At 58.9% G+C, this 57,671-nt stretch carries 45 protein-coding genes and 2 pseudogenes (1 of these 47 running past the window's edge); 13 read left to right on the top strand and 34 right to left on the bottom strand.

Annotation, left to right across the window (positions count from 1 at the left end):
• Together KHO23_RS09995 and KHO23_RS09990 are read right to left on the bottom strand one after the other, a co-directional pair.
• On the bottom strand, positions 1-571 hold the beginning of the coding sequence (locus KHO23_RS09995) for a CaiB/BaiF CoA transferase family protein (RefSeq protein WP_211610861.1). 638 nt of this gene lie to the left of the window's left edge; only the first 571 of its 1,209 coding nucleotides appear in the window; its start codon is at positions 569-571; its stop codon lies off the left edge, out of view.
• Between the two features lie 133 nt (positions 572-704).
• Positions 705-1,994 carry an MFS transporter gene (locus KHO23_RS09990; protein ID WP_211610860.1) on the bottom strand — a complete coding sequence of 430 codons (1,290 nt, stop codon included), beginning with the start codon at positions 1,992-1,994 and terminating at the stop codon, positions 705-707.
• Between the two features lie 382 nt (positions 1,995-2,376).
• Between KHO23_RS09990 and KHO23_RS35740 the strand changes: the two are divergent.
• Positions 2,377-2,589: pseudogene (locus KHO23_RS35740) on the top strand (IS701 family transposase); the annotation flags it as partial.
• 234 nt (positions 2,590-2,823) lie between these two features.
• Here the strand turns inward: KHO23_RS35740 and KHO23_RS09985 are convergent.
• From KHO23_RS09985 to KHO23_RS09960, 6 genes are all read right to left on the bottom strand, one after another.
• On the bottom strand, positions 2,824-3,684 hold the full coding sequence (locus KHO23_RS09985; protein ID WP_211610859.1) for a GntR family transcriptional regulator: 861 nt from the start codon (positions 3,682-3,684) through the stop codon (positions 2,824-2,826).
• Positions 3,685-3,820: 136 nt separating this feature from the next.
• A complete protein-coding gene (locus KHO23_RS09980) occupies positions 3,821-4,666 on the bottom strand; it encodes a TauD/TfdA dioxygenase family protein (RefSeq protein WP_407946048.1) in 846 nt (281 codons plus the stop codon).
• 349 nt (positions 4,667-5,015) lie between these two features.
• On the bottom strand, positions 5,016-5,381 hold the full coding sequence (locus KHO23_RS09975) for a hypothetical protein (RefSeq protein WP_211610858.1): 366 nt from the start codon (positions 5,379-5,381) through the stop codon (positions 5,016-5,018).
• Entirely contained in the window at positions 5,311-5,832 is a 522-nt protein-coding gene (locus KHO23_RS09970; protein WP_211610857.1) for a hypothetical protein, read from the bottom strand. The genes KHO23_RS09975 and KHO23_RS09970 overlap by 71 nt, the downstream gene beginning before the upstream one ends.
• A gap of 42 nt (positions 5,833-5,874) precedes the next feature.
• Entirely contained in the window at positions 5,875-6,258 is a 384-nt protein-coding gene (locus KHO23_RS09965) for a BON domain-containing protein (RefSeq protein ID WP_211610856.1), read from the bottom strand.
• 28 nt (positions 6,259-6,286) lie between these two features.
• Positions 6,287-7,408, bottom strand: coding sequence for a porin (locus KHO23_RS09960; protein WP_211610855.1), 1,122 nt, complete (start codon positions 7,406-7,408; stop codon positions 6,287-6,289).
• Positions 7,409-8,687: 1,279 nt separating this feature from the next.
• Between KHO23_RS09960 and KHO23_RS09950 the strand changes: the two genes are divergently transcribed.
• From KHO23_RS09950 to KHO23_RS09935, 4 genes and pseudogenes are all read left to right on the top strand, one after another.
• Positions 8,688-9,746, top strand: coding sequence for a BKACE family enzyme (locus KHO23_RS09950; RefSeq protein WP_211610853.1), 1,059 nt, complete (start codon positions 8,688-8,690; stop codon positions 9,744-9,746).
• Positions 9,747-9,837: 91 nt separating this feature from the next.
• On the top strand, positions 9,838-10,818 hold the full coding sequence (locus KHO23_RS09945) for a quinone oxidoreductase family protein (RefSeq protein ID WP_211610852.1): 981 nt from the start codon (positions 9,838-9,840) through the stop codon (positions 10,816-10,818).
• 188 nt (positions 10,819-11,006) lie between these two features.
• A complete protein-coding gene (locus KHO23_RS09940) occupies positions 11,007-11,567 on the top strand; it encodes an RBBP9/YdeN family alpha/beta hydrolase (protein ID WP_211610851.1) in 561 nt (186 codons plus the stop codon).
• 90 nt (positions 11,568-11,657) lie between these two features.
• Positions 11,658-12,026: pseudogene (locus KHO23_RS09935) on the top strand (IS6 family transposase); the annotation flags it as partial.
• A gap of 158 nt (positions 12,027-12,184) precedes the next feature.
• Here KHO23_RS09935 and KHO23_RS09930 read toward each other — a convergent pair.
• Positions 12,185-13,090, bottom strand: a complete 906-nt coding sequence (locus KHO23_RS09930; protein ID WP_211610850.1) for a LysR family transcriptional regulator — start codon at positions 13,088-13,090, stop codon at positions 12,185-12,187.
• Positions 13,091-13,187: 97 nt separating this feature from the next.
• Between KHO23_RS09930 and KHO23_RS09925 the strand changes: the two genes are divergently transcribed.
• The gene (locus KHO23_RS09925) at positions 13,188-16,823 is read left to right on the top strand and encodes an indolepyruvate ferredoxin oxidoreductase family protein (protein ID WP_236066775.1); all 3,636 of its coding nucleotides are present in this window, start codon (positions 13,188-13,190) and stop codon (positions 16,821-16,823) included.
• Positions 16,824-16,883: 60 nt separating this feature from the next.
• Here the strand turns inward: KHO23_RS09925 and KHO23_RS09920 are convergent, their stop codons facing one another.
• From KHO23_RS09920 to KHO23_RS09910, 3 genes are read right to left on the bottom strand one after another with little or no spacing between them, the layout of a single operon-like run.
• Entirely contained in the window at positions 16,884-18,011 is a 1,128-nt protein-coding gene (locus tag KHO23_RS09920) for a serine hydrolase domain-containing protein (RefSeq protein WP_211610849.1), read from the bottom strand.
• A gap of 54 nt (positions 18,012-18,065) precedes the next feature.
• Positions 18,066-19,157 carry a M14 family metallopeptidase gene (locus KHO23_RS09915; RefSeq protein ID WP_211610848.1) on the bottom strand — a complete coding sequence of 364 codons (1,092 nt, stop codon included), beginning with the start codon at positions 19,155-19,157 and terminating at the stop codon, positions 18,066-18,068.
• Positions 19,158-19,207: 50 nt separating this feature from the next.
• Positions 19,208-20,680: a M81 family metallopeptidase gene (locus tag KHO23_RS09910; protein ID WP_211610847.1), complete on the bottom strand. Its 1,473-nt coding sequence runs from the start codon at positions 20,678-20,680 to the stop codon at positions 19,208-19,210.
• 595 nt (positions 20,681-21,275) lie between these two features.
• Between KHO23_RS09910 and KHO23_RS09905 the strand changes: the two genes are divergently transcribed.
• Positions 21,276-23,633, top strand: a complete 2,358-nt coding sequence (locus KHO23_RS09905) for a TonB-dependent receptor (RefSeq protein WP_236066774.1) — start codon at positions 21,276-21,278, stop codon at positions 23,631-23,633.
• Positions 23,634-23,781: 148 nt separating this feature from the next.
• Positions 23,782-25,092 (top strand): D-serine ammonia-lyase, encoded by a 1,311-nt coding sequence (locus KHO23_RS09900; RefSeq protein ID WP_211610846.1) that lies wholly within the window; start codon positions 23,782-23,784, stop codon positions 25,090-25,092.
• Between the two features lie 130 nt (positions 25,093-25,222).
• On the opposite strand, the gene KHO23_RS09895 is transcribed toward KHO23_RS09900, so the two are convergent.
• From KHO23_RS09895 to KHO23_RS09845, 11 genes are all read right to left on the bottom strand, one after another.
• On the bottom strand, positions 25,223-26,068 hold the full coding sequence (locus tag KHO23_RS09895) for an alpha/beta hydrolase (RefSeq protein ID WP_211610845.1): 846 nt from the start codon (positions 26,066-26,068) through the stop codon (positions 25,223-25,225).
• Positions 26,069-26,257: 189 nt separating this feature from the next.
• Entirely contained in the window at positions 26,258-27,199 is a 942-nt protein-coding gene (locus KHO23_RS09890; protein ID WP_211610844.1) for an alpha/beta hydrolase, read from the bottom strand.
• A 136-nt stretch (positions 27,200-27,335) separates the two neighbouring features.
• Complete coding sequence (locus tag KHO23_RS09885) at positions 27,336-29,159, bottom strand: serine hydrolase domain-containing protein (RefSeq protein WP_211610843.1); 1,824 nt, start codon at positions 29,157-29,159, stop codon at positions 27,336-27,338.
• Complete coding sequence (locus KHO23_RS09880) at positions 29,095-30,729, bottom strand: serine hydrolase domain-containing protein (protein ID WP_211610842.1); 1,635 nt, start codon at positions 30,727-30,729, stop codon at positions 29,095-29,097. Before KHO23_RS09880 ends, KHO23_RS09885 begins: the two co-directional genes overlap by 65 nt.
• 129 nt (positions 30,730-30,858) lie before the next feature.
• Positions 30,859-32,016: a DSD1 family PLP-dependent enzyme gene (locus KHO23_RS09875; RefSeq protein WP_211610841.1), complete on the bottom strand. Its 1,158-nt coding sequence runs from the start codon at positions 32,014-32,016 to the stop codon at positions 30,859-30,861.
• A 131-nt stretch (positions 32,017-32,147) separates the two neighbouring features.
• Positions 32,148-33,689 (bottom strand): M81 family metallopeptidase, encoded by a 1,542-nt coding sequence (locus KHO23_RS09870; RefSeq protein WP_211610840.1) that lies wholly within the window; start codon positions 33,687-33,689, stop codon positions 32,148-32,150.
• A gap of 140 nt (positions 33,690-33,829) precedes the next feature.
• On the bottom strand, positions 33,830-35,056 hold the full coding sequence (locus KHO23_RS09865; protein WP_211610839.1) for a tetratricopeptide repeat protein: 1,227 nt from the start codon (positions 35,054-35,056) through the stop codon (positions 33,830-33,832).
• A gap of 23 nt (positions 35,057-35,079) precedes the next feature.
• The gene (locus tag KHO23_RS09860; RefSeq protein WP_211610838.1) at positions 35,080-35,505 is read right to left on the bottom strand and encodes an ExbD/TolR family protein; all 426 of its coding nucleotides are present in this window, start codon (positions 35,503-35,505) and stop codon (positions 35,080-35,082) included.
• A gap of 10 nt (positions 35,506-35,515) precedes the next feature.
• On the bottom strand, positions 35,516-35,944 hold the full coding sequence (locus tag KHO23_RS09855; RefSeq protein ID WP_211610837.1) for an ExbD/TolR family protein: 429 nt from the start codon (positions 35,942-35,944) through the stop codon (positions 35,516-35,518).
• Positions 35,945-35,956: 12 nt separating this feature from the next.
• The gene (locus KHO23_RS09850) at positions 35,957-36,904 is read right to left on the bottom strand and encodes a MotA/TolQ/ExbB proton channel family protein (RefSeq protein WP_211610836.1); all 948 of its coding nucleotides are present in this window, start codon (positions 36,902-36,904) and stop codon (positions 35,957-35,959) included.
• A 69-nt stretch (positions 36,905-36,973) separates the two neighbouring features.
• On the bottom strand, positions 36,974-37,609 hold the full coding sequence (locus KHO23_RS09845) for an energy transducer TonB (RefSeq protein WP_211610835.1): 636 nt from the start codon (positions 37,607-37,609) through the stop codon (positions 36,974-36,976).
• A 188-nt stretch (positions 37,610-37,797) separates the two neighbouring features.
• On the opposite strand from KHO23_RS09845, the gene KHO23_RS09840 reads away from it, so the two are divergent.
• Complete coding sequence (locus KHO23_RS09840) at positions 37,798-38,457, top strand: helix-turn-helix domain-containing protein (protein WP_211610834.1); 660 nt, start codon at positions 37,798-37,800, stop codon at positions 38,455-38,457.
• 158 nt (positions 38,458-38,615) lie between these two features.
• Here the strand turns inward: KHO23_RS09840 and KHO23_RS09835 are convergent, their stop codons facing one another.
• Complete coding sequence (locus KHO23_RS09835; RefSeq protein WP_211610833.1) at positions 38,616-40,109, bottom strand: M81 family metallopeptidase; 1,494 nt, start codon at positions 40,107-40,109, stop codon at positions 38,616-38,618.
• Between the two features lie 494 nt (positions 40,110-40,603).
• Here KHO23_RS09835 and KHO23_RS09830 point away from each other — a divergent pair, with 494 nt between their 5' ends.
• The 3 genes from KHO23_RS09830 to KHO23_RS09820 all read left to right on the top strand — a co-directional run bounded on the left by KHO23_RS09830 (position 40,604) and on the right by KHO23_RS09820 (position 44,390).
• Positions 40,604-41,974 carry an MFS transporter gene (locus KHO23_RS09830; RefSeq protein ID WP_211610832.1) on the top strand — a complete coding sequence of 457 codons (1,371 nt, stop codon included), beginning with the start codon at positions 40,604-40,606 and terminating at the stop codon, positions 41,972-41,974.
• A gap of 180 nt (positions 41,975-42,154) precedes the next feature.
• Positions 42,155-43,393, top strand: coding sequence for an NAD(P)/FAD-dependent oxidoreductase (locus tag KHO23_RS09825; RefSeq protein WP_211610831.1), 1,239 nt, complete (start codon positions 42,155-42,157; stop codon positions 43,391-43,393).
• 163 nt (positions 43,394-43,556) lie between these two features.
• Positions 43,557-44,390 (top strand): M55 family metallopeptidase, encoded by an 834-nt coding sequence (locus KHO23_RS09820; protein ID WP_211610830.1) that lies wholly within the window; start codon positions 43,557-43,559, stop codon positions 44,388-44,390.
• Positions 44,391-45,339: 949 nt separating this feature from the next.
• Here KHO23_RS09820 and KHO23_RS09815 read toward each other — a convergent pair.
• The 9 genes from KHO23_RS09815 to KHO23_RS09775 all read right to left on the bottom strand — a co-directional run bounded on the left by KHO23_RS09815 (position 45,340) and on the right by KHO23_RS09775 (position 55,834).
• Positions 45,340-46,305, bottom strand: a complete 966-nt coding sequence (locus KHO23_RS09815) for a PDR/VanB family oxidoreductase (RefSeq protein WP_211610829.1) — start codon at positions 46,303-46,305, stop codon at positions 45,340-45,342.
• A gap of 78 nt (positions 46,306-46,383) precedes the next feature.
• Positions 46,384-47,469, bottom strand: coding sequence for an aromatic ring-hydroxylating dioxygenase subunit alpha (locus KHO23_RS09810; RefSeq protein WP_211610828.1), 1,086 nt, complete (start codon positions 47,467-47,469; stop codon positions 46,384-46,386).
• A gap of 436 nt (positions 47,470-47,905) precedes the next feature.
• Complete coding sequence (locus tag KHO23_RS09805; protein ID WP_211610827.1) at positions 47,906-48,838, bottom strand: LysR family transcriptional regulator; 933 nt, start codon at positions 48,836-48,838, stop codon at positions 47,906-47,908.
• 150 nt (positions 48,839-48,988) lie between these two features.
• On the bottom strand, positions 48,989-49,558 hold the full coding sequence (locus KHO23_RS09800) for an NADPH-dependent FMN reductase (RefSeq protein WP_211610826.1): 570 nt from the start codon (positions 49,556-49,558) through the stop codon (positions 48,989-48,991).
• Positions 49,559-49,677: 119 nt separating this feature from the next.
• Complete coding sequence (gor, locus tag KHO23_RS09795) at positions 49,678-51,027, bottom strand: glutathione-disulfide reductase (protein ID WP_211610825.1); 1,350 nt, start codon at positions 51,025-51,027, stop codon at positions 49,678-49,680.
• Positions 51,028-51,306: 279 nt separating this feature from the next.
• Positions 51,307-52,299, bottom strand: a complete 993-nt coding sequence (locus KHO23_RS09790; protein ID WP_236066773.1) for a SphA family protein — start codon at positions 52,297-52,299, stop codon at positions 51,307-51,309.
• A gap of 577 nt (positions 52,300-52,876) precedes the next feature.
• Positions 52,877-53,653, bottom strand: a complete 777-nt coding sequence (locus tag KHO23_RS09785; RefSeq protein ID WP_211610824.1) for a cyclase family protein — start codon at positions 53,651-53,653, stop codon at positions 52,877-52,879.
• A complete protein-coding gene (locus KHO23_RS09780) occupies positions 53,650-54,825 on the bottom strand; it encodes an alpha/beta hydrolase family protein (RefSeq protein WP_211610823.1) in 1,176 nt (391 codons plus the stop codon). The genes KHO23_RS09785 and KHO23_RS09780 overlap by 4 nt, the downstream gene beginning before the upstream one ends.
• A 79-nt stretch (positions 54,826-54,904) precedes the next feature.
• Positions 54,905-55,834: a BKACE family enzyme gene (locus KHO23_RS09775; protein WP_211610822.1), complete on the bottom strand. Its 930-nt coding sequence runs from the start codon at positions 55,832-55,834 to the stop codon at positions 54,905-54,907.
• A gap of 1,181 nt (positions 55,835-57,015) precedes the next feature.
• Between KHO23_RS09775 and KHO23_RS09770 the strand changes: the two genes are divergently transcribed.
• The gene (locus KHO23_RS09770; protein ID WP_211610821.1) at positions 57,016-57,264 is read left to right on the top strand and encodes a hypothetical protein; all 249 of its coding nucleotides are present in this window, start codon (positions 57,016-57,018) and stop codon (positions 57,262-57,264) included.
• Here KHO23_RS09770 and KHO23_RS09765 read toward each other — a convergent pair.
• Positions 57,250-57,671 (bottom strand): IS66 family transposase (locus tag KHO23_RS09765; RefSeq protein ID WP_236066771.1); only part of this gene is annotated, 422 nt, incomplete at its 5' end. The genes KHO23_RS09770 and KHO23_RS09765 overlap by 15 nt on opposite strands.

Raw genomic sequence — 57,671 nt, 5'->3', positions numbered from 1 at the left:
CGAAAAGCGCTGCGAGTACGGCCTGGGCCGAGTACATCCCGGTGAACATGTCGACTGCGGCAATCCCGAACTTTAACGGGGGCTGGCTGGCCTCGCCATTGAGCGCCATCAGCCCGGCCTCGCCCTGAACCACCAGATCGTAGCCGGGACGTGCGGCTTCCGGTCCTGTGCGGTCGTAGCCGGAAATCGAGCAGTAGATCAGGCCCTCGTGGCTCTGCTTCAGTTGCTCATAGCCGAGACCCAGCTTCTCCATGCCACCGAACTTGAAGTTCTGGATCACGACGTCGCTCTTCTGGGCCAGATCCCGCGCGATCTGCTGGCCCTCGGCGGTTTGCAGATCGAGGCTCACGGAGCGCTTGTTGCGGTTGACGCTATTGAAATAGGCCGTCTCGGTCGATCCGACGCGCAGGCCCCAATCGCGCGTGTCGTCGCCACGTTTCGGGTGCTCGACCTTGATAACTTCGGCGCCAAGGTCGCCCAGCACCATGGCGCACCACGGGCCCGCCAGCACGCGGGAAAGATCGAGCACGCGCACGCCCGCAAGCGGCAGCGAGGGATTCAGGTTTGACATGGAAAGTCCTTATTTGCGGGAGTTTCTGGCTCGCCCGGCGTAAGCGGTGTAGCTGGCCCTTCAAGGCGGACCACCCGGAACATGGACTTCAGAAAACGCCCAGTCGGTGAGGTTCGCCACGTCGGCAGCACGCTCAGCCGCGTCGCGCTTCCGCGATATAAAACCACCGGCCAATGAGGTACACCGTGAGGGGCAGAACTGCCGCGAGCGGAAGCAAGCGCAACGCGCCTTGAAGACCCACCGCGTCCGCTATCACACCAGTAAAAAAGGGACCCGCTGCAAGGCCCAATATATTGTTGAACAGCGTCAGTGTGGCAAATGCCGAGCCATGGATAGCTGGCGGTGTGGCCCCAGCAATAATCGCGCTACATGTGCCGAACGAACTGGCAAGGAAAAACACCGCGGGTGCAAGGAGCGCGAGTTGCAGATTGCCCGGTGGCAGGCGGAACGCGACCGCCAGCAGGATGCCTAGCACGAGGCAATAACCAATGGCCATGTTCCACCGCTTAAGCGACGAGTCCCGGCTGATCCGGTCGGTGATCACGCCGCACAGGAGTTGGCCCATGCCGCTGACAAGGACAAGGCCGGCCGCCACTACCGCAGCCTTGCTGACAGGCATGTCCCAGTAGCGATTCAGGTAGCTGGGCAGCCACACAAAAAGCGTGCCCTGAATGAAGATCTGCAGGGCGCTGCCGAGGTACGCACAAAAGACGGAACGGGACGGGAACAGGCCAGAGAAAAGCGCTCGGGGCGTCAGTTTCAGACGCTCGGACACCGGCGTTCCGCTCGCATTGTCCGCATGCGCACGCGCGAGCCTTTTTTCCGAGACGACGAAGAAGTAAATGATCACCAGCACGAAACCAAAGATCGCCATCAGACCCATCGACCAGCGCCAGCCAAAGTGAGTCGCAACGACGCCGGAAAGCGAAACACCGAGCACGGACCCAAAGGCAGCAGCAGACGTAAAGCCGCCGGCAATGGTAGAGCGCAGACGCTTTGGAAAGATGCTCATGAGCATTGCGAGTCCAACACTTCCGTAGGCAGCCTCGCCGACACCAACGAAGATGCGCGCGATGAACATCTCGTTGTAGCTGCTGGCAATTGCGCACCCGAGCGTGGCAACGCTCCACAGCGCAGCCATCAGTGCAATGCTTTTGACACGTCCCCAACGGTCCGCGATTATCGAAAATGGGAGGGTCAGCACGCCGACCGCCAACGGCACCACGCCGCTAATCGAACCGAGCTTTGTATCGGTCAGTTGCCACTGCACTTTCAAGATCGGAAACAAGGCATTGAGCGCCTGCCGCGACATGTAGTCGGACAGCAAGAGGCAAAACATCAATCCAAATACCACCCACGCGTAGGTTCGGGCACCACTAGTAGCCGCCGCCGAACCGACCGGCATTGCGTTACTCGTATTCATGTTCAATTCTGTCTCCTCTAATGATTCACGAAATCATGTTGAATCGTGCCGCGCGGTGTCGTCTGCCCCTTGTGACGCAGGGCCTTTACACCAAGGCGAGCAGTAGTTCCCGCTCGCCCTCAGCATCGCCGGACGCTTTCTTTGTGTCGCCGTGCGCGCTTTGGATTTCGACGCTTATTTCAAGCATCTTGATGATAAGTGTCGCGTCAAAGCCTCCCTTGCGCCGCAAAGCTCCAGACGGTGGACACTTATTTCAGGATAGCACGATAATTATTTTTGGCGACATTAATTATTATACGCACGCGAAACGTCACGCCTGAGCGCAGAGACGAATTGTTGCGAAGCGGCGTAAACCGGAAGCGAAGCTAAGGTTCGCAATACTGAGGGCACGACGAAACGGGATCACGTGCGCGACATGCTGACCAACCTGGTTCATTGTCAACGCTGGCCGTTTCGTCGGGTTTCGATGGACGTCTGGTATGTCACGTGCGATCTGATGCTGTTCATCGAATCGCTGAAGAAGAACGACTATTGTCCGCTACGCGCCAACCAGCAGGTGGACGACTCGGGCGCGAGATCCCCGCACCGGTGCGTAGCAAACAGCCGGAGGTGCAGGCATGCGGTGTCTGCTCCTGGGTGAGCGTACCCAGCGTCGAGGAGAGGATGGATGAGCGGGAAACGAAGTCGATTCCGACGACATGACATCACAACTCGTCCCTACTATGTAGGGAACGTGCCAATCAATTCGTGCGACATCGCGGCCACGATAGATGGGCCGCCGTCAGTGGAAAACTCGACGCGGCGTTCCAAAAGATGGACCGCCGGGCAATCAGGATTCAACCGTCCTAAGCACGCGGGGAGCGACTCGCTTTTTGGAGGCCACCGCTACTTCGGGCTGCGCCGCCTTTGGGGCACGTGCACGCCGACTGTCTGCCGGTTTTTCAGCGATTGCGCGAACGGCAGCATCTCTCGCATCGTCCAGGCGCGAGGCCGCAAGTGAAAGCAGTAGTTCGTTGTCCTGCTTGATCGCAGCCTTGTGCAACGCGTGCCAGAATTTTAAAGATGTGCGAACCGATTGAGGCTTAGCCACAAATCCTAGCCGGACATACCGCAGGGTTCGCAATGAGATGGAGTGCAGGACATCGACCAGAAGCCGGTTGCGGCACAGATCGACCGTATTGAAATTCAGGAGGAAGCTTTCCACGGCATAGGCGTCTACCGACTCCTCGGCCGCCTTGGTTAGCTTAGGCATATGCGCGGTCAGTAATGCCTCGAACTCAGCCGGGCTTTCACGCACCACCTGCTCCAACATCGTGACGTAAAGCACGCTGCGCACGCGAAAAATGTCCCGAAGCTCATTCTCGTCGGGCGCCGTAACGATCGCCCCGCGCCTTGCCTGAAACTCAACCAGGCGGTCCCGCTCCAGTATACGCATTGCTTCGCGCACCGGAGCGCGGCTGACGTGCAGCACCTCGCTGATATCTTTCTCCAGCAAGCGTTGCCCCGACTTCATCAGGTCAAGCGTAATGACCCCCGCCAGCCGGGCAGCGATCTGCTCGGCAATCGGCACCGAGGCATACGCCCAGTCCTGCCCGCGCAGCACCGCCCGCTCGACGGCCAGCATCAGTGAATTCTTGGGCGTAAGGAGCGCGGAAAGATCGGGGAGGTTTTGCGTTTTATTTCGGGCCATGGCGTATAGCGGAATCCATTTTCGTCGAATTTAATCTTTTGATCATTATAGTCTCCAGCATTCTAATGTCGACAAAAACTCCCCGGCCGCCGTCCGGAGCCCGAACACCTCAAACCTCGCGAGGACAAGCAAACTGTCAGTATGGTTTATCGCCTTCGATTCCGGCTCGCTCCATCTTGCGCGGAGCAGGCCAATAATCCATTACCGCGTAGTGCTGCGTTGGCCGGTTGTCCCAGATTGCAATGCTGTTCGGTTTCCACCGGAAGCGAACCTGATACTCAGGGATCGATGCCTGGCTCTGCAGATAACTCAGCAGAAGGCTCGCACCTGGCGTCTTGTCCAAACCGTAACGCACATTCTCAGCTGTGTGGTAGTTGGCGAAATGCGTCGTGAAGCTGCTGACGTAGAGAATCTTTTCGCCCGTCTCTGGGTGCGTCCGCACGACGGGGTGTTCCACCTCCGGATTCTGCGCCGCCAGTTTTCTTCGGGCCTCCGGATCCATTGCCGCACCGAACGAGTGCTCAATGCTGCTTTTTGCTCTCAATCCCTCGATGCGCTTCTTGATGTCTTCTGGTAGTTGCTTATAGGCCTCTACCATGTTGACCCAGATGGTGTCACCCCCAACCTCTGGGCACTCGACGCAGCGCAGCACGGCGCCCATCGATGGGTTCGTCCGCCAAAGTCCGTCACTGTGATAGTTGTTTTCGTAAGGATTCTTTTGTTCCGATCGATAGATCTGCACAAGGCCCGGGTTTTCCGGATCGCTCTCCGCAACCGGATGTTCTTCCAATTTCCCAAAACGGCTCGCAAAGGCGACATGCTCTTTCCGAGAGATATCTTGATCTCGAAAAAAGAGGACTCGGTGCTTAAGCAACAGAGCCTTGATTTCTGCGAACAGCGATGCATCTCGGGACGCATCCCCCAGGCTCACACCGGACACCTCGGCACCAATGCAAGCGGTCAGTCGCTCTACTTTAATCATGAGTGATATCTCCTTGTATCTGGCAGGCGTGTCACCAACTCCCCCACCGTCGCCGCGTGGCGCCGCAGCTTTACGAAACCGTGAAATATGGTCTCCCCTGCATCTGTCAAACAAGATAGCAGATCACCGTATTTATGTCGACATTAATCTTTCTTTCTCCAATCCTGGTTGGCCGCGAAATACGATGGCAGGTATGACTAGCCGTGTGCCGCGCCCGCCGCAGGCCTTCTTGATCGCAAATTATCGATGCCGCCGCTCGGGCTTTCGGTAGCGCGCGAGCACTAATTTGATCGCGTAGCTGAAGCTTGAATAGTCGGATGAATCATCGCGACGCTTCCCGCTGACGTGGTCATGGCGCGCGCCTGGCGAGCGCGCTGATCAACCGAAGCAATTCCAGCGCCCGCGCTGCGGCGCGAGAGCCGTCTGGCAAGTCTCCCCGAACATAAAGAGGGCGAAGCTCCTCGATTTCGGTCAGCGCACCAAGCAGTTCGCCTTCCGCAAGGGAATACTTACGCAGCATGCAAACGACCAGCATCGAGTTGTGGAGGATGTCCTCACTGTCTGAAGTGACGCCGCGGCGATGCAGCGCGTAGTTCGCCCAGTGTGTGCCGGCCAGCATCGCTGCCTCAATTTTCATTTCCCAGTCATCTTCGCCGAGGAACCTCAGCGACGTCTCGATGTTCTCGGCTTTGAGCCGATGATTCTCGGTTTTCATACTCGGCACTCTTCAACGCCTGGTCGAATGTGTACATGACTTGTGAAAACGCTTGCTCACATTCGTCGACGATGACCTGGTTTGGAACGCGATCTCCGCGAATGCATGGATCCCGATGATGCTCGATGGTATGCAACGCGTATTCGAGCTGCCGAATGGTCTGAGGTACGTCTCCCTCGATTTCCGGCCAACCGACATGGCTCACATCGCCGAGCCCACGCAACTTGCGCGCGTAGCTGCCATCTGGTTGCTTCACAACGTGCACGCCGGGAATAGTCGAGAACACCGGATCGTCACGCGTCAGACCTGCGAGATGAAGCGCCGCGTTGAACACGTTGATACTGGCGGTCAGCGTGGTCCAGAACCACAATTCGAAGTCGGCTAACGGGTCGAGGTGCTCTCGAAGCACCGCCAGGCGTCGCACCTTGTCGAGGTGAGAGATGACCTTCATGACAGGATCCTCCTTACCCGAACGGCTGGCCGTCGCGCCGCACTACTGGCCGAACGGCCGCTGCAACGTGAGCTTGCTGGTCACAGACGTCACTCCCGCGACGCCTTTCACAATCTCGGTGACGGTATTGATCTGCGACGCGTCAGGGACCGTGCCGGTGATCAGCACCGCGCCGCCTTTCGCCGTGATGCTGATGTCGCCAGCGTCAATCTCCTTGTGCTTCGCGAGCGCCGCGTACACCTTGCGCCGCAGCGCGCGATTCGCTTGCCGCGCGGCTTTTGCCGTCATGCCGCCTGACGCGGTGACCGCCGCGCTAGCCGTACCAGCCGAAGCCCCCGCCGACGCTCCGTCTTGCGCCCATGCACTGATCGACACCGCCGCGATCACAACGCCGAGCGCCACCCTGATTCCATTCATCGTTTTCATCGTTGTTCTCCGTTTCGATTTCAATTCATCAGAAGCTGTGCCGCAGGCCGATCATCGCGGCCGTGGTCGATACGCCCGGCGCGACGATCTGGCCGTACATGATCGTCTGGTTCATCGTCCCGTGGTTCGCAACGTACCCGACCTGCGCAGAGACGATTGTGCGCTTCGACAGACTGTATTCCGCGCCCACCGCGTATTCACTCGAATGGTTCGCCGAGTGGTTGCGGTCCTTCAGGTAGTAGAAGCCGGACGTGACTTTGAAGAACGGTGTGAACTGATAGCCGAGGCCACCTGAAATCATTTCGTAGTCGGCGAGGTTCGGTTTCGACGGATTCTTGCCGATCCCGTAAGACGCCGACACCGATGCGCCGCGGAACGTGTACTTCGCACCGAAATAGTAGAAGCGGTTGTTGTCGAGTCCGGTCGGCGCGGCCGCCGCGAGGTTCGTGTCGTGGGCGTTGTAGTAGACGGCGGAGAGATTGAGGCCGTAGTTCGAATACCTGAGCACCGCCGATTCGCGCGTGCCGCCCTGAATCTGGCCCGGCACGCCGCCCGGCGCGTACTCCAGCGCGGCCGAAGCGCCGTAGAACTTCGGCGTCTGGTAGACGAGCGCGTTGCTGTCGTACAGCGCGCCGATCGGCACGTTCGTGTTCGTCCCGGGCCAGCCGGCGGCCTGGTTCAGCCCGAGCCATGCGCCGAGGATACTGCCGAAGTACTGCGCCGCGCGGACGTCGGTATCGGCCATCGCGTAGATCATCGGCGTGTACTGCCGTCCGGCGTCGAACGTGCCGAACGGTCCGGAGAGGCCGACCGTCGCCTGCTGGTTGAACACCGCGGTACCGCCCGTCGTGTCGGCCAGCCCGAGCTTGCCGTTACTGCTGTTGAACACCCCCTGCAGCCTGAAGTTGACCTTGTAGCCGCCGCCGATGTCCTCGGCCCCCTTGATGCCCCAGAAACTCCCATAGAGGCTACCGTCCTTGATGCCATACACGTGCCCGTTGTTGCGGGCGGTCGGCGCGAACGACGAAGCCGCCGTGCTCTGATAGAAAACGCCCGAATCGATTGCGCCGTACAACGTGACCGACGACTGCGCATGCGACGCGCTGGCGAATACCGCGAGTACCGCTACTCCGCTCCACTTCAGTTTCATTGACGTCTCCTCTGCTTTTTATGATGACCGGGCGAGCCCGGCCGAATACCTGACTGTTACCGAATGGCGCGGGGTCGTCGATCCCCACTGCCGTCGCAATCGGCGCACGCACACGTTCTTGTCGCGAAAGATCCTCCCGGTATTCGGACCGTGGAACTCAACGATGTCGCCGACGACTTCTCATATGGAAGGTTGGCGGCGATCGCCCCATCCAGGGTGGCCGACAACTCGGCATACGCACCGCCGTTCAATAAAGACGGCGCCTCGATATCGACGATGTTCCGCTTCATGGTGCCCTCTTTTCATGCCCGTCAACTGATTTGGACGGGATGCGTAACTTGACGATCGCCCGACGACTCCGGCCTTCCTGCAACGCCCCGGTTTGCCGACTGAGCACTGACAATGCCGATCATCCTCTAAAATTGTTGATGTCGACATTAATACTTATACTGAGTCGATCTGGCAGGCAGAACGGTTTGCGTCTTCGCAACAAGTGCTCACGTTCGGAACCCCAGATTCGCGCTGGCAGAGTCAATAGGCGTCTGCCACATCCGTCGCCGAATTTCGCACCTCTATTTTTGTCGACATTATTAATTTATGGGGATACACTACGAATCTCGGTCGTCTGGCAATGCCGCGGCCGATGCGAAGTCAATGAACAGAGGGATTCCGATGCCGTCGACACAGCCATTTACGAAGATATTGGCGAACAAAACTCATGCCGCTCGACGGATTGCGGCGCGGATTGCTTCGGGGCTTATCCCGAGGGGGAATCTCACTCCAATGACTCACGAAGCGCTTTGCTACGCGTGCATGGTCGGCATTGCGATGCCGCCTCACCATGACATCACGCCCACGCATCCGTCTCATTGTCGAAACCGCTGGGAAGCACGTTGAAGAACGAACGATCCATCGCACGGCACATTGCTAACGACAGAAGCGCACGCGGCATGCCACGGGTTCATCAGGATCCCGATGAAAGTCAGGCGCAGACAATGAACCAGACTGGTCAGCATGATGTGCACTTGATCCCGTTTTGTCCTGCCGTCGCGGTCGGGACCGCGGATGCGGCAGTCGACACCCGGCGCTCTTGCGTCAGCGGACTACTGTCATGAAAAGTCAAGTGCAAGGCATGCAATGTAAAGCGGAAAGTGGCGACCAGCCAGATGATTCATCTGGTCGCATCAGGCACTCGGTGGTGCTGCAAATGAGGTTCTAAAGCTTTCTCATCTGGTTCGACATTCTCAATATTCACATTTCAACTTGGATATCCATCATCATGAACTTCCTTGACGGCCACCTGTATCCCGAGAACCAGCAGCCTCTGATCATCACAGCTGCTCCCTATGCGCCGGGTTGGATTCCCTCGGACTTCCCGGAAGATATTCCTGTCACGATGGAGGAGCAGATCCAGAAGGCGGCGGATTGCTACGAAGCCGGCGCTACCGTGCTGCATCTGCATGTGCGCGAACCCGATGGCAAGGGCAGCAAGCGCCTGTCCATGTTCAATGAGCTGATCGCCGGGGTGCGCGCCCGCGTGCCGGAAATGGTCATCCAGGTGGGCGGCTCCATCAGCTTCGCGCCTGAATCCGAGGGCCAGGCCGCACAATGGCTTAGCGATGACACGCGGCATATGCTGGCCGAACTCGATCCGAAGCCCGACCAGGTGACTGTCACCGTCAACACGACGCAGATGAATGTGACCGAGCATGCCGGTATAGATGACTTCAAGGGAGTTTCGCGGGGGTTCCCGAACCTCTATGCAACCTACAAAGACATGATCGTGCCTTCGAATCCCAGCTGGGCCGAAGAGCACATCCGACGTCTGACGGCCGCCGGAATTCAAAGTGAGTTTCAGTGCTACAACATCAACAGCTTTGAAACGATTGAGCGGATGATTCGCCGCGGCGTCTACAAGGGGCCACTGGTGATGAACTGGGTGGCTATCAGCGGCGGCATGGATCAAGCGAACATCTACAACCTGGCCAACTTTCTGCGTGCTGCGCCCGACGGCGCGGTGATCACGGTGGAGAGTTCGGTGCTAAATGTGCTGCCCGTGAATATGATAGGCATTGCCTTGGGCCTGCATGTGCGGTGCGGCATCGAAGATGTGCTCTGGAACCAGACCCGCACAGGCAAGATGAGCTCCGTCGAGCAAATTAAGCAGTTGGTGCGTATCTCCGGCGAATTTGGCCGCCCCATCGCGACAGCGAAACAGGCACGAGAGATCATGAAGATCGGGGTCTTCTACGACACGGCGGAAGAGACGCTTCAGGCCAATGGATTTGCGCCCAATCGTAACGGTGGCAACCAGGGATTCCTGCGCAAGCCGACCTGAAGCCTCTGGGCGAAATTGACATATCAAGGGTGAAATAAGGGCTAGCGAGCCGCAGGCGAACTGCGGCAGTCAAGACATAACAGGAGACAACATGGCGAAAGTCGTTAAATTCTACGAAACCGGCGGTCCCGAAGTCCTTCGTTTTGAGGACGCCGAAGTTGGAGAGCCGGGACCTGGAGAGGTGCGCGTCCGCCACGTGGCGGTGGGCCTTAACTTTGCCGACACCTACTTCCGCGGAGGTACCTACGAGGTTCCGCTCCCCAGCGGCCTCGGCAACGAGGCAGCAGGCGTGGTCGACGCCATCGGTGCCGACGTCACCGATCTGGCGGTCGGCGACCGTGTGACCTACACGGGCTTCATCAACACACTGGGCGCCTACAGCACTGAGCGGCTGATTTCTGCCGCGCTGCTGATCAAGCTGCCGGAGGCCATCAGTTGCGAGGCTGCGGCGGCCATGACCATGCGGGGCTTGTCCGCCGCCTACCTGGTGCGCCGAATCTACCCCTTCAAGGCGGGCGAGGCCGTGCTGCTGCATGCCGCAGCAGGCGGTGTCGGCCTGATCGTTTCGCAGTGGGCCAAATTGCTCGGGCTGACGGTGATCGGTACGGTTTCGACTGACGCGAAAGCCGAGGTAGCCCGCGCCCACGGCTGTGATCACACGATCAACTACAGTCATGAGGATGTGGCCAGACGCGTGCGGGAACTCACCAACGGAGTAGGCGTGTCCGTGGTCTTCGACAGTGTGGGCAAGGCCACCTTCATGTCCTCGCTAGACTCCCTCAAACGCCGCGGCCTGATGGTCTGCGTCGGCACCGCTTCCGGCAAAATCCCGCCGTTCGATCCGCAAATTCTGGCCCGCAAGGGCTCGCTGTACCTGACCCGCCCGGGACTCGCCGACTACATCGCCGATCCGGCCGAAAAGGCGGAACTGGTCGATGAGCTATTCGGCCATGTTGCAGCAGGCCGCATCCGCATCGGGATCAATCAGCGGTATGCCTTGCAGGACGCGGTGCAGGCCCATCAGGACCTGGAGGCTCGAAAAACCACGGGTTCCTCCATTTTCGTGATTTGAGTGTGCCAGGCTGTTTGGCCTGCAAAACGTAGCGCAGTGATTCGGCGTGTCTTTGACGACAGGATCTTGCCGCCAGAGATTCTTGTTTCCCGGAGCCAGACACAGCCACGATGTAAAAGAGCTGCGCCGCCTCGACGAAGTGCGCGACCAGCCCATACCCAATTGATATTTTTCACGGGTCCTAGCTAATGCCATCTTCTTCGCCGCCAACCATATTGATCGTTCCCGGCCTGCGGGACCACGTTGAGGATCACTGGCAGACGATACTCGCACGCAAGCTGCCCAACGTGCGCGTAGTACCGCCGCTGGAGCACGACAAGCTCAGCTGCGCGGCCCGGATCGACGCGCTCGACCAGGCACTCGCGAGCATCACCGACCCCGTGGTGCTCGTGTCGCACAGTGCCGGGGTGATGATCACTGTGCACTGGGCGCAACATCACCGGCGCAAAATCAAGGGCGCGCTGCTCGCGGCGCCGCCGGATTTCGAAACGCCACTGCCGGACGGCTATCCGACGATGGATGTGTTGCGTCAGAACGGTTGGCTGCCCACGCCACGAACTCGGCTACCGTTTCCGAGCATTGTGGCGGCCAGTACGAATGACCCTCTCGCGAGGATCGAAGAGGTTACGCAACTGGCGAACGCCTGGGGCAGCCGATTGGTTGATGTCGGCGCTGTCGGTCACCTCAACCCCGCCTCGGGGTTCGGTGAGTGGCCACGTGCTGTGGAATTCGTGAACGAACTCAGTTGAGGAGCTAACGTGGCCAGCCAAAACGGTTCTGGTGCAAATAGGCTCGTTGGACCGGTTAAAGTAGCGATCCAATCAATCTGGTGGGCGGTGATGAGCAAGGGGAAGCGTCTGGAGGGGTTGTTCGATGGTCGGCATTTTGATCGGGAGATCATTATTCTGTGTGTGCGCTGGTACCTTCGCTACAAGCTCAGCCTGCGCGATCTGGTCGAGATGATGGCTGAGCAGGGATTGTCGCTGGCACACACCACGATCATGCGTTGGGTAAAGCGCTTTACGCCGGAGTTCATCAAGCGCTGGAACCGGATTGGCATACCCACAGGCCGGTCATGGCGCGTTGACGAGACCTATCTGAAGATTCGTGGCAAGTGGGTCTATCTCTACCGGGCGGTAGATCGGGTCGGCCAGACAGTGGACTTCATGCTCAGCGCAAAGCGCGATGTGAGCGCGGCCAAAGCCTTTTTCAGCAAGGGTCAGTTCAATCTCCGCACTCCCGGACTCTAGGATACTGCTGCACCGGCCGCCTGGAATGCTGCCCTGTTCAATAAATAAGGCATCCTTATATATTGGAGCCGTCTCGGCTTCGCTGACTGTTTGCACCAGAACCATCGTTCTTGCCCTCAACTCCCACAGGCATGTATCAGGAACTGTTGGAACGCCAAAGCCGGCGTATCGAGCCTCGCGCCTTTGCGCCACAGCATGCCGGCGTCCATTTGCGGGACTGCATCCAGAATAGGTCGCGCCTCAATCCGCTTGCCCTCCAGCGACCAGGGCCGGAACACCATATCAGACAGAATGGTCACGCCGAAACCATGCGCGACCAGACCGCGTAGTGCTTCCATCGAACTCGTGCGAAACGCCACGTTCGGCTCAACTCCGTTCTGTTTCCAGTAGCGCAGTGTCGACTGCTCGCCTTCGTCCACCGTAATCAGGATGTACGGATAACCGGCGACATCCTGGAGCGACGGCGCATTGAGTTGCGCGAGCGGATGCGTTGGCGAGGTCCAAAGCTGCCTGCGCGAGCGGATCAGCACATGGTGGCCGAAACGCCTGACATTCTCCACGTTCGACAGTAGCACCACACCGAGATCGACGTCCCCATCGAGCACTGCCTGCTCAATCGACATTCGATCCGTATCGTGCAGATCGATCACGACATCAGGATACGTTGCGCGAAATCGCGCCAGCAGTTCGGGCAGGAAATAACCGAGCAACGTATACGACGCGGCAATGCGCACGGTCCCCTTCAGATCATGTGAGCGGAACGGCGCCTTATAAACGGCGTCGCGCACGGAATCGAGTATGTGACGCGCGTGGTTCAGAAAATCCTGACCCTCAGGGGTTAGCGCGACACCCTGCGGCAGCCGATCGAACAGCCGCGTTCCAAGCGTGTCCTCCAACGCGAGCACCGCGTTCGTGATGGCCGATTGCGACACATGTTCGGTAGTCGCCGCCATCGAAAACTGCCCGCTTTGCGCGGCTGCCACGAAGTAACGCATCTGCCGCAAGGTGATGTCTTTTGACATGTGTTTTTCGAATAACAGGGTTCGGTATTTGTGATTTTACGATGGAAATTCCGCTTCCTATACTCCGCATCAAATAACGCCCCGGAGACTCCCAACCATGAATGCCCCGCTATCGGCTCCACTGCGTGACGCGCTTGCAACGGTCTCGCTCGACGATAAATACACGCTCGAAAAAGGCCGCGTTTATATGAGCGGCACGCAGGCGCTGGTCCGTCTGCCCATGCTGCAGAAGGCACGCGACCGGCTCGCCGGCCTGAATACGGCGGGTTACGTGTCGGGCTATCGCGGCTCGCCGCTCGGGGCGCTCGACCAGGGTTTATGGAAAGCGAAGAAGCACCTTAAGCAACACGACGTTGTGTTCCAGCCTGGGGTTAACGAGGATCTTGCCGCCACTGCCGTGTGGGGTACGCAGCAGGTCAACCTGTGGCCGGGCGCGAAGGTCGATGGCGTGTTCGGGATGTGGTATGGCAAGGGTCCGGGGGTCGACCGCACGGGTGACGTCTTCAAGCACGCCAACGCGGCGGGTACCGATCCGAACGGTGGTGTTCTGGTGCTCGCGGGCGACGATCACGCGGCGAAATCGTCGTCGGTCGCGCATCAGTCCGAGCATATGTTTGTCGCAAGCGGCATTCCGGTGCTCTATCCGGCGAGTGTCCAGGAGTATCTCGACTTCGGCCTGCACGGATGGGCGATGAGCCGCTATTCGGGCCTTTGGGTCGCGATGAAATGTGTGACGGATGTGGTCGAATCGAGCGCATCAATCGATATCGATGCAGATCGTTTGCAGATCGTCTTGCCGGACGACTTCGAGATGCCCGAAGGCGGGCTTAACATCCGCTGGCCCGATCCGCCACTCGCGCAGGAAGCGCGACTGCTCAACCACAAGTGGTACGCGGCGCTAGCGTATGTTCGCGCAAACGGGCTGAACCGCATTGTCATCGACAGTCCCACGCCGCGGCTTGGCATCATGACCGCGGGAAAAGCGTATCTGGACACGCGCCAGGCGCTCGCCGATCTGTCGCTCGATGACGAAGCCTGCGCACGCATCGGTATTCGAGTGCTGAAGGTGGGCTGCGTGTGGCCGCTCGACGCGCAAAATGCTCGCGATTTCGCGACCGGTCTCGACGAAATTTTGGTCGTCGAAGAGAAGCGCCAGATTCTCGAGTACGCGCTGAAGGAAGAACTGTACAACTGGCGCGACGACGTTCGCCCGAAGGTATTCGGCAAGTTCGACCAACGCGATGACGAAGGCGGCGAGTGGTCGGTGCCGCGCGGCCAGGCTTTGCTACCGGCGCATTACGAACTCTCCCCCGCACTGATCGCGAAGGCGATTGCGCGCCGTCTGGCGAGGGCCGATTTGCCAGACGATCTGCGGGCGCGGATTGAAGCGCGCGTTGCCGTCATCGAAGCCAAGGAACGCGAAGCTGCCAAGCCGCGCACGGTTGCGGAACGCCAGCCGTGGTTCTGCTCCGGCTGTCCGCACAACACATCGACGCGCGTACCCGAAGGCTCGCGTGCGCTTGCCGGTATCGGTTGCCATTACATGACGATGTGGATGGACCGCAATACGGAGACATTCAGCCAGATGGGTGGCGAAGGTGTCGCGTGGACCGGCCAGATGCATTTCACGAACGAGCGTCACGTGTTCGCCAATCTCGGCGACGGCACCTATTTTCATTCGGGTCTTCTGGCGATTCGCGCATCGATCGCGGCGAGCGCCAACGTCACTTACAAGGTGTTGTACAACGATGCTGTCGCGATGACAGGTGGCCAACCGGTAGACGGTGTACTGACGGTCCCGCAGATCGCATTCCAGGTGGTCGCCGAAGGCGCAAAGCGGGTACTGATCGTCACCGACGAGCCCGAAAAATACGATGCGAGCGTGCGTCTGCCTGAAGGCGTCAACGTGTATCACCGCGATGAACTCGACCGTCTGCAGCGCGAGTTGCGCGAAGTCGAGGGTACCAGCATTCTGATCTACGATCAGACCTGCGCGACCGAAAAGCGCCGGCGTCGCAAGCGGGGCACTTATCCCGATCCCGCCAGGCGCGCTTTTATTAACGACGCGGTATGTGAAGGGTGCGGCGATTGTTCGGTGCAATCCAACTGTCTTTCCGTCGAACCGCTGCATACGCCACTCGGCACCAAACGCAGGATCAACCAGTCGTCATGCAACAAGGATTTTTCATGCGTGAGCGGCTTTTGTCCGAGCTTCGTCACGGCTGAAGGCGCACAGGTAAAGAAGGCCGTCAAGGATGCTTCAGGCGCGGCATTACCGGACTTTTCAGTGCTTCCTCGACCCGCTATTGCTTCTTTGTCGAAGCCTTACGGCGTGCTGGTGACGGGCGTGGGCGGTACCGGCGTGGTAACGATCGGCGGCTTGCTCGGGATGGCGGCCCACCTCGAAAGCAAAGGCGTGACCGTACTCGATATGGCAGGCCTCGCGCAGAAAGGCGGCGCCGTACTGAGTCACGTGCAGATCGCCGCCACGCCGGATCAATTGCACGCGACGCGGGTTGCAACTGGCGAGGCGCGCCTGATTCTCGGCTGCGATGCCATTGTCTCGGCTTCCGCCGAAGTGCTCGCTCGCACGCAACGCGGCATGACGAAGGCCGTGATCAATAGCGGCGCGACGCCGACCGCACAGTTCGTCCGCGATCCTCATTGGACCTTTCCCGCCGATCAAACGCAGTACGACTTACGCGACAGCATCGGCGAGGACTGTGCTTTCCTGGACGCAAACCGGCTTGCGCTGGCGCTGCTTGGCGACACGCTTTACGCCAATCCATTGTTGCTGGGTTTTGCCTGGCAACGCGGTTGGCTGCCGGTCAGCTATGAGAGCCTTGATCGGTCAATTGAACTGAACGGCGTGGCGGTTGAAAAGAACCGGCTGGCATTCGAATGGGGCCGTTACGTCGCGCACCACGGCGAGGCTGCGACCGATACTTTTGCACCGCGTACCGACCGGCAGCAGGCGATCGTCGTACAGATTCCAGAGCCGCTGGAGCGGCTCATCGAGCGTCACGTCAAGCAGCTAACGCTTTACCAGAACGAGCGCTACGCAGCACGATATGTCGAGGTCGTCGAGCGCGTGCGAGCAGCGGAAGCCGCGTTTGCCGCAGGCGCGAAAAACCGTCTCACACCAGTTGTTGCGCGCAATCTTGCAAAACTGATGGCCTATAAGGACGAGTATGAAGTTGCGCGTCTCTACGCGGATCCGGCTTACATGGACAAACTGCGCGCGCAGTTCGAAGGCGAACCCGGGCGCGACTACAAACTGGTATTCCATCTTGCTCCGCCGTTGCTGGCGAAACGCGACGAAGATGGACATCTGAAGAAGCAGCGGTTCGGCCAATGGACGCTCGCGATGTTCCGTATGCTGGCAAAGCTCAAGTTCCTGCGCGGCACGGCGTTTGACGTATTCGGCAAGACGGCCGAACGCCGCAATGAGCGTGAGCTGATTGAGCAGTACATCGCGCTGATGGACGAACTATGCCTGTCGCTCGACAGCGCGAACTTCGATCTCGCGATGAAACTCGCCAACCTGCCGGACGAGATTCGCGGCTTCGGTCACGTCAAGGAGCGCAATGTCATCGCCGCCGCAGCGAAGCGCGAAAAATGGCTGACCGAATTTCGCAGCGCAATCGCGGCCGGCGCTAATTCTGCAGCATCGCCACGGCACCGCTTGAATGGTGCGGCGGCGTTATCTCCGAAGCAACCCGTGAAAGGGTGATCGAGCGCCGGTTCAGGCCGTGTGACACGGTCTGGACCATCCGTTGCCAGCGCTACGTTGTCATGCAAGCTCGGCGGCATACGCCATGGCGAGCGCAGTGAAATCGCCATGAAGCGCGACATCGGCTGCGCTGGCCGGAACGACTCCAGCGTGCATCGAACCGACATTGGCCAATACCGCTACGACGCAATCGCCTTTCTCTGCCCACCAGAAGCACCCTGTGGAACCAAGGACGCCGCCGGTATGGCCGTTAAGAAAACCGCTCTTCGTCTCGAAGCGGAACAAACCGTGCCCCGCATCTGCTTTCAATCGGGCGCTCACCCAGCGCCTCATCAGGTCGAATGTGTCAGGCCGAAGCAGTTCGCCGTCGCGCAACGCGGACCCGAAGCGGACGAGGTCGCGAGGAGATGAAACCATGCCACCGGCGGCCCATTCGACGGACAGATTGGAACCGCTGACATCGATCAAGCCACGAGGCAACTCGGGAAAGGACTGTGCGATGCCCGCGGTCTGGCGGAAGGTCTCCGTTGCGTAGTGGTAACGACGCGGCTGCGACACGCCGTTCCGCTCTTCAAAGCCTTCGAGGTAGGTCTGCGTCAGCTCGAGCGGATCGATGATCCGGCGATGCAATTCTGCTTGCAGTGAAGAACAGGCAACATGCTCGATCACGAGACCCAGCAAGGTGAAGTTGGTATTCGAATAGGAAAACTGCTGCGCCGCCGGAAAGAGCGCAGGATGGCTGTCGCCTCGAATATAGTCGAGCGTATCGCCCTTGCCCCAACGCCGGGACGGCTCGATCGTTTCGCCGCGCCCGTCACGGATCCACGCTGGATCGTCTTCCCAGCTCGGTATGCCGGCCGTGTGATTCATGAGTTGGGCGATCGTCGCCGTATCGGCGTTGGCGATTCCCCGAACGATACCGGGACCAAGAATAGACAAAGGCGTAGCGTCGAGTGAGAGAAGGCCTTCCTGCGCAAGCTGGAAGGCGAGAACACTAATGAACGTCTTGGTGATGCTGCCGACGCCGAAAACATAGTCCCGCGTCATCGGCACTCGAGCTGTGATATCGGCAAAACCAGCCGTGTGTGACCAGATTACGCCCGTTCGATTTGCAATCGCGGCGGAGATGCCAGGAATCCCGATGTCGATGAATCTTTCAAGTTCAGCGTTCAACATGGCATGAGACATTTGAACCTCAGTAATATTTCCAGTGATGCTTGATCAGTCAGCCAGGATTCAGGCTCAGTCACCCTTCCCAGAAAGACCAAAAATCGCCTGCAGTGCGATGACGCGTGTCTGCGCAAACACCATCCCTTTCCATGTGTCGTCATCGCAATAGAAGGCGTCTTTCAGGTCCCGGCCGATCTGCTCCGACTGTTCAGCGGATACGTCAGGATGCCGATGCAGCCAATGATCCGCGCGTAACGCCTGCAAGACCCGCGAGGTCTCATAGGTTCCAAATTCGAGGCCGAGCGTGGTCTTTTCGACTGTCGGGAATCCGTCGTAGACGGTACTCATCAACGGCCCATCGAAAACGGCCGAAACCGAGCGTGGTTCAAAGATCTGTTTGACGTCAGCGCCCCACCAGTTGCGCGCTCGCCGCAGTTCGGACATGTCCTCGCGCATGAATATTTTCTCGCCATGACCCTGGGCGCCGAGGCCGGTATGGATATCCACCCACGCCAAACGATCGAAGTTGGGCAGGTGCGCGCCGAGAATCGCCTTGACCTCCTGCGTGCTCCAGCAGCGCGAACTGCCGCCGTAGTACATGCCGTCAGGTATCTCGTATTGCCCCTTCGTCACGGTCTCGCGCAACTCGCGCTCGCCATGCTGCCGGATGTAGCCGGCAAGCGCGTCATTATCGGCATCCGTCGGCGGCCACGTATCGGGCAAAAGCAATGCATCGAGTTCCCTGTAATTCGGGTTGGCGCCGACAGCAGTGCTGAAATCAACACAGTTGCGATTCAGGTCGACGTTGTCTTCATTCACTCTGCGCAGATGCGCAAACCCGTAAGGATTGACAGCGTGAATGAGGAGCAGCGCGACCGCCTTGTCTCGCAGTTCGTCCAGAAAATCGGCGTCGTTCAGCAAACCGATCTGGCATCCCGATCCGCAAAAGCCCTCCACGCCGTGCGTTCCCGACGTTATGACGAGCAGTGACCTGGCGTTGTCAGGCGAAAACCGGGCTGAGTCGATCGAAAGCGCCGCTCCATCGGGCCCGACCTTGTATGGATGAAATGCGCGCCCAACAGTCATACCCAAAGCTTGAGCCGCCTTCAGAAATTTTTCCCGCGCTTCGACATATGTAGCTGAAAAATGATTCTGTACCGTCATCTCCTGACCTCAAATCATTGCATGAAAGTTCACCGTATCCCCTTGATTCATCAGTGGCGCATCTGTGTGTCCGCAAATGGATCGTCTGTAGCGGGCCACAATGATCTGCCCGACTTTGCATAAGGCCGGGTGGCAAAGTCTCGCTTGAGCGCGCCCGGCGCGTCGACATGAATAATGTCCTTGGCGAGCGAGGCAAAGGCCGCATGGAAGTGGTTGAGGGACTTAACAACAATCAGGCGGAACTGACTCGGATCGAGTCCTAATGCGACCATGAATTCAGGGTGGAAGACCTGCGTTCGATGCGTGTTCAGAATCAGATTGACGTTACCGGTGCTAACCCAAACTGCGTCGCCGATACTGATGGGGACGACGCCGAATCTTTGCGTGATGCCGGACGCGGTCCGGCGCACGGTAACGTCCAGATCCAGCGGTTGGCCTGAGGTGGCGCCGACTTTTCCCCCAACACGAAGTTTCAGTCGCGCGCCTTCGCCCGCCTCCTGACAGAAACGGACGGCAACCGGATCCCAGTACAGCGCGCTGATGACATTGTCGATGCCCCGCTCCAGGATTCTCTGCAGAATAAAAGTCGAATCGCCTGGTGCACCGCCACCGGCGTTATCGGACACATCGGCTAGAACAATTGGGCCCTCGGCAGCGGCGCATGCGCGATCCAGCGCTTCGTCTATCAATTTGAAAATCGGCGTCAAGGCTGCGCGTTTGCTCCAGATCTCCTCGCCCAGTGCCTCGGCCACGGTAGCGGCCTTCCGTTGGTCACCGTCGGCGATCACGAGCATCTTGGCGCCAACGTCCGCGACATCGCCCCATGGAAAGCCATGCACGAAAGACACGGAGAGGATGCCATCGGCGCCCTCCATCGCTTTCATTCTTTCGACGAACTCGCGCAGAGGCTGATCCTGCGTCCTGAAGGTGCCTAGCATCCGGCAATCGAACATCGCCATTTTGGGCCTGACCTTACCGGCCGCCGTGTCTGCAACGAGTTCGAAGAGTTGAGCCGCGCATATTTCGATATCGACATGCGGGTACTCCTTGTACGTCACGATTGCCGTTGCCTTGTCCAGCATAAGCGGCGTGAGATGAGCGTGCAGATCCAGTTCCACTCCAATCGGCAGATCCGGCCCGACAACACGCCGAATATGGCTGAGCAGATCTCCTTCGACGTCGTCATAGCCGTCGGCCACCATTGCGCCGTGCAGCGCGAGGATAACGAAATCGACGGCGCCTGCTGCCTTCAGATCTGCAACGATCCTTTCCCGAAATTCTTCGTACACGGCACGGCTGGTAATGCCGCCCGGTTCCGCTACCGCGCAGAGACTTTCGACCGCCGTCCAGCCTCGCGCATCGGCCATTTGCTTCCAGGTTGCGAGCTGAGCGGAGCAGCAGTTCAGTTGACGCTGCGTGGCGTCCCCATATGCGATCAATAGCTGCTCGAAGCTTTGCCGCCCGGTAGGGATAGGCGAGAAGGTATTGGTTTCGGTGTCGAGGCCTGCCATAAAGAATTTCATTTTTGTTCTTTCGATATCGAATTGTCATCAGGCCGGGCGGCGGCCTGCCGTATCGCAATCACCTACAGCGCCTCATGGTGCTGCCTGTTTCGCGAGCCAAACCGGCGGGCGTCTCCATTGATTCCCGCACAGTCTTCTGCCGGCAAACAGCCGGCCTCCGGGATTCAGGTGTCGAGCCGCCCGATGTCGCTGCCAACGCTTGCCATTGTACCGAATGACAAGAATATTTCCATTTAGGAAAATTCAAGATCCTCTTGGTCCCCCGCGAGCGCGTGGCGAGCTGCAAAGCCGTCGCCGTCCCCGTCGCCTGTGCGGTTGAAGGGCCGAACCAGCAGAAAAATGCTGCGGCCAGCCATCCCGCAACGCAGGGCGCAGCCGCCACCGGCCTCACGGTCACGGCCTTTCCATAAACTGGCCGCCCCTCTTCCAACTTGTTCAACGTGGTTGGAATATATCATTTTTGAAAATATTTTCTTTTATGGATAATTTTTTGCTACCTTGTGTCTGTGACCCCGGTACAAGGAGCGGCAGAGATCCCGCCGGGCCACTCCAGCCAGTTGAACCCTAATCATGGAATTCAAGGAGGAGACCCATCGTGGGTATAAAAACCAATCAGAACAGGCCCCCGCGGGGCAAGCGTAACAACGGTCGCACGAGCGGGCGGCCGGTGGGCGGCCGCTATGCATCGCTGTTTTTCGGGCCCGCTGTCGGCCTGACGGTACTGTGTGCGCATGCCCAAACGGCTCCATCCAATACAGCGCCGGGTTCCGCACCCGTCGCCGCAAGCGCCACGAACACAGCGGCGCCGGCCACACCTAAAGCGCCCGCCAAGACCACTGCGACCGGCGATGTCACCACCCTGAACACGGTCGAAATCACGGCGAACCGGCGCCGGGAGCCGGCGCGTGAAGTGCCGATGCAGGTGAATGCTCTGAGTGCGAAAGAACTTCAACGCAAGGGCGACGCGTCGATGAGCGATTACCTGACGAAGGAGCCGGGCGTAACCCTCACCTCGGCGGGAGCGGGTAACGCTCAGATCAGCATGCGCGGGATCACGACCGGCGCCGACATCTCACCGACAGTCGGTGTCTATGTCGACGAAGTGCCGTTTGGCTCCAGTACGATCTATGGGGACGGTGCACAACTTGCGCTGGACATGAGCCTGCTTGACCTTAACCATATCGAGCTGCTGCGAGGTCCGCAGGGCACGCTATACGGCGCGGGTGCAATGGGCGGGCTGCTGAAGTATGTGACCAATGAGCCGGACACCGAAGGCGACGTCAGCGGTCATGCGAGCGTCATGCTTTCGGGTACCGACCATGGCGGCCTCAACCACACCGAAAGCGCGGTGGTGAATGTGCCGATCAAGCAGGATGTCGCGGCCCTCCGAGTCAGCGCGTTCAATCAGCAGGATGGCGGGTATGTGAACCGTATCGGTAGCGATCCGGAGAAAGGGGTGAATGGCTCCAGCACGCGCGGCGGCCGGGCATCCCTGACAGTGACGCCAACCAATGCCCTGACGGTGCGCCTGACCGCGACCACGCAGCAGATCAAGCGCGATGGCAACGCGGACGTCGACTACAATTTCTACACGCGGCAACCCCTCTACGGCGACCTCACCCAGAGCCGGCGGGTTGATGAACCGTTCGACCAGATCATCGAACTGTATTCCGCGAACATTGAGTACGATTTTGGATGGGCACGCCTCAACGCTATCTCGGCCTATCAGACCATACGCACCAGCAACATCAGCGACGATTCGGCCGTTTATCCACGCCTCCTGAATACCCTGTATGGTGCGCCGCTGTTCCGTACGGCTACCGCGCGTCTGGCGGCCTCAACGGACAAGTTCACTCAGGAATTACGCCTCACCTCGCCGGCCAATCGCAAGCTCGAGTGGATTGCAGGGCTTTTTTACACACACGAAAGCAGCAACCAGGATCAGGCTCTCACCGCCACGGGGCCAGGAACATCGCTCACGCTGCTCACGAATCAGTTTCCGTCGACCTACAAGGAATATGCAGCCTACGGCGATCTGACCTATCACTTCACCTCCCGATTGTCAGCAACCGCCGGGTTGCGGGTTGCCCACAACGATCAGACATTCAGTGCCGTCTCGTCAGGCCCACTTGCCGGAAACGGGAATCACCCCGGCGAGTCTGCCGATACAAGCAAGACCTACCTCTTCACACTCGGCTATCTGCTGACACCGAACAGCAGCCTGTACGGGCGCGTCGCAACCGGCTACCGTCCTGGCGGTCCGCAGCCGAGCTTGCACGATCCCGTCACTGGACAAATGACGCCGGGAACGTTCAATCCCGACACGCTGACCAGTTATGAAGTCGGCTACAAGGCCGATTTCCTGGATAAGCGCGCATCGATATCCGTTTCAGCATTCGATATCGAATGGAAGAACATCCAGCTCAACACCGTCGTCAATACTCTCGGCGTGGTAACCAATGGCGGCAAGGCCCGTTCGAAGGGACTGGAGTTCTTCGGCACCCTGAATCCGACTCCGCAGTGGCATCTGGGAGCGGGCCTCACCTATCTGGACGCCCGGCTCACCCAAAACGTGCCCGGCATCGGGGCCGTGTCGGGCGATCGCCTGCCGAACACGCCCGACTTTTCTGCCACGCTCAATGTCGACTATCTCTTCAACGTCGCCTCGTATCGCGCCTACGCGGGTGCGACCGAGACGTATATCGGGCAACGCAACTCGAACTTCCCCGGGAGCAAGAGCTTGCCGAACTTCAGTTTGCCGGGCTATTTCACGACGGACCTGCGTGCCGGTATCGATCTGCGCAAAGCGAACGTCTCCTTCTTTGTTCATAACCTTTTCAACAAGCGCGGCATGTTGGCTGCCGGGAGCAGCTTCGTTTCGTCCGGAGGCCCCGCCTCTGTGGTGTTCATCCAGCCTCTGACCGTCGGCATGCAGGTTGACGTGCCGTTCTAAAGCGGAACATGAGCGCGGGGATTGCCGGCGTCTCCGCCGCGGCGCGGCCTGCATCGTTTGGCCGCGCCGCCATGCTGGGGCGGGGGCGGAACGCTCAGCCCGCACCCGCATGCGTTGCTCATTCGAGCCGGCGTCACCGAGATAGTCAATGCTTGAATCCATCGATTTGTTAACCGAACTAAGATCGCTGCAACCGTTGCTGTGGCTCAACCCCAATGTCGGCCGAAACTTGCCGAAGGGCGCTCCGACGACGGATCAGATCACCCATGCCGAGAAGCGGCTGGCGCGCTGCGAGCCGTTGATGGCGCAGCTGTTTCCCGAGCTCCGCGCGAGCGCAGGGAAGGTAGAGTCCCCGCTGGTATCCACCGACCGCCTGCAAGCCGCATTGACGGACTCGGGCAAGCCTCAGGGTGCGTGGTTCATCAAGCGCGACGATGCGCTACCGGTTGCAGGTTCCATCAAGGCTCGCGGCGGCTTTCATGAGGTGCTTGCACTCGCCGAATCGATCGCGCTCGAATACGGCCTCATCGACGCCACCGATGATCGCCGGCTCCTCGCCTCGCCGCCGGCGCGGGCGCTGTTTGCGCAACACACGGTCACGGTCGGCAGCACAGGCAATCTCGGTTTGAGTATCGGCGTGATGGCGGCGGCGCTGGGGTTCGAGGCGGTCGTGCACATGTCCACCGACGCAAAACTCTGGAAGAAAGAGCGCCTGAGGCAGCGTGGCGTTCGGGTCGTCGAGCACGAGGGCGACTATGCCCAGGCCGTTGCGGGCGGACGCGCGCAAGCGCTGGAAATGCCTCGCTGTCATTTCGTCGACGACGAAGGGTCGTTGATGCTGTTTCTCGGCTACGCGGCGGCGGCCCGCCACCTGGCCGCGCAGCTTGCCGAGGCGGGCCGCATCGTCGACGCGGAACATCCGCTCTTCGTGTACATCCCGTGCGGCGTTGGCGGTGCGCCGGGCGGCATCACCTACGGCCTGAAGGCCTTGTTCGGCCCGCATGTGCATTGCTTCTTCGCGGAGCCCGTAGCGTCACCGTGCATGCTGGTCCAACTGGCGGCCGGTTGCGATGAACCGGTGTCCGTCTATGACATCGGCCTCGATAATCGCACGGATGCCGACGGACTCGCGGTCGGCCAGGCGTCGTATCTTGTCAGCCCCCTCATGGCCGCGCAGCTAGCCGGCGTATTCACCGTCAGCGACGACGAGCTCTACACGCAGTTGCATGTGGTCAAGCGGACCATGGAGATCGAGCTTGAACCGTCGGCCGTGGCGGGCGTCGGGGGTCCGGCATGGCTGAGCGAGTCGGCTGCCGGTCGCGACTACCTGCGTGCTCGCAATCTCGACTTGAACGCCGCGACGCACGTGATCTGGACGACGGGCGGGTCATTGGTGCCACCCGAGGAGCATCGGCGCTTCCAGGCTCGCGCGAAGGCGCCGGGCGCCCCTCGCGGCTGACAGGTCGGTCCGCTTTCACGTCGGACTCTTTCTTCAGGCGATGCCCAGTGACGCGTTCGGTAGGACACGGGCTCAGGTCAGTTGCGAGTGCCCGCGCTCCGACGCCCCACTGGGCGCCCGCCTGTTCCGCTCAATTAAAAGCGAAGTCGATCGCGCGGCCGAGCGCCGGCCACGCTGCAAGCCCGTGCCCCTGTTTGGCGAAGACCGCATAGTCCTCAACCTGATAACCGTTCGATCCGCGCAAGGCTTGCAGTCTTGCGGTGAGCTCACGCGCGTTCTCGACCATTCGCCCGCTTCGAATTCGTGCGTCGAATTCGGCCTGATCCATCTTGAGCCCGGCGGGGACAGGTTTCGCCGTCTCCTCTTCGCTGCCCATGGTCACGAGCACCCGTGGACTGACAGCGCCGGCGACCACAGCGGCCGAAAAATTGTCCTCATTCGCCAGCACCGCTTTCTCGCTCCACCAGATCGACGGACTGGCCGCGATAAAGGTTCGAAAGGCGTTCGGCTCGACAAATAACGCGTGCAGAACAGCCAGGCCGCCGAGCGAATGCCCAAAGATGGCCTGGTTCGATGAGTCGATGGAAACCATCTCCGCGACGCGCGGCTTGACCTCCGTTTCGATCGTCGCAAGGAAGTCATCGAGACCACCAACCTGTTCCGTTGTCAGATTGAACATCGGTATGTTTTCCTTAGCAAGGACATCGGCACTGACCGGCAAGCTGAGGTCGTACATCCGCGTCAGCCCGAAGGCGTAGGCCATCGACGTCAGTTCGTTCAATCCCGGCAATGGCCCAAGCGGCTCAATGGCTTTTTTGACAAAAGCTGGATCGCTGGGATACCCGATACCCACGACAACCACATCACGCACGTTGGCGCGAACGGCTTCCAAGGCGCTCGTGAAATAGGCATGCGCATCGAGCACGTAGAGCACCCGGTAGCCGCTTTCAGGCGCAGGCAGCCACGGCAACGCCACGCTAATCGAGTATTGACGGCCATTGATCCCGGAAACAAAATCGATTCGCCGGGTGTTGGGAATCGAAACAGGCTGAGCTTGCGTCATACGCTTCATCTACCTCAATGATTGGTTATGGTCTGCACAACGCAGACTCCATCGTTCTGCGACGATGAAGGCTTCAGCGTTGGCGGTGTCCCTGGAGACGCTTCAATTAAAAGCGAAGTCGATTGCGCGACCGAGCGCCGGCCACGGTGCAAGCCCGTGCCCCTGTTTGTCGAAAATCGCGACGTCCTCAACCTGATAGCCATTCGATCCGCGCAAGGCTTGCAATCTTGCGGTGAGATCACGCGCGTTCCCGATCGCTCGCGCGCTTCGAACTCGTGCATCGAGTTCGGCCTGATCCATACCGAACCCGGGCGGGACAGGTTTCGCCGTTTCCTCTTCGCTCCCTATGGTCACGAGCACCCGTGGACTGACAGTGCCGGCGACCACAGCGGCTGAAAATTTTTCCTCGTTCGCCAGCACCGCTTTCTCGCCCCACCAGATCGCCGGACTGGCCGCGATGAAGGTTCGAAAGGCGTTCGGTTCGACGAATAACGCGTGCAGAACAGCCATGCCGGCGAGCGAATGCCCAAAGATGGCCTGGTTCGATGGATCGATGGAAACCAGCTCCGCGACGCGCGGCTTGACCTCCGTTTCGATCGTCGCAAGGAAGTCATCGAGACCGCCAATCTGTTCCGTTGTCTGTTTGAAGACCGGTAGGCTCTGTGCAGCAAGGACATCGGCACTAATCGGCAAGCTGAGGTCATACGAGCGCCTCATCCCGAACGCGTAGGCGATCGACTCCAGTTCGCTCAATCCCGGCTTCGGCCCAAACGGCTCAATGGCTTTCTTTACAGAGGCAGGATCGCTGGGATACCCGATACCCACGACAACCACATCATGCACGTTGGCACGAACGGCTTCCGTAGCACTCGCGAAATAGGAATAGCCATCGAGCACGTAGAGCACCCGATAGCCGCGTTCAGGCGCAGGCAGCCACGGCAACGCCACGCTGATTGAATATTGCTGGTCATTGATCCCGGAAACAAAATCGATTGTCCGGGTGTTGGGAATCGAAACAGGCTCAGCTTGCGTCATACGCTTCATCTACCTCAATGATTGGTTATGGTCTGCGGAACGCGGACTCCACCGCGCTGCAAAACAGAAGTGACGGGCTCCGGTCCCGTCACTGGCATTCAGGATTTCGTGTGTATTCCTGGTGTGAGCCGATCCCGGCAGGCGCTCAGCGTGTCGGTTTCCGCTCGAACGACAGATACCTGGTGCGCGGCAGGTTGATCTGGAATCCTGTCATTCGCCCGCCTTGCTTCGAAAAACTCAACGCGGCGGTCCAACCGGTCACGGCGGGCGCGAGGCATGCAACCTTCTCGCCCAGGCAAATCAGCTCGCACTCGGCTTGCCCATACGCATCGCCGCAACGAAGCACGATGCGTTCACCATCTCGCGCGATAACGGCTGTGCAGTCAGCGTCGGCGCTGTAGTACTGGCCCATGACCGCTTCGACGAAAGCTTCCCTATCGGCGGTGTCTCTGGAGACCTTTCGATAGACGGCGGATTGTCCACCGAACCTGATCGTCAACTCGTGGCTCCTGGCAGCATCGTCCAGCCCGAGCTCGACCTCACCCATGTTCAAGGGTGGCAAGATGATCCGTCCGTCCGGTGCTTTTCTCAACGGCACCCCTTGCGCTGCCCCGCACAGCGACAGCTTCAGCACGCCCTCCTCATCAATCAGGCCATAGACCATGCCGGTATCCGCAGACCACCACTCGCCGAGCAGATCCTTGTAGTCAGCCGCGGCGACCGTCGGCGCGCGCTCACCCAGATGGTCGGCAAGAATGAGTTCGAGCGTCTGCTCGGCCAGCTTTACCGGGCTGCACCCGGGTGCGCCGTTGGCCATGATCACGATGTCGAGCCCATGGTCGGGCGCCGTGAGCATCTGGCTCGTCCCGCCGATCACGCCTCCGGAGTGATGCACGATACGCACACCCCGATAGGACTCGACCGCCAGACCCATTGCGTAGCCTCCGACGGCTCCGTCTGGAAAGGGCAAAAGCTCGGTCAGCGCAGTCCAGGTTGCGGGCGAGCCGAAGCGATCTCGCGTACGAAGATGCTCTGCCCAGCGCAGCATGTCGTCGACCGTCGAGACGATGCCGCCCGCGCCGCGATTCTCCTCCGAAGGAAACAGGCCGCGCCGCCAGCCGCCGCCCGGCGCCGGCGTATGCATCGTCGCAATACCCGGCGTGATGCTGTAATCGCTTGGGATCGAATCGGTATCGAGCATGCCCAACGGATCAAACAGGCGCTGCTTTAACTGCGCCTCGAACGACGCGCCGCCCACCCTTTCGATCGCGATCGACACCAGGTGATAGCCGCCGTTGTTGTAAAGCATCGTGTCGCCGGGCGCGAAGTTACGCCCCGTCTGGCGAACCTGTGTGGCCAGGCCGGTCCCTGCCGGCGGCACCGCCAATCCACGGCATAGGATGCCGATGTCGATAAAGCAGCGCGAGCCGCCGCGATGCATAAGAAGTTGCCTGACCGTGGGGTCGCCGCCCGGGCCGGTGAGTTCGGGAATGTAGCTTCGGATCGGCGCGTCGAGATCGAGCTTGCCTTCCTCGACCAGCAGCAGGGCCAGGAGAGCGGCGAAGTGCTTGCTTATCGAGGCGATCCGCATGCGCGTGCCCGGCGTATTGGCCACTGCGTGCTCCAGACTGGCGAGCCCGAAGCCGCGCCGGTACAGCAACTTGCCGTGCTGCGTAATGCCCACCACCAGACCCGGCACATCGCTGCGATTGAAAGGGGCAAACATACCGTCAAGGGCACTGCTGACATCCACATTCAACTCTGGAACCACCATGACGCTTTCTCCACAGATTTGACGCCATAGCGGCGCGATAGTAAGTAGTATATGGCTGAATTTTCCATATTGGCAAACTTTTCCAAGCAGGACATTTTTTGAACCTGGATGTCCGATCCGGGACAGCCACTTAGCCTGTCTGTTTCCGTTCGAACGAGAGATTCCGCGTTCGCCCTGAGTTGAGCTGGAATCCACTCATTCGCCCGTCTTGCTTCGAAAAACTCAACGCGGCGGACCAACCCATCAAGGACGGCGAGACGCATGCAAGCGTTTCGCCCAGACAAGTCAGCTCGCTCTCGACTTGCCCATACGCATCGCCGCAGCGAAGCACGATGCGCTCACCATCTCGCGCGATAACGGCTGTGCAGTCGGCGTCGGCGCTGTAGTACTGACCCGTGACTGCATCAATGAAGGCTTCCGTATCGGCAGTGTCCCTGGAGACCTTTCGATAGACGGCGGATTGCCCGCCGAACCTGACCGTCAGCCCATCACTGCTCGCGGCTTCGTCCAGCCCGATTTCAAAATCGCCCATGCCCGCGCCGACGCCCCGCGCAAGCGCCCGGCCGTTAAGTCCTTTCTCCAACGGAAAACCCTTTGAACTGCCGCACAGCGACAGCTTCAGCACGCCCTCCTCATCAATCAGGCCATAGATCATGCCGGTGTCCGCAGACCACCAATCGCCTAGCAGATCCTTGTAGTCAGCCGCCGCGATCGTAGGCGTGCGCTCACCGAGGTGGTCGGCGAGGATGAGATCGAGCGCCTGCTCAGCCAGCTTCACCGGATTGCACGCGGGTGCGCCATTGGCGATGATCACGATGTCGAGCCCGTGGTCGGGCGCCGTGAGCATCTGGCTCGACCCACCGGTCACACCGCCGGCGTGATGCACGATACGCACCCCTCGATAAGTCTGGACCATCACACCCAATCCATAGCTTCCGGCGGTTCCGTCTGGAAAGGGTGCAAGCTCCGTCAGCGCAGTCCAGGTTGCGAGCGAGCCGAAGCGGTCTCGCGTACGAAGATGTTCGGCCCAGCGCAGCATGTCGTCGACCGTCGAGACGATGGCGCCCTCGCCGCGGTTCTCCTCCGAAGGAAACAGACCGCGCCGCCAGCCGCCGCCCGGCGCCGGCAAATGCATCGTCGCAATGCCCGGCGTGATGCTGTAATCGCTTTGGATCGACGCTGTATCGAGCATCCCCAACGGATCGAACAGGCGCTGCTTTAGCTGCGCCTCGAACGACGCACCGCCCACCCTTTCGATCGCGATCGACACCAGTTGATAGCCGCCGTTGTTGTAAATCATCGTGTCGCCGGGCGCGAAGTTACGACCCGTCTGACGAACCTGCGTGGCCAACGCAGTTCCCAGCGGCGGTGGCACCAATCCGCGGCACAGGAAGCCGATGTCGAGATAGCAGCGCGAGCCGCCGCGATGCATAAGAAGTTGCCTGACCGTGGGGTCGCCGCCCGGGCCGGTGAGTTCGGGAATGTAGCTTCGAATCGGCGCGTCGAGATCGAGTTTGCCCTCCTCGACCAGCAGCAGGGTCAAGACAGCAGCGAAGTGCTTGCTGATCGAGCCGATCCGCATGCGCGTGCCTGGCGTATTGGCCACTGCGTGCTCCAGGCTGGCGAGCCCGAAGCCGCGCCGGTACAGCAACTTGCCGCGCTGCGTAATACCCACCACCAGACCCGGCACATCGCTGCGATTGAAAGGGGCAAACATATCGTCAAGGGCACTGCTGACATCCACATTCAACTCTGGAACCACCATGACGCTTCTCCACATGACATAGCGCCACCGAGGCGCAATAGTTAGCAGTACATCTTACAAATTTCAACCACGAGACTATTTGCAAACTGGACAAACCGCAAATGCGAAAATTCCAGCGAAGGCGCCAGGCTAACGGCTATGGCCGCGCGCGCTCACTGGCCATATCGCCTCGACCCGGCCCTCGCGAAAGACAATGATTTCGTCATGCAGATTGAGCGTCGGGTCGCAATGGCCCGGCACCAGTAGAAGCTGACTGCCCAGCGCAGGTTTGACGACGTCGTGATTGAGCATCTGTACACTTCCGTGTTCGTCGTTGACAACCGTGTAGTGCAAGGTGCTGCTTGCGCCGCCATCACCCCAGACCGTCGGCAAACCGGAATCGACGGCCAGGGACTTGAGTCCCGCGTCGACGACCACGACCTGTCCGGCGTCACTATTGCCAACGCTGATCACCGATGTGGCGAGAAACAGGCTGTGTTCGAAGCGCAGTGCATCGGTATAGACGTTGCGACCGTAGTCCCCATCCATGAAAACGTAAGAACCGGGCTGCACTTCGGTGTAGACCCCACTGGCGAGATCAAACTCGACGCTGCCGCTGCCGCCGCCGGTGACAACGGCGCAGACCACCCCCGCACGGTCGAGTGCTTCGACAACCTCGGCCGTACGGGCCGCGGCAAGCCCTGCGGCGTCACGCCGCCCGGCGTGATCGCGGATGTGCTGAATACCGCCCTGATACGCCTGCAAGCCTTTGAACGTCAGTTGAGCATGTGCGGACATCACTTCCAGCAATTGCAACACCTGCCTGGCATCGGCTACACCGCAGCGGTTCTGGCCGACATTGATTTCGACGAAGACATCGATACGGCTACCGTGTGCGGCGATCGCCGCCGCTAACGCCACCACCTGATCGGGGTGGTCCACGCAAACGCTGAAACGCCCATGCCGCGCCATCCGCGCCAGCAAATCAAGCTTCGCCAAACCGATGACTTCGTTGCTGACGTGAATATCCGTGACGCCGGCTTGAAGGAAGGGGAGCGCCTCACTGACCTTCTGGCAGCAGATGCCGACCGCCCCGCGCTGGATCTGCGCGAGCGCGATCGCCGGGCATTTGTGCGCTTTGGCATGCGGCCGCAACGCTACGCCGGCCTCATCGGCCCGCGCCTGCATGACATCCAGATTGCGCTCGAACGCGTCGGCGTCCAGCAGCAGCGCAGGTGTATCGATGCTCGCTATCGGATTCCCCGGACTGGCTGCCGGCGGAACCTGGATATTGTGAATGCTGCTCATAGTTCAATTTAGATCCAGTTGGATCTGGTGGTCGACCGTGGACGGACCCGCTCGTGATAGCGCAGACTGCCGGCGCGTAGCGACGCAACCGATGCAACCGACGCAGCGCGAGCGGTCCGGGTAAATAAAACTCAAACGTCCCGGGTTGTGTGAGCAACCTGCTCGGGCCCGACTCGCACAACATCCTCGTGGAGTGGCCAAATGTGTTGCGCGAGGCGTGAACGAGGAAACGATGCGACATCGGCAGAACTAAGACCGGGGCTGTCGACGGTAATGATTGCCGAGGCGAGGGCCTGGAATCCCGCCCGGAAATGATTGGAGCTTTTGAGCGCAACGATCTTGCGGCACTTCACGTCGATGCCATGAAGCAACAGCATGGCGTGATCGAAGGTTTGCGTCGGACGCGAGATAACAATGACGTCGACGCCCTCGATGATGAGCCTGCACGATGTCCCAACGTCGAATTGAAAGCCCTCCAGCATGGACCCGGGGAGACTCGTGAAGCGGCCGTCCGTAACGGCTTTGACGTACGCTTGCGCAACGATGGGAGTGCCTTGCATCTTTCCGAGCTTGCCGCCGAGTTTGACTTCTATCGTCGCGCCAACGCGGGCACGCTCAGCTTGTTGCACCACGTCTGCGTCATGAATCGCCACAAAGCATGCCGTTTCAGGCGGAAGGTGCGCGTTCAGAAGCGCCCGCAACAAATGCGTCGCATCGCCAGGCGCGCCGCCGCCAGGGTTGTCCGAGTTTTCGTTGATCACAACCAGACCTGACTCGACGGCAAGAGCCTGCCTGACGCCCTCCTCGGGAGCAACGATCCTGGGCCGGAACGCTTCGCGGTGCGCCCAGATCCAGTCGGCAACTTCATCGGCGCAGCGTCGCGCGAGCTCAAGGTCACCATCGGTCGTACACACCACCGTGGGGCACGGCGCGGGGATATCCGCGTACGGAAAGCCATGGAACCACGAGCAATCGATCACCCCCGGGCGTTCACCCATACGCATGCACAAATCGTTGACGTGTGCAGTGGGCAAACCAGGCTCCGTGCTCATGACCATACCCAGCATGGGCAGTTGATGCATTGCCGTGACCGGCTTGATCGCGCCGCGCACTGTCCGGGCCAGCAATTCGACAGCCTCGAGCCCACGTTGACCGAGGTCCGTATGCGGATAGAGCCGGCACGGCAGCGTCAGATCGCCGTTGACACGCATCTGCTCGGTCATCTGCCCATGCAGATCGTAGACCGATGCGATGGGCACCTTATCGCCGACCAACTCGCGTACCGCCGCAAGCAGGTCGCCTTCCAGATCGTCGATGCCCTCCACCACGCCCGCTCCGTGGGGCGCCATCAAGACGCCGTCAACCGGAAGTGCGTTCCTGATTCCGTCGAGGACAGCTTGCTTCATGTGCTCGTAGGCACTCGCGCGAATGGTTCCGGCCGGCCACGCCAAAGCCACAGTCGAGTAAGTCAGTTCAACCCCCAATGCGGCGGCGCCTTCGATGTATCCGCCTACCGTATGATTGGTTCCTGCGTACTCCGCTTCAACTTCATCGCCAACGAGGCACTTGAAGTTGGACAGCGGGGTGTAACCCGTGAACTCTGTCGCATAGGTATTGGTCTCGTGGCAGATTCCGCCGACGACAAATCTCAGGGTCGTGGTTGCATTATGCATGGGGGCCTTTTCGTAATAGGGGCTCAGACTTAGCGCCTCAAAACCTTTTTATATGTCACGCAATACCGACGACGAACGCATGCATTGCGTACCATTTATTAGCATCAGAACTCGCTCGAACCGCGACAAGGAACACTTTGTCACGTGCTACGCGTTGCGAGCTTCCACAGTCGCGCCAGTGTTGCCGCTTCGCCATTGCCAGCCACAGCGTCAAATGCATTCAGCGCCTTTCCCTTTTGGCCAGCGAGGTAGTAGGCAATGCCCAGATGCAAGCGCGCCTCGTTCGGATCCGTAAGGCCACCTTCTGCGAGGCCCGTTTCCATCAAGACTATGCCTTGCTGATTCCGTCCCGAGAGAGCCTCGTTGAAGCCGGCTTCGACAAGCGCGGCGCCGTTACCCGAAGTGGCGGCGGACAGCGGCTGAGCCGCTGCTTTGCTTGCAAGATTCTTGAGCCGCTCTCCGCGCCCGGCATCCGCGCCTTTGCTCAGTGCGCCGGAATCAAACCCCTGGGTCACCACGCTCAATGCCTCCGCACCATGCCCGGCCACAATCGCGAGCTGCGTCATCTCGATGTAGTCGCTTGCGCTATGCAGGTTGCCCGTCGCTCGCTTGAGACGATAGACATCGAGTTCGAATCGCCCCGCGAATTTTGGATCGGCCTGCAGGCGGTCGAAGAGCTCACCCCAATGAGCTGCCGTCGGATAATATTTGACGAGTTGTTCCAGCACAGTCGCGTAGCCGGCGTTGTTGTCCTGCTTCTGATAGCAACTCCCCAGCAGCCTCAGATCGCCAGCGTCAGGCGCTCGCCCCGCGCGCATCTGCGCATCCACCGCAGGCTGGAGAACTTTTTCTGCCGCACCGAAGTTGCCCGCCATGTAATAAGACTGCGCGAGCAGCGTTCTCATCTGCGGATCGCCTGCCCCCGCGCTTTGATAGCGCTGGCCCCATTGCACGGCCTGCACATAATTCCCCTGCTGATAGGCAAGACTCGCCAGAGCCGCCATCATTTTTTGTTGCTCCGCGACCGGCTGGCGGCCGCCCTGAATCAGGACTCCGTAGTCGCGCGCGGCCACCGCGAGTTCGCCGGCGGCAACGGCTGCCACGCCGCCCATCTGTGCAACGACATCGCGCTCGTATTGCGACTTGCCCGGCACGGCCTCTGCCTGCGCCACGCTCGCCAGCGCGTCCTTGTAGCGTTGCGCCTGGTACAACGCACGCGCAGTCTGCAATGGCCTGGCGACCTCCGGCCTGAGGGTCGCTGCCGGAAACGCCGACTTGCTGACGAGCACGGCGCTCACCCCGATCGTTAGAACCAGCGCACGCAACAGCGCGGACGACATGCGCCCAGAGATAAGTCCAAGACTCATTTTCCACCTACCCCAGACGGTTCCTACTGCATGAACTGCTCATTGCCGACGAGCGCGATTTTCGTGACCCCCTGACGTTGCGCTGCCGCCATCACAGCAGCCACGCGACGGTACGGCACCAACCGGTTGGGTCTGAGATGCAGCTCCAGCTGATCCGCCTGCGCCACCGCCTTCAGGTGCTGATCGAGATCCGCGAGGTCCGCGAGGGGTGCGCCGTTCCAGCTAATGGTGCCGTCAAAGTCCACGTCGACTTGCACCACCGGCGGCGCCTTGACGATGGGAGGCGGCGTACCCACAGGCATATTCATCTTTACCGCGTGCGACTGGATCGGAATCGTGATGATCAGCATAATGAGCAGCACCAGCATGACGTCGATTAATGGCGTCGTGTTGATTTCGACCAGTACTTCGGGTTCCTGATTACTACCCGCCGGAATGTTCATTCCCATTTATGCCTCCTCATCCGCCGTGCGCAACCGGATTCGTAATGAAATCTACCTTCGCGATGCCCGCTCGCTCGCACGCCACCACGACTTTTCCAACGTATTCGTAGCGCGCATTCTCGTCACCCCGGATCTGAACCTCGGGCTGCGGCTGCTGTACCGCGACCTGCTTCAGGCGCGCCACCAGCGTCGGCATATCGACGTGCTGTTCCGACCAGAACACGTCGCCATCCCGATTGACCGCAAGCACGATGTTCTTTGGCGTGGTCTGCAACGGCTGGATCGTCTGCGTCGGTAACTGGACATTCACGCTATGCGTGGCTACCGGAATCGTGAGCAGGAAGATGATGAGCAAAACCAGCATCACGTCTACCAGCGGCGTGGTGTTGATCGACGACATCACCTCATCGTGCTCGTCGCTGCCTTGTCCTGTACTCATGGCCATAATCTGCTCCGCTTACGACGTTGCTGCCTTCATGGATCGGTGCAACGACGCGTCGTCAGGAACAGAATACGAAGAACCCTTCGTGACCGTACCCGCACCGCTCAGGAGCACGGTATGCAGTTGGGCGCCGAAGCCGCGCACCCGCTCCATGACGGCCTTGTTGCGGCGTACGAGGAAGTTGTAGCCGAGCACCGCCGGCACGGCGACCGCCAGGCCGATGGCGGTCATGATAAGCGCTTCACCCACCGGGCCCGCCACCTTGTCGATCGACGCCTGTCCAGCAATACCGATTGCTGTCAGCGCATGGTAGATACCCCAGACCGTACCGAACAGACCCACAAAAGGCGCTGTCGAGCCGACCGTCGCGAGAAACGCGAGACCATCCTGCAAGCGGTTGGAAACAACCGTGGTTGCCCGTTCGATCGACACGCTGATCCAGGTGTTGAGATCGACCTTTTCAAGCAGCGCGCCTTCATGATGGCGACTTGCTTCGATTCCGCTGCCTGCTATGAAGCGAAATGGACTGCCTTCGTCCAACTGTTGCATGCCGGCTTCGAGGGACGGCGCATCCCATACCGTCTCGTCCGCCGAGCGCGCACGACGGTTCGCGCGGAATTGCTCGAAAAATTTGGTCACCATGATGTACCAGCTACCCATCGACATGATCACCAGGATGACGAGCGTGCCCCGCGAAACGATGTCGCCCCCCTTCCACAACGCATCGAGCCCGTACGGATTCGACACCGCTTCGGTCATCGCCACCGGCGGCGGCGGAGTGGGCTGGTCTGCCTGCGCTGCGGGCGCTTGTGCAGCCAGTGTCGCGGTCGTCGGTGCGCTCGGCGAGGTTGCCGTGCTACTGGCGGACTGCGCATAGGCCGCCCCCGTTCCGGTCAGCAGTGCAACAGAGGTCAGGGCAAACATGGCGCTCACCGCAATGGCGGCCAAACTCGGGTTCTTCATGTCATCACTCCAGGATCGTTCTTCATAGACCTGGCGGGTGGCGCCCGCCAGCATTGCTTGACATCGCCTTCAGTTCAGGTTGAACGAGAAGGGCACCTTGACACGGACGTCCTCGCCTTGCGAAACACAGTTGAACTGTTTGACTGCATTCGCTGCGGCCCGATCGAGAACCGGGTCCGCGGACTTCACCACCTGTACGTCCTGCATGTTTCCATGGGCATCCACCACGAACTCCACCAGTACGTCCCCTGTAATATTGTTGCGCTGAGCTTCGCGCGGATACTGCATCGACTGCCTGACCTGCTGCGAATTCGGACACACCACACCCACTTCCGTGTGCACCGTATGCGAGGGCGCGGCGGCCACGACCGGCGCGGGCATAGGCGCGGCCTGCGGTTGCGGCGTCGCCGAGCGCTGTGCAACGACCGGCTGGGGCGATTGCACGGGAACGGCCACTTCAGGCGGCGGAATAAACGGCGGCGGTGGCGCGAATTTCGGCGGGGGCGGCAATACGATTGCGGGCTTGGGCTGAGGCGGCTTCACCTCTTCGACGACTCTTGTTTCGATAGGCTTGCGGATCACCTCATACACCTTGGAGGCAAGACCGTTCACCAGAACGTAGATGAGTACCACGTGTAGGAGTGCCACAAATCCAATGCCACTAAAGCGGCTTGCGGAATTGTGGCGCTGAGCAGCAAATTTCATTCGTGTCTCCTGCAAGCACCCACGCCTGTCGGCGCGCCCCGGGTGTCATGTCTCATATGGCGGCGTGAACCATACCTTACACCAATAATTTTCCAAATAGAACATTTTTTTCCACAATGAATAATTGTGAGCGTAATGCACATGTAATGCAATTTTTGGCATACTGATCGTCTATACGGAAAAAATTTATGCGGAAAAAACCTGTCACCCACGATCTGACCAGTCCGAGCAAGCCCGGCCAGGCCATTCGCGCGCTGCGTAACAGGCTCGGGCTGACATTGCAGGAAGTCAGCCAGCGCACCGGACTCGCCATCTCGACCATCTCGAAGCTCGAGATGGGACGGGCGTCCCTGTCCTATGAAAAGCTTTCGGTTGTGAGCGCCGGGTTGGGCGTCAACATGTCGGAGTTGCTGGGACTTCTCGGCGATAGCTCGGCCAGCGAGGGTGCCCCGTCGGTCCCGGGCAGACGTATCATCCAGCGGCAAGGCGAGGGCGTGGCGGTGCGGACCGGCCCCTACACGGAAACCTTTCTTGCCGTAGAGTTGCTTAACAAGCAGTTAGTACCGCTGATTGCAGACGTGCGTTCTCGCACCATTCAGGAGTTCATCGAGGAATTCGGCAGCCTGATCAGGCATTCGGGCGAAGAATTTACCTACATACTGGAAGGCGAAATCGAGTTTCACACCGAGTTCTATGCGCCTGTGAGGCTCAAGCAAGGCGAGTCGGTCTATTTCGATAGCAGCATGGGACACGCATTCCTTGCCGCATCCGACGGTCCGTGCCGCCTTCTCTCTGTGTGCACGAGTCCCGAAGAGCGCGTCATCGAGCAACTGCAGAAGCAGGAATAATCCAGTCTCCCAAGCGCTCGCACCAGGTCCTGCCTGATGCGGCAATGCTCGACGCCGGATTGACGACCTGATTCAGCCAGGCACGCGGCCAGCCTGTGGTGATGTTCCCCACCTTCACGCGGCCTAAGCCGCGCATCTTGTCAGGCAAATTTGCAAACTTAAGCGTGGCCTTGTGTCTGTCCACGGAGAAGTGGGTCGCCGAAAGGGTTCTCGACACGTGGCCAATAATTGAGACTGCGAACGCGATACGGGATATTGACGAAGTCAGGGGTTAATGCCCCCGGCGTCGATACGTAGAGCACTTCTCGTGCGATCGGCGCAAATTTTGCATGGAAGTGCTGCGAGGATTTGACTACGACAATGCGCTTGCTCGCGAGATCGATTCCGAGCTCGGTGAACGCAGTGGGCGCAAACGTCTGTTCGCGCACCGTCATCAATACGATGTCAATGTTGTCATCCGTAGACACCCACGCCGCCGAACGCAATGGGCGTGCCATAGCGCCCATGTTTTGATGATGCTCGTCCGTAAGCGCGCGCACCGTGACCGTCAAATCCAGCGGCGCGCCGGAACTCACCCCCAACTTACCGCCGATCCGGAGCGTAAGCCGCGTGCCGACACCTGCTTCCCTGCAAACCTGAACCGCGCCGATGTCGTACATGCAGCCAAGCGCTACGTCTGCGATGCCGCGCTCGATGAGCCGCCGCAGAATGAACGTGCTGTCGCATGGCGCGCCGCCGCCCGGATTGTCCGCGAGATCGGCCAGCACCACAGGACCGCCGTCGCCAGCCAGCGCGCGATCCAGCGCGTCGTCAATCGACAGGTGCGCCGGGCGTGCCGCTTCACGCATGTCCCATAACTCCTGGCCTAGCTGCGCCGCAATGCGCTGAGCCGTAGCTTCATCGTTGTCGGTGACCACCCAGATTCTGGCGCCCGTCTCCACCACATCTCCCCATGGAAACCCATGGCCAAACGACACGGACAATACGCCGTCCCTCCCCTCCAGTGACTGCATGCGCTTGACGAAGCTGATCATCGGTTCGCTGGTGGTATGCCATTTACCTACCATGCGGCAATCGTGTACCGCGGTCACCGGACGGATGCGGCCTTCGGCAGTCGCCACGGTCAACGCGAAGACTTCTCGCAGGCGCTCGATAATGTCCGTATGCGGATATTCCTTGTAGCAGACGATCACGTTTGCGTTGCGCTGCATCTGCTCGGTAAAGTGGCAATGCAAATCGAGCTCCACGCCGATCGGCACCTCGTCGCCGACCAGTGCGCGAACAGCCTCGAGCAGATCGCCTTCGCAGTCGTCACAGTGCTCCGCGATCATTGCGCCATGCAATATCAGCAGCACGGCGTCGACGGGAAGCGCCGCTCGCAGATCCGCGAGAATTTCCTCGCGAAAACTGTCGTACACGTGCTGTGCTGTACGGCCTGCGGGTTGCGCCATCGCCGACAGGCTCTCGACTATTTCGTGACCCTGCTCGGCCGCCAGTCGGCGCAATTCGGCCGCTCCCGCCCCGAGCCCATCCGGCGCCACCTTGCTGGCATCGCCGTGATAAATCCCGAATGCCTCGTAGCCGCCAAGTCCGGTCGGACTTGGCGCGAAGGTATTCGTTTCGGTGATCAGCGTTGTGGTGAAGATCTTCATTAATCGCGCTCCTGAGTCGCGTTGTCGTTCGTCCGTACGAAGTGCAGATTCAGCGAGCGGGTGGTACTCAACCGGAAGCCGCGGACCCGTCCCGCGTCTTCCCGTTCGACGACCAGCACCGCCGGCACGCTCAACTCGCACCCGCATCGGCGCAATGGGACGCAGTATATTGATCAATTTTCCATTAAGTCAATTTTTTCTAAAAAAGATAATTTTGATCTCGTTCGAGGCGCGGCCGGCATAACTTGCGACCCTCGCAGGGCCATCGCATTGCGCCACAAGCCCCGCCCGAGTAGGCACGAGACCTTCTCAACGACGGGCTCCCATGCAGTCGCTGCCCTGATCGATCACCCGTTTGGCAGCAACGGAGAAAAGCCTAGGTGTATTTTCCATATTGTAAATATTTTTCTTATTTGGCACTATCCTGAAAAACCACCGTGCCGACGACGACCGGCCGGGACACTTGCATCCCAGGATGCCTAACAGGAATTGGCATGTCATCTACTTCAAATTCCCGCCGCGGTATCGGTCTGATGCGCCTGGGCGGATACGGCGCGGCCGGATCAGCCAACGTGCTCGCCCATGCGCTAGTTCCCATGCTGCTTCTGTACTTCCTCACGGAATACGTGCATATCGAACCGTGGCTTGCCGGGATCATTCTCGCGGCGCCAAAATTCTGGGACGTCCTTGTCGACATGCCGATCGGACGTTATTCGGACCAGTTGGCGCTGCGCGCGGGCAGCCGTCTACGCGTCTGTATCTGGAGTGGGCTCGCGCTTATGGTGCTTCTGCCCCTCACCTTCTTTCATCCCCCGCTCACCTCAAAGCCGCTGCTTGTCGCGTATTACGTGCTGGTCCAGATTCTGCAAGCGACTTGCTATACCGTCTCCGGTGTCACTTTTCTCGCCCTGGCCGGTGACCTGGCAGCGGATTCCAACCAGCGCAACAAATTACTCACTACCGGGAACCTCGGCGCCGCCCTCACCACGATTGCTCTGGTGGTTTGCGTACCGGCCCTGGTCCGGCTCGGCGGCGGTGGCGAGCGGGGCTACCTAAGCATGACCCTTGTGGTGGTGCTGGCGATGGCGTTCATGTACTCGTGGTTTTACAGCGCCGTTCGCAACGCCCCGGTTCACCCCGCCGTATTGTCAGAATCCTCCGCGGAAATGTCACTGCGTGACGGCATCGCCGCTGTCCTGACCAACCGGGCGTTCGTTATGCTCGTGATCGTGATCATCGCTCTCGGCACAGCAGGAGGTTGTATGAACTCCCTGATGGCCTATGAAAATCAGTATCTGCTTGGACGCCGCGCCGAGGACCTGTTCCTGCTGGCAGGACCGGTACTGATTGGCGGCCTGCTCGGTCTGCCGCTTGCCGTTCCAGCATTGCGCCGCCTCGGTGACAATGGAACGCTACGGATAGGCTTTCTCGTCACTGTCGCCGCATTTATCAGTTACTGGGCCGGTCTTGCCAGTGGGTTGATACCGGTGGTCATGGTGGCCGGCGTGATCTACGGCATCATCTGTTCAGTAGCCGGTCTGGCCTTAACGGCCGCGGTGCTCGACACCGTAAAATCGGCCAAGGGAGGGCCGTCTCTCGGGCTTTACCTGGGCATGTTCATGTCCGCGCAAAAGCTTGGCATGTCACTCGGTGGCGTCGTCTCGGGTGGCCTCCTGTCGCTCATCGGCTATCACGCAGGCGCGCCGGTCACTATCGAATTACATCACCGCATTGCCCTGTTGGGTCTGGTGGGTCCTCTGGTTCCCCTGCTGATTGCCTGTGCCGCCATCTGGATGTTCGGGATCTATAGCGAGCCGCGTTTGACAGACAACAATCCGGTTGACTCTTGCGCCGAAACCTTCTGACTACACCGGGCAGTGGGGGAAGCAAATGGCACAAAGCGCTCGCCGCCGGTGATGGCGGCCGTCGCCGAAGACAGTCCGGGTACCCCCGACACCAAAGAACACCATGTCACGCGAAAACAGACTTCGTCAAACCAGAAGGCGTGTGGGCGCTGACGTGAAACGAATCATAAGGAACGGCCGATGAAGTTCGATACCATCGTGCTCGGCGCCGGCATAGTGGGTGTGTCGGTGGCCGCGCACCTGCAAAAACGCGACCGGTCGGTTGCACTCGTGGATCTCAAGCTACCAGGCAACGAGACGTCGTTCGGCAATGCTGGACTGATTCAGCGCGAAGGCGTCTATCCGCATGCGTTTCCGCGCGAATTGCAGACGCTCCTGCGCTACGCACGCAACCAGTCGACCGATGTCCGATACCACCCGGACGCGATGTTCAAGCTCGCGCCTTTCCTGTGGCAGTACTGGCGCAATTCGCACCCGCGCCGCCATGCGGCGATCGCACGCTCCTATGCCACGCTGATCGAACACTGCCTGACCGAGCACCGGGCGCTTGCGCAAGAGGCCGGTGCAAGTTCGTTGCTGCGTCCGATCGGCTGGATGAAAGTTTTTAGAACGGCAGCCAAACAGGACGAGGAGACGAGGCTCGCCGAGCGGTGGCATCGTGAATTCGGCATCGAGTTCGATTTGCTTGACGCCACGCGCTTGCGTCAGACTGAACCGGATCTGGATACCTCGCTGCTTGCCGCGCTCCGCTATGTCGAACCCGATTCGGTAAGCGATCCCAATGCGCTGGTGACTGCCTACGCAAGGTATTTTGAGCAACTAGGCGGCCGCTTTTTCATCGGCGATGGCAGCACGCTCAAGGACAAGTGGGCGGTGGATACCCATGAAGGGAAGATTGAAGCCACATCCGTCGTCGTGGCGATGGGACCCTGGTCGGAACAGGTTACCTCGCGGTTGGGTTATCGCTTGCCGCTGGCCGTCAAGCGTGGCTATCACATGCACTATGAGGCGCAATCGGAAGCGCGCCTGAACCACCCGGTGCTCGACATCGAGCATGGCTACCTGATCGCCCCGATGAGCCGCGGAATCAGGCTGACTACAGGCGTCGAGCTGGCGCGTCGTGACGCGCCCCGAACGCCAACGCAACTGAACGCCGTTGAACCGATTGCGCGCACGCTGTTTCCTCTTGGGCCGCGTATCGACCGCGAACCATGGATGGGATCACGCCCCTGCACACCCGACATGATGCCGATTATTGGTCCTGCAAGCCGTCACAAAGATCTCTGGTTCGCATTCGGCCACGCCCATCACGGATTTACGCTGGGCGCCGTTACCGGGCGCCTGGTTGCTGAGATGATTACCGAAGAATCCCTATTGGTGGACCCTCACCCGTTTCGCACCGGCCGATTCAGTGCATGATGTCGCCAGTATTGCTAACGGATTTGTCAATTTGTCGAGACCAAGACGGCACTTTTGAGCGCTACCTCGCTGTCGGGCCGCGATGGCCGTCGACGTCTTTCATTACTCAACGTTGCGCCCCCTTTCGTGCGGCTGCTAAATAAACCTGACTTTAATTTTCCCCATGAACGTCCTGATTTCAGTCGACATAGAAGGCATTGCCGGTGTGCTTCATCCCGAGCAGACACGTGCGGGTAACGGCGAATATGAACGTGCTCGCCGCTGGATGACGCTTGAAGCAAAGGCCGCTATACAAGGCGCATTTGCCGGCGGCGCAACCCAGGTCTGGGTCAACGATTCGCACAGCGGATTCCGCAACTTGCTGCCGGATCTGCTCGACGCCCGCGCACAGGTCATACTCGGTAAGCCCCGGCAGCTTGGCATGATGGCAGGGCTGGAGTACGGAGCCGAGCTCGTATTCATGATTGGATACCACGCGATGTCGCAGAGCCGCGGCATTCTTGCGCACACCATCAACAGCTTCGCGTTTGCGCGGGTGTTGTTGAACGGCGTGGAGACCGGTGAAGCCGGGTTGTACGGTGCGATGGCAGCGGAATACGGCGCAAGGGTCGCGCTGCTTTCAGGCGACGATGTTTTCGCCGAGGAAACGCGAGCGCAATTTCCCGATGCAAGCTTCGTCGTTACCAAGAGCGCGACGGGTCATGCGAGCTGCGTGACAAAGACGCCGGAAAGCGCGTGCGTGGCGATCGAGCGAGCAGCGCGCGCAGTGGTTGAGCGTCATCTGGCGGAGGGTACGATCCGGGATTCCGCGCATGTGTCACCAATGCCGGTTGAATGCGAACTGCGTGTGCAGACTACCGCACTTGCTGATCTTTTTTGTCAGTGGCCATCGCTGACTCGCGTGGATGGCGTGACGCTGCACTTCAACGCAGCGTCCGTCGAACATGTTGTGCGTATGTTGAACTGCCTGTCGGCGATGTCGTTCATGCTGAGGTGAGCAGTCGGAGGCTCACGCTGTGCGTTGCAGAGCGCGCCATGTCGAACTGACTGGCAGTCTCGCCGATGCTCCCGTCTAATCCGAAGACGCGAGCGAAAACAATCCTTCCAACGCGTTGACGCATTTTCCGCGGAAACGTCTGCGATCTGCATGTAGAGACCACAGCCGTCGGCGTAATGGACCGGGGACACCTCCTTCGCAATCCTCAGTGCGCTGAGCCAGCCGGTTTGTGGAAGCAGCAAGCACGTCGTTACCCACAAATCGCTTTTAAATCAGCGACCTACAAGACGTTTATGGAAGATTGTAGAGGAACCCGATTGATTTCCGGAAAACCAACCAAATAACTTCCGTTTTGGGTCGTTCAAGCGATCAAACCTACATTATTTCGCTGGCCTGTTACCCAAATAACTTTCGCGATTGATTGTTTTTAACCATAAAACTTCCGCCATCGCAGGAGCGCGACCAAGCCAGCAGTTTCAAGACGGCTTTGAACAGTCCCAGTCAACAACGTCTAGGCGAGCGTCCCGAATTCGGCCTTAGCGGACGTTCGTCGCCGGGCGGGATTACCTATGAATGTCCGCTTGCGGGTGGTTCCGCGTCAGGCAGCCGCCGGCAAGGAGCGGCCACTTGCGCGATTGGCTTGAACGGCCGGCAAACGAGGTGCAAACGGACAGTCGAAGCTTGCGTGCCGATTTTTTATGCAGAAGACGACTTGCGCATGTCGGTCAGCAGCTGCGGGCGCCTGCTTGGACGTTGTTTGTTCATTGCATCAGCCCCGACACGTGGTGTTATCGAGCAGCTTCAACCTCGCCAACTAGCGGCGGCTTGGCAGGACACCGTATAGACACGATTTGACACACGACGCACCGTACTCAGATATCACAGGCGCTTTGCAGAAATTCTTTACCGAACAATGTACATGTCTACCTAGACAATCGCCGCGAGCGGACTAAAGATCAAGCACTAAACGCCGTGACAAGGAGCGCGAGCAACACGGTGTAAAGCGGTCGTTCCGAGCATGTTCCTCATCTGTGAGATAGACGTCTTGGTGATCCGGGTCGCCTGCGAGAACCCGTGTGAGGCAAGTGCCGCACACTCCAGCCTCGCATGACACTGGCAAGTCGATGCCGTTCTCGCGCAGGACTGCGACCACCGATTTTTCGGCCGGCACCGTAAATATTCCGCCGCTGCGAGCCAGTTCAATCTCAAACCATTCAGGGTTTGGCGCTGCCACTGGAAGCGAAAAGTACTCGTAATGGATCCGCTCTTGCGCCCAACCGGCGCCTTTAGCCGCATCGACTATCCAATTGATGAAACCCGTAGGTCCGCAGACATAAAGATGCGTCCCGTGGCTTTCGTGCGCAAATATCTTCTCGAGTGCTGGTGGTGGCTTGCCCGCTTCATCATCGAGATGAAAATGAACACGATCGCGAAAAGCCGACGCAGCGATATGTCCGGCAAACGCCATCCTATCTGCTGACCGGCCATAGTAATGAAAGGTGAAATCGCTGTCGTTCCGGGAAAGCACTTCGGCCATGCATAAGATAGGGGTGACACCAATGCCACCGGCGAACATGAGGTACCGTTCAGCAGACGCCAGCTGAAAATGATTCCGGGGCGCACTGACGCGAAGGATGTCACCCTGCTTAACCAAATCATGCACTGCCATCGATCCACCGCGAGAATTGGGATCGCGCAATACGCCGATACGGTAGTGGTGTCTTTCGTCCGGATGATTGCATAACGAATATTGACGGACGAGACCACCCGGAAGATGGACATCGATGTGGGAGCCAGCCGAAAACGCAGGCAGAATATCTCCGCGAGCATCCGCAAGTTCAATACTACATATATCTTTCGCCTCCACCCACTTGCGCGCAACACGGACGGCGATTGTAAAAACTGTCTGGTTCATTGTGTTTTCAGTCTGTAGACGACGCCAGCCGACCTACGGAGAGAACCGGTTGGCAGGATCTGGTCAAGAACGTTCCCATCAGCCCAATGCGGTGAGCGCTCGCTCCACGGGATCGAACGTCATTTCGTCGTGAATCATCTTCTCGAACATCCGACGCCCAGTCACGCAGACCGCGTCGGCTCTAACAAGAACCTCCGAAGTCAATCGACTCTTCTGGATCATTTCCTCAGTATATTCGGAGGCCATGATGTCTTCGGGTATCACGCGATTCTTTTGATAGTCGAACAACTGCTGGGATACGCCGCGATCACTGCTCCACGACTGGCCCGCCGCGAAGAAATAGTTGGTGCTGTGACGGGTGGCAGGCGTCACGGCGTGATAAACCCGCAATGAGCCCAAGAGCTCACCGGGAGTGCCGTCGGCTTTCTGCGGAAGAGAAATCTGGGTACCACCAACATGCAGGCACGGCAAAAACAATTTGAGTCCCTGCACCCTGTCCACCTTGCCACTGAAATTCAGGAACCGGGAGAAGAAGTCGGGAATGTCGACATTGCGCTGCGTATAGACACTGGATACCCAGTTCGGGCCAGTTTTGACTTCAGGAACCGTGTCCTGTGCACCACCGCCACTTCCGAAGCTGGGCATGTGCAGGTATCCGACATGCGTCAGATCAAACAGGTTGTCATGCAAAAGCATGTACCGACCCCCGACAAGATTGTAACCGCCGCTAACGATCAGATGATCGCCATCGCCTAGACCGAGTTCATCCACGCTCGGGATCAGGCTTTCGTCCGCCAGTGCGGGATCACCCATCCAGATCCAAAGCCACCGCCACTGCTCAACAATGGGATAGGAGCGGACCCGGCAGGCTGCCGGTACAGCGGACTGGCTCGGGATAGCCGCGCAACTGCCATCGGGCCGAAAAGTGATGCCGTGATAACCGCACTGAATATCGTCACCGACAATGCGGCTTCTACCCAGCGGAAAGCTGCGATGTGGGCAACGCCCTTCAAGGGCGACAGGCTTACCGTTCTCCGTGCGGTAAAGCGCGACGGGCTCGTCGAGAATCCAGCGCTCCATCGGCTCTCGCGTCACCTCCTCAGACCATGCCGCTATGTACCATTGGTTTCTGGCTGCAAATAGACCATCGGGCAGTGGATACATTTGAATCTGTCTCCTGATTAATTTGTTTGTTCCGGTTGCGCCGCGCGGCGACCGTGTGCAGAAGACAGCTGCTCACAGAGTTGCGGACTTCCGTGTCCCAACCGGGCCGTGCAGGCAACGTTGCCAATTGCCTCCCAAGCCTGCTGCAACTGTCGACTGCCCATATAGTCCGTGTTTAAGACCGACAAGGGAAATCGTCAGTAGCGATGCCAGTTATAGCGCCGACCTATGCGAGCGACATGCTGTTGTTCCGGAAGGGTGCTAGACACTACCTGTAGTGGACCCTACAGCCACAGAATGAAAATCAGACGGGCAGGAGAAGCGAGCGGCTTGGGCTCGCAACGACGAAACATATAATGCCGGCGACGCGAATCCCCGAATCGCATGTGGGTTCCGCATAGGCAGACACACCAAAAAGTCGCTAGTACTCCAGCCGTCAGTGCCCTGCCCGCAGTTCTTGCGCGGCCAATTGAAGCACCGCCCGGAACCACCGATGCCCCGCATCGTTGTCGTTCCTTGGATGCCAGTAGACGTGCTCTTCGAAATCAGGAACTTCAAACGGAAGAGGTAGTGTCCGCACGCGCTGCGCACCGCGCATGGCGATCAACTTTTCGGGCGCCGTCGCGATCACTCCAGTTTGCGCAACGGCGTCGAGTGTCAGCTGAAAGTTCGGGAACCATGCCATCACCCGCGGCTGCCTCGATTGTCGACGCAACGCCTGCTCGCTAAGAGACACTGTTTGACCCGCAAAGCGGGTCTCAACGTAGGGGAGTTCGCAAAGCTCATCGAAACTTATGGTGTTGCCGACAGCGCTATTGTCATTCGCGACCGCAAGCACCAATCGATCCGAAAACAAGTCGACCGAGGACAGCGGTCCATCGAAATTGGCTGGCTCCATTAGCAACCGCTGGGGGATCGCGATTGCGATGTCGATTTGACCATCCACAAGCCGCGCGAACGTATCGGCAAATAGATCGTCGAACTGAACGCTGACCTGTGGGGCAACCTTACCCAAATATCTGATAACAGGGATCGCTAGAAGATCGCTGCAGTAAGTGGACGCGCACACGCGGAGAATCCGCTGCGCCTTCGCCGGGTCGAAATCCTCAGCACCGTTGGTAAGTGCCCGTATTTCGAACAGAATGTTTTTGACCGGCTGTGCAAGTGTACGTGCACGCGGCGTCAACTCGAGCCGTCGTCCCATCTTTTCCAGCAACGGGTCCGAAAAATGCCAACGCAACTTCTGAAGCGCAGCACTCATGCCTGGTTGCGAAATGTTCATGCGTTCAGCGGCGCGCGTAACATTTTTCTCGCTGAGCAGAGCGTCGAGTGCGAGCAGAAGATTCAGATCAAGGCCCCCAAGGTGCACGCCTGTCTCCAGTCAGACTAGCTTTTCATTATCCGTTGCAGGTCAATCGAACAAAATATGGCAAGCTACGCAAAATCCACGGCCTTCGCTGCGAGAGGCGCTGTGCGAGTTGCCAGAAGCATATGCGCGCACTTCGCCCGCAGAAAAACTTTACGATTGTCTCTCCTGCCTCACAAAATCGACCAACCGCTGCAGCGCACCGATTGCCAAATCCAGCGAAATTCCGTCCGACAGTATGCCGTTCACGACTTTGCCTCCGATGCCCCCCAGAGCAACTGGGGGCATAATGATCTGACGAGACAGCGTGGAGGCAAATAACTGCTGGAGATGGACGTGCGCCCGCACCCCGCCATACAGGCTGGGAGAGGCCGTGATACAGACTACCGGCTTGTCCTTCAATACCGACTCATAAGCCGGCCGGGATGCCCAATCGATGGCGTTTTTCAGTGCCGCCGGCAGACCATGGTTGTATTCAGGCGTGACGACAAGCAACCCGTCACAATCTCGAATCCTCTCCTTAAATACAGTGACTGCCACAGGCCGCGTCTGTTCATCATCCAGATCCTGGTTGTAAAACGGCAAAGAACTAATTGCCGCCTGCTCCACGCGCACGTTAACAGGCACATGATCAATCAGCGTCCGCAGTACGGCCGTGGAGTAAGACTGCGCTCGCAGGCTGCCGCAAACTGCCAGCAATGAGACATGGGGGTTCGTGTTCATCGATTGAGTGTCCTCTTTTTGCTAAAAAAATGCTCACTATGCGTGAAGCACCATGACAGGCATCGGGTGCAAAAACAACTATTCTCGCTTCCAAAATTAATGGAGTCCGGACTTGCCAATCAGCGCGTGGTCCGTAACGTAACAAACTCTTCAGCAAGCGTCGGATGCACACCAAGCGTTGCGTCAAAGTCGGCCTTCCGCGCCCCTGCCTTGAGAGCAATTGCCAGCCCCTGAATGATCTCCGCGGCGTCGGCCCCCACAATATGAGCCCCAAGCACCCTGTCCGACTTTCCATCCACGACGAGCTTGACAAGGGAGCGCTCTTCGCGCAATGAAAGTGCTGCCCGCATTGGCCGGAAACTGCTCCCGTATATCTTGACGTCTTCAAACTGCGCTTTCGCTTGCTCCTCGCTAAGCCCGACAGAGGCCGCTTGTGGTTGGCTGAATACAGCAAATGGGACGTTGTTATGCGAGATCGCGCGAGATTGCCCCCCAAATACTGTATCCGCAAACGCATGCCCCTCATGAATCGCGACCGGGGTCAGCTTGAGCCGATTGGTGACATCGCCCACGGCATAGACATGCGGATTGGTTGTGCGAGAAAATTCGTTCACCGTGATCGCACCGTCTCCGTCAACGTCAACTCCAACCGTATCCAGGCGTAGCCCGCTAGTAGCACAGTGACGGCCGGTGGCAACCATCACTGCATCCACCTCGCACACTGATCCATTCGACAGATAAACGGACAGCGCGTCTCGTGCGCGTTCCACCGCCGTCACGTCGACACCAAGACGAAGGTCGACACCGGTACGTGCTATTTCGTCCGCAAGGTGGAAACGGAGTTCATCGTCGAACCCACGAAGAATCTGGTTCCCGCGATGCAATTGAACCACCTGCGTACCGAGGCCATTGAAGATGCCTGCAAACTCACATGCGATGTAGCCTCCCCCGACAATCGCCACGCGGCGTGGTGCGTCCCGCAAGTTGAATACTTCGTCTGAGGTAACCGTGAACTCTGCTCCGGGCACGTCAAGGCGGGCGGGCGTCGCACCCGTTGCAAGAAGAACGACCTTCGCAGTAATCACTTCGCCATTCAGGCGGATCCGATGCGGCCCATCCAGTTCCGCACGACCACTGAAAACAGCAACCCCAGCCTTATCGAGCAAGCTGCGGTAGATGCCTTCGAGTCGGTCTATTTCCTTGTCCCTCGCCGCGACCATGGCAGCCCAGTCATGAACATATGCTCCGAGCGTCCAGCCATACCCTCTCGAATCCTCAAAGGCGCTCCTGAACTGTGATGCGTACATCATAAGTTTCTTGGGCACACAGCCACGAATCACACATGTTCCGCCCAGCCGGAAAGCTTCTGCGATGCCAACCCTCGCCCCATACCCTGCCGCCACGCGACTCGCGCGGACGCCGCCTGAACCACCGCCAATGACAAAAAGATCGAAATCGTAAGTCTGCATGCGTTTGCTCTCTGTATGCGTGAATGGCTCAAATCGCGAAGTTGGGCCACCGGGCCCTTCCTCCTCAAAACCCGATCGACTTCATAACATCGACTTTCTCCCGACAACGTATCGTCGCTCCCAACATGATGGGCATGCGTATTCCTACATTCAAGTTGATGATTTGAATCCATTTCATTCAAGCCGTGAATGGCGATGGCACACTATGCTGCTGTTCATCGCGAAAATCTGAGCTCATATCAGCGGCCAACCAACTTGTGTTCTTATGTTCCCTCCCCCTTATAGATTGAGAGGAAAGGTGAACTCAATCCAGGCCCGATCGCCCTTCGGCCGATTCCTGACGTCGAACTCGTGTTGCCATTTAAAGACGATCCCGGAATCACGTGTGAAATTGAGCCGGATCTGCGGACCAATAGCGTATGCCCTTCCGCGAAACCCATTCCCGTCCACTGGCGCGCCGTTTTGGGTGTCATTGGTCACTTGTTGCAGGACGTAGCCCTGCACCCCAAGTTGAAGCTTCGGAAGAACCGAGTACCCAGCAACCCAGTCCAAGACGACCAGATTCCCCGAGTGGTAACCATCTGCGTGATTGGGAGAATTGATTTCATAGCCAAGTGTCGCCGAGAACTCAGAACGTGGGAATGGAACGGCTGTCACCTTCAGGGCAGGAATGAACGCATAGGTATTCGATCCCGTGTTGACCAAGCGCGATGCCGAATACGAACCTATCGGCAACACGAAATCCAATGCGAGCAAACCAAAGAAAGTCTTATCCGGGTTGGAGTATCCAATATTCAGACTGTGAATCGTCAGATCCCCGAAGCCCCATCGGTTGGCACTTCCAAAGGGCAGAGTCGTCCCAGCATGAACGATAGGCAGGGCGAACCCGGATGTGAAAGTAACCGGCCCTAATGTGTCTCCCCATGTGTGCAATACGCGCGGCGCCATTGCGAATACATTAACCTTGAAACCCGGGATAGCGCTTCCGCCGTTCTGCCCGACGAACCGGCTCGCTGTATAGAACGTCGAATAATCGTAGAACTGCGTAGTTCCCGGGGCAGGCACAATGGCATTCAAAACGGTATCGATCCCAATAGGATAGGTCTGTTGCCCATTTTCGGTGGCGTAGGCCTTTCCGGAAAGGCCAAGCACCCCGAACAGAACCGCTGCCTCCAGACTTGTTCTCCAACGCATAATCGTCTCCAAATTTATATAGTCATTTTTAATCCGATATTTCGTACTCTTTTTTCTTATATTTATAAGTAATGCCAATTTTTTCCGTTCTCCTTCTCCTGATCTTTGACTGCCTGATTGCCCCGCCCGCGCGTCCGACACCACCGGCATATCCGTTAATTGCGTAGCCGGGATCGCGACGTTGACGTTATCCGAATCGCGCTGTAGCTCTTGATGCCCCGAGCGGTCGGTACGTTCTCCAATATTTCGTCCTCGCCTTCGTCAAAACAGTAAGGTCAAAAAATTCTTCGAATCTCAGGCGGTGCGCATTGCCGGTCGTTCCGGGCCCGGCGGGAATAGGCGCCACGCCCCGTCCTGATGACGAAAAAAGAACAGTGAGATCGGGCCTGCGGCTCTCATTGTCTCGACGCATACATAGCATTCGCGTCTGGATCGTCTGTTCCGGAATTCCGTAATCCGAACACCCTTCGCAGGATCAGGAGCCAGCCAGTGCTCCACCATCACGCGTAGCGACCTTTCCGTACCAGACATCAACTTCTCCTTCCCTTCACCTGGTGCCGCGATCCTGTGTCGGCAGGCGTGATACGACCATCGCCACGCTTAGTCCCATTCACCCGTTCAACTACGGTCTCCTAACCCGCTATACCGGCCCGTGTCACGTGTCCAGGATCGCAACCGCCCGGGTCCAGCCTGCCGATGCTGCGCGGATCTTGAACGGAAAGCAGGCGATCGTGAATCCGTCCGGGGGAAGAGCCTCGAGGTTATGCAGCTTTTCAAGGTGGCAGTAGCCCACTTGCCGCCCAGCCTTGTGTCCCTCCCATATCAGCGAGGGATCACCGGTCTCGGCGAATTTCGTCTTTGTGTGCACAAACGGGGCGTCCCAGCTCCATCCGTCCGTTCCTGTGACTCTTACCCCGCGTTCAAGCAGGTAAAGGGTAGCTGCCGCGCCCATGCCGCAGCCGGCACTCACGTAATCGTCGGCACCGTATCGCTTTCCCGCCGACGTGTTGATCACCGCAATTTCGAGCGGCTTCAGTTCATGGCCAATCCGGTCCAACTCCGCCTCGACGTCTTCGGGCTGGACGACGTATCCATCGGGAAAATGGCGGAAGTCTAGCTTCACGCCCGGCTGAAAGCACCAATCGAGCGGGACCTCGTCGATCGTGATAGCCCGCTTACCACCGTCCATCGTCGACGCAAAATGATAAGGCGCATCAAGGTGCGTACCGTTATGCGTGATGAGCTCGACGCGCTCGATAGCCCACGCCTCTTCGTCCGGCAGGTCCTCTTGTCGCAAGCCCGGAAAGAAGCTGACGAGCTCAGGGAGTGACCTCGTATGATCCACGTAGTCGATTTTCGGCCGATAGACTGGCGGATCGGAGACAACATCGTTTTCCAGATAGATCGACAGGTCAATGAACGTGCGACTCATTTCCGCACTCCCATCGCGCCGATTTCTGCGAACGTTTCGCTGACCCAGTCGGCGATATAATCCCGCGTATTGCTCATGTTGTCCGCGCTGACGTGTTCAACACCCCCTTCTTTCGCCGTGAAGAACTTCAGTTCACGCTTCGGACTATTGACCGCGCCATCGTATTGCGAATGCGCGTACTCCAGAGGAATCTGACGGTCTTTAGCGCCGTGCGTAACCAGAAACGGCACCGTGATCCGGTCAATGACATTCTCAAGCGTAATTCGCGGAGCAAATGCCATGAACTCGTCCAGACTCCCCTTGCCCCAAACCCATTGAACGTGCTCCCAGTAGTGGGGTACGGGGCGATCGCCCTCCCGCGCCAAACGACGTTTCTGCAGCTCACCCCAATTGAAATTCGCACCCCATGCAACGCAAAGCCGGTAGCGCTTCTCGAACGCGGCCACCCGCGGAGCGTAATAACCGCCAAGAGACCAGGCGCAAACACCCAGCATGTCGGAGTCGACATCACGGCGTGTCTGAAGGTAGTCAGCTACCGCACTTCCCCAGATCTCACTCTCCACGACGGCGTGCAGTCCGCGCAGGCGCAATGCCTCACCCACCCCTGGCTGGTCAACCATCAGGGTCGAAATGCCGCGGCGGGCCAACGCCTGCGCGATCCCTGATCCATAGATCATTTCCTTAGTGCTGTCCAAGCCGTTAAAGTGCGCAATGCACGGTGCCGGCGTTCCGTCTTTACGATCGGCCCGGACGAACAGACCTGCGAGCACCGTGCCCTGGTACGGAATTTCAACACGCTCGCAGTTTTCTTCGTGTAACTCGGTAAAGCGCGAAAAACTCTCCAACATCTTTGAATAGGCAAGCTTCCGCGGCACATAGTCCCGATTCTGCATGCGCTCCGCAGTCAGAAAATACGTTGCTGCCCTCCCGAGCTTAGCCCCAGCGCTCAATCGCCGTCCTCGTAGTTCGTCGTCTTCGGCGAGCTCCAGGAGACGCTCCGCCTGGTCACACCAGGCCTTAAAAAAAGACTCCGTCCCTTCGCTATCTGGAAGCAGTGACGCCTCCACGAGTTGCCGGCAAATTACGTCGACTTCACCGATGTTTCCACCCATCCCCAATGCAAGGTTGGCGGACAGATTCCAGACATAGTTCTTGGGAAAATATTCGAGCATTTCATTCCTCTCTACCGGCGCCATGGTGTGTATCACCATGCGCGCCAAGTGTTTCAATGGGCCGAGCTTTCGGGTTCCCTTAGAACGCCGTCCTGCCACGCCCTTTCAAGCCGAGCATTTCACGAGCTTCATCAGGCGTCGCAACGTCAAGGGATAGCTCCTCGAGAATTCGCCGTATCTTGCGGACCTGCTCTGCATTCGACGTCGCCAACTGGCCGCGGCCGAGATACAGACTGTCCTCCAGACCAACCCGGACATTCCCGCCGAGAATGGCCCCGAGCGTGACAAGCGGCAACTGGTGCCGCCCCGCGCCCAGGATTGAAAAGCGGTAGTTCTGACGACCAAAAAGACGATCGGCCGTTGTGCGCATGATGGTCAGATTCTCTGGATCCGGGCCCATGCCGCCCAGTACCCCATAGATCGACTGTATGAAAAGTGGAGGCTTTACAAGCCCTTCATCCACGAAGTGCGCGAGGTTATAGAGGTGGCCGAGGTCGTAACACTCAAACTCAAACCGGGTCCCACACCCTTCGCCCAGTTCGCGGAGAATGTGACCGATGTCCCGGAATGTGTTGCGGAAAATGATGTCCTCGGTTCCTTCCACATAGGGACGCTCCCATTCGAAGCGCCATTGCTTTATCTTCCGCGCGACTGGATGAATCGAGAAATTCATCGAACCCATATTCAAGGAACACATTTCCGGCTTTGCAAGAAGTGGGTACGCAAGCCGATCCTGCAGCGTCATGCTTGTGCTGCCTCCCGTGGTGATGTTGATTACCGCATCCGTCTGCTCAGCAATGCGCGGAACGAACGCCGAGAACACAGCAGGGTCAGCAGTCGGTCGGCCGTCGATCGGGTCACGGGCGTGCAGATGCAGGATGGCGGCTCCTGCTTCCGCTGCCTCTATAGCCTGCGCGGCGATCTGATCAGGGGTCAGCGGCAGATGCTCAGACATAGACGGTGTGTGAAGCGCGCCCGTCACCGCACAGCTAATAATTACCTTGTTCACTCAATTCCTCCAGATTCAATTTCGCGGCATTGCATGGGAATTCGGATGCCATCAGTTGCCATCCAGCCCCGTTGAAATTCCTTGTGTGCGCATCTTCCCCAGGGCGCACGAAAGCGAACTCTCCGGACGTTCCTTGGGTTCTGGAATTGCGCTAGATCGATGCCGTCGTTCCCGCACGTGAGACGATAGAGGCATGAACGCGCTGCGATTCTCCGCGCTGGCGTTTCAGCGGACGCAGATGCCCGCGGTCCACCGTCTGCGAGTTCGGGTCAGGTCGCACTCAGCCAACATTGACGTCTCCTTGACAGAATCGTCTGTCGATTCCTTTTTTACTGTTTCGTGGGCAGCATCCGACATCCTCGCGAAATGCCTGCGGCGGACTACAGCGTCGCCCGGACTTCTGGCATGACCGGCACACGGTTCATGTGTGCAATCATCGAATGCGAATTGGTTTTTCTCAACTTGATTATTTGAATCTCACACATTCACCCGATGAATGTATAAGTCGCTGAACTCCACCATGATGAAATCAACGGTAGCTGGCCGCTCCTGCCTACAGTCCACCCGCATGTCGAAGCGAACAGCGACCGCCCCTGGAAGACACCTGGGCGTTACTGTGCGCTCTATCCCAGGCCAACAGCACTAGATGGCCGAGCGTTCGATTTGTATCTGAAGGTGGTGACGTCGTCTGGCATCAACGACGAAGGCGCCGTAGGAGGCACCAACGCGATCCCTATGGTTGAAGAGCAAACGCTCAACCAAGCGTTTTATCGCGCTCACAAACCTATAGTTGCGGGCTCCGTAGGCGGCCACCTTAAAAGCCACTACTAGCCAGTAGTGTCCGCAAAGTGCCTATCAATCGGATAGTTCATCTTCTCTCACGACTGCGACAAGCATTCACGCCGTGAATTGGTCGCATTTAAACAATCAAGTTGAGAAACGCCTTCTCGTGACGGATCATTCAGGTACCCGTTCGAAAACAGGCGACGACCGCAAGCCGGTACCGATGCCATAGGAGACAGCAACAATGAACCCCACATTCCGTCCTCCGGATCGTATGCCTCAACGCGATCGGGGAACGACGTCACCGTTCTCCTGAAATTTTCGCGCCCGGCAGCGCTGAGACTATTTCCGTTAGTCCCCTGAGAGCACATTTATTTCAGTTCTTCTAAAGGTTCTATATGCCGATTATTGGTATCAAGTCGCTCGTTTACGGTGTTGAGGATGTCGAACTCAGCACGCGATTCTTCAGTGATTTTGGACTTCCCCTGATTGAAGGTGATGACAAAAATTCGACCTTCCAACTTGAAGAGGGATCGTCAGTCGTCATCCGTCAACTTGCAGACCCTCTTCGTAAGCGTCCGAGCGAGGCCGTCCTTGACGCGAATTGCAATTTGGAGGGCGAGCAAGCGAAGTTAGGCGGCGTATGAGGGCAACTGATCAGCAACAGCCCACGGCAGCAGTTCGCTTATCTGATTGACCGGATGGTCGGCAATGCAAGAGAGGACATGGCGCAGATAAGCCTCGGGATCGAGGCCGTTGAGTTTGGCGGTCGCGACCAACGTGTAGATCGCGGCGCCTCGCTCACCACCGCTGTCAGAGCCGAAGTGCAGGAAGTTTTTGCGGCCGAGCGCTACCGCTCGTAACGCACGTTCGGCGGCGTTATTGTCGATCTCAACTGCGCCATCATCGATAAACAACGTGAGCGCCTGCCATTGATTCAGCAAGTAGTTGATCGCTTTAGCTGTATCACCTTTCTGCGACACCATACTCAACGTCGAGCGCAGCCAGAGCTCGAAGTCGTTCATCAGCGGGCGGGTTCTTTCTTGTCGCACGC

This window comes from Paraburkholderia haematera (assembly GCF_905220975.1).
GTDB lineage: Bacteria > Pseudomonadota > Gammaproteobacteria > Burkholderiales > Burkholderiaceae > Paraburkholderia > Paraburkholderia haematera.
Note: the sequence above shows the minus strand (reverse complement) of the source record. Positions and strands in the feature narration are given on the sequence as shown.

Excerpts from the sequence above, each read along its gene's own strand:
- KHO23_RS09990 (WP_211610860.1), bottom strand. The coding sequence starts at position 1,994 with ATGAATACGAGTAACGCAATGCCGGTCGGTTCGGCGGCGGCTACTAGT.
- KHO23_RS09985 (WP_211610859.1), bottom strand. The coding sequence starts at position 3,684 with ATGGCCCGAAATAAAACGCAAAACCTCCCCGATCTTTCCGCGCTCCTT.
- KHO23_RS09980 (WP_407946048.1), bottom strand. The coding sequence starts at position 4,666 with ATGATTAAAGTAGAGCGACTGACCGCTTGCATTGGTGCCGAGGTGTCC.
- KHO23_RS09975 (WP_211610858.1), bottom strand. The coding sequence starts at position 5,381 with ATGAAAACCGAGAATCATCGGCTCAAAGCCGAGAACATCGAGACGTCG.
- KHO23_RS09970 (WP_211610857.1), bottom strand. The coding sequence starts at position 5,832 with ATGAAGGTCATCTCTCACCTCGACAAGGTGCGACGCCTGGCGGTGCTT.
- KHO23_RS09965 (WP_211610856.1), bottom strand. The coding sequence starts at position 6,258 with ATGAAAACGATGAATGGAATCAGGGTGGCGCTCGGCGTTGTGATCGCG.
- KHO23_RS09960 (WP_211610855.1), bottom strand. The coding sequence starts at position 7,408 with ATGAAACTGAAGTGGAGCGGAGTAGCGGTACTCGCGGTATTCGCCAGC.
- KHO23_RS09950 (WP_211610853.1), top strand. The coding sequence starts at position 8,688 with ATGAACTTCCTTGACGGCCACCTGTATCCCGAGAACCAGCAGCCTCTG.
- KHO23_RS09945 (WP_211610852.1), top strand. The coding sequence starts at position 9,838 with ATGGCGAAAGTCGTTAAATTCTACGAAACCGGCGGTCCCGAAGTCCTT.
- KHO23_RS09940 (WP_211610851.1), top strand. The coding sequence starts at position 11,007 with ATGCCATCTTCTTCGCCGCCAACCATATTGATCGTTCCCGGCCTGCGG.
- KHO23_RS09930 (WP_211610850.1), bottom strand. The coding sequence starts at position 13,090 with ATGTCAAAAGACATCACCTTGCGGCAGATGCGTTACTTCGTGGCAGCC.
- KHO23_RS09925 (WP_236066775.1), top strand. The coding sequence starts at position 13,188 with ATGAATGCCCCGCTATCGGCTCCACTGCGTGACGCGCTTGCAACGGTC.
- KHO23_RS09920 (WP_211610849.1), bottom strand. The coding sequence starts at position 18,011 with ATGTCTCATGCCATGTTGAACGCTGAACTTGAAAGATTCATCGACATC.
- KHO23_RS09915 (WP_211610848.1), bottom strand. The coding sequence starts at position 19,157 with ATGACGGTACAGAATCATTTTTCAGCTACATATGTCGAAGCGCGGGAA.
- KHO23_RS09910 (WP_211610847.1), bottom strand. The coding sequence starts at position 20,680 with ATGAAATTCTTTATGGCAGGCCTCGACACCGAAACCAATACCTTCTCG.
- KHO23_RS09900 (WP_211610846.1), top strand. The coding sequence starts at position 23,782 with ATGCTTGAATCCATCGATTTGTTAACCGAACTAAGATCGCTGCAACCG.
- KHO23_RS09890 (WP_211610844.1), bottom strand. The coding sequence starts at position 27,199 with ATGAAGCGTATGACGCAAGCTGAGCCTGTTTCGATTCCCAACACCCGG.
- KHO23_RS09880 (WP_211610842.1), bottom strand. The coding sequence starts at position 30,729 with ATGGTGGTTCCAGAGTTGAATGTGGATGTCAGCAGTGCCCTTGACGAT.
- KHO23_RS09875 (WP_211610841.1), bottom strand. The coding sequence starts at position 32,016 with ATGAGCAGCATTCACAATATCCAGGTTCCGCCGGCAGCCAGTCCGGGG.
- KHO23_RS09870 (WP_211610840.1), bottom strand. The coding sequence starts at position 33,689 with ATGCATAATGCAACCACGACCCTGAGATTTGTCGTCGGCGGAATCTGC.
- KHO23_RS09865 (WP_211610839.1), bottom strand. The coding sequence starts at position 35,056 with ATGAGTCTTGGACTTATCTCTGGGCGCATGTCGTCCGCGCTGTTGCGT.
- KHO23_RS09860 (WP_211610838.1), bottom strand. The coding sequence starts at position 35,505 with ATGGGAATGAACATTCCGGCGGGTAGTAATCAGGAACCCGAAGTACTG.
- KHO23_RS09855 (WP_211610837.1), bottom strand. The coding sequence starts at position 35,944 with ATGGCCATGAGTACAGGACAAGGCAGCGACGAGCACGATGAGGTGATG.
- KHO23_RS09850 (WP_211610836.1), bottom strand. The coding sequence starts at position 36,904 with ATGAAGAACCCGAGTTTGGCCGCCATTGCGGTGAGCGCCATGTTTGCC.
- KHO23_RS09845 (WP_211610835.1), bottom strand. The coding sequence starts at position 37,609 with ATGAAATTTGCTGCTCAGCGCCACAATTCCGCAAGCCGCTTTAGTGGC.
- KHO23_RS09840 (WP_211610834.1), top strand. The coding sequence starts at position 37,798 with ATGCGGAAAAAACCTGTCACCCACGATCTGACCAGTCCGAGCAAGCCC.
- KHO23_RS09835 (WP_211610833.1), bottom strand. The coding sequence starts at position 40,109 with ATGAAGATCTTCACCACAACGCTGATCACCGAAACGAATACCTTCGCG.
- KHO23_RS09830 (WP_211610832.1), top strand. The coding sequence starts at position 40,604 with ATGTCATCTACTTCAAATTCCCGCCGCGGTATCGGTCTGATGCGCCTG.
- KHO23_RS09825 (WP_211610831.1), top strand. The coding sequence starts at position 42,155 with ATGAAGTTCGATACCATCGTGCTCGGCGCCGGCATAGTGGGTGTGTCG.
- KHO23_RS09820 (WP_211610830.1), top strand. The coding sequence starts at position 43,557 with ATGAACGTCCTGATTTCAGTCGACATAGAAGGCATTGCCGGTGTGCTT.
- KHO23_RS09815 (WP_211610829.1), bottom strand. The coding sequence starts at position 46,305 with ATGAACCAGACAGTTTTTACAATCGCCGTCCGTGTTGCGCGCAAGTGG.
- KHO23_RS09810 (WP_211610828.1), bottom strand. The coding sequence starts at position 47,469 with ATGTATCCACTGCCCGATGGTCTATTTGCAGCCAGAAACCAATGGTAC.
- KHO23_RS09800 (WP_211610826.1), bottom strand. The coding sequence starts at position 49,558 with ATGAACACGAACCCCCATGTCTCATTGCTGGCAGTTTGCGGCAGCCTG.
- gor (WP_211610825.1), bottom strand. The coding sequence starts at position 51,027 with ATGCAGACTTACGATTTCGATCTTTTTGTCATTGGCGGTGGTTCAGGC.
- KHO23_RS09785 (WP_211610824.1), bottom strand. The coding sequence starts at position 53,653 with ATGAGTCGCACGTTCATTGACCTGTCGATCTATCTGGAAAACGATGTT.
- KHO23_RS09780 (WP_211610823.1), bottom strand. The coding sequence starts at position 54,825 with ATGCTCGAATATTTTCCCAAGAACTATGTCTGGAATCTGTCCGCCAAC.
- KHO23_RS09770 (WP_211610821.1), top strand. The coding sequence starts at position 57,016 with ATGCCGATTATTGGTATCAAGTCGCTCGTTTACGGTGTTGAGGATGTC.